Annotated in this window: 55 protein-coding genes, 1 pseudogene and 2 other annotated features (2 of these 58 running past the window's edge); of the genes and pseudogenes, 36 read left to right on the forward strand and 20 right to left on the reverse strand. The window is 39.2% G+C overall.

Features of this window, described 5'->3' with window-relative positions; translation table 11 throughout:
- The 11 genes and pseudogenes from murB to O2S85_RS02510 all read left to right on the forward strand — a co-directional run.
- Positions 1-428 carry the end of a UDP-N-acetylmuramate dehydrogenase gene (gene murB, locus O2S85_RS02465; RefSeq protein WP_439649447.1) on the forward strand. 436 nt of this gene lie to the left of the window's left edge, so only the last 428 of its 864 coding nucleotides appear in the window; its start codon lies off the left edge, out of view; the stop codon is at positions 426-428.
- Between the two features lie 213 nt (positions 429-641).
- Positions 642-884 (forward strand): annotated as a pseudogene (locus O2S85_RS02470) (type II toxin-antitoxin system RelB/DinJ family antitoxin); the annotation flags it as partial.
- Positions 885-889: 5 nt separating this feature from the next.
- Positions 890-1,063: a type II toxin-antitoxin system RelE/ParE family toxin gene (locus O2S85_RS18705; RefSeq protein ID WP_367746311.1), complete on the forward strand. Its 174-nt coding sequence runs from the start codon at positions 890-892 to the stop codon at positions 1,061-1,063.
- A gap of 42 nt (positions 1,064-1,105) precedes the next feature.
- Positions 1,106-1,567 carry a DinB family protein gene (locus O2S85_RS02475; RefSeq protein ID WP_269411184.1) on the forward strand — a complete coding sequence of 154 codons (462 nt, stop codon included), beginning with the start codon at positions 1,106-1,108 and terminating at the stop codon, positions 1,565-1,567.
- A 390-nt stretch (positions 1,568-1,957) separates the two neighbouring features.
- Positions 1,958-3,211 (forward strand): aminopeptidase, encoded by a 1,254-nt coding sequence (locus O2S85_RS02480; protein WP_269412441.1) that lies wholly within the window; start codon positions 1,958-1,960, stop codon positions 3,209-3,211.
- Between the two features lie 873 nt (positions 3,212-4,084).
- Positions 4,085-4,552: a GNAT family N-acetyltransferase gene (locus tag O2S85_RS02485; RefSeq protein ID WP_269411185.1), complete on the forward strand. Its 468-nt coding sequence runs from the start codon at positions 4,085-4,087 to the stop codon at positions 4,550-4,552.
- Positions 4,553-4,606: 54 nt separating this feature from the next.
- On the forward strand, positions 4,607-5,053 hold the full coding sequence (locus O2S85_RS02490; RefSeq protein WP_269411186.1) for a YrvL family regulatory protein: 447 nt from the start codon (positions 4,607-4,609) through the stop codon (positions 5,051-5,053).
- A gap of 88 nt (positions 5,054-5,141) precedes the next feature.
- Positions 5,142-5,927 (forward strand): sulfite exporter TauE/SafE family protein, encoded by a 786-nt coding sequence (locus O2S85_RS02495; RefSeq protein ID WP_269411187.1) that lies wholly within the window; start codon positions 5,142-5,144, stop codon positions 5,925-5,927.
- Positions 5,928-6,212: 285 nt separating this feature from the next.
- A complete protein-coding gene (locus tag O2S85_RS02500) occupies positions 6,213-6,602 on the forward strand; it encodes a hypothetical protein (protein ID WP_269411188.1) in 390 nt (129 codons plus the stop codon).
- A 1,049-nt stretch (positions 6,603-7,651) separates the two neighbouring features.
- The gene (locus tag O2S85_RS02505) at positions 7,652-8,647 is read left to right on the forward strand and encodes a DUF418 domain-containing protein (RefSeq protein WP_269411189.1); all 996 of its coding nucleotides are present in this window, start codon (positions 7,652-7,654) and stop codon (positions 8,645-8,647) included.
- A 153-nt stretch (positions 8,648-8,800) separates the two neighbouring features.
- Positions 8,801-9,385: a YjgB family protein gene (locus O2S85_RS02510; protein ID WP_269411190.1), complete on the forward strand. Its 585-nt coding sequence runs from the start codon at positions 8,801-8,803 to the stop codon at positions 9,383-9,385.
- A 97-nt stretch (positions 9,386-9,482) separates the two neighbouring features.
- Here O2S85_RS02510 and O2S85_RS02515 read toward each other — a convergent pair whose 3' ends face one another.
- Positions 9,483-10,385: a DMT family transporter gene (locus tag O2S85_RS02515; protein ID WP_269412442.1), complete on the reverse strand. Its 903-nt coding sequence runs from the start codon at positions 10,383-10,385 to the stop codon at positions 9,483-9,485.
- Between the two features lie 421 nt (positions 10,386-10,806).
- Here O2S85_RS02515 and O2S85_RS02520 point away from each other — a divergent pair, with 421 nt between their 5' ends.
- Positions 10,807-11,154 (forward strand): YxeA family protein, encoded by a 348-nt coding sequence (locus tag O2S85_RS02520; protein WP_269411191.1) that lies wholly within the window; start codon positions 10,807-10,809, stop codon positions 11,152-11,154.
- A 42-nt stretch (positions 11,155-11,196) separates the two neighbouring features.
- Positions 11,197-11,499: a DUF4870 domain-containing protein gene (locus tag O2S85_RS02525; protein WP_269411192.1), complete on the forward strand. Its 303-nt coding sequence runs from the start codon at positions 11,197-11,199 to the stop codon at positions 11,497-11,499.
- Positions 11,500-11,727: 228 nt separating this feature from the next.
- Here O2S85_RS02525 and O2S85_RS02530 read toward each other — a convergent pair whose 3' ends face one another.
- A complete protein-coding gene (locus tag O2S85_RS02530; protein WP_269411193.1) occupies positions 11,728-13,440 on the reverse strand; it encodes a sulfate adenylyltransferase in 1,713 nt (570 codons plus the stop codon).
- 459 nt (positions 13,441-13,899) lie between these two features.
- On the reverse strand, positions 13,900-15,315 hold the full coding sequence (locus tag O2S85_RS02535) for an amino acid permease (protein WP_269411194.1): 1,416 nt from the start codon (positions 15,313-15,315) through the stop codon (positions 13,900-13,902).
- Positions 15,316-15,627: 312 nt separating this feature from the next.
- Here O2S85_RS02535 and O2S85_RS02540 point away from each other — a divergent pair, with 312 nt between their 5' ends.
- Both O2S85_RS02540 and O2S85_RS02545 read left to right on the forward strand, forming a co-directional pair.
- A complete protein-coding gene (locus O2S85_RS02540) occupies positions 15,628-16,197 on the forward strand; it encodes a TetR/AcrR family transcriptional regulator (RefSeq protein ID WP_269412443.1) in 570 nt (189 codons plus the stop codon).
- A gap of 56 nt (positions 16,198-16,253) precedes the next feature.
- Entirely contained in the window at positions 16,254-16,604 is a 351-nt protein-coding gene (locus O2S85_RS02545; protein ID WP_269411195.1) for a DUF4260 domain-containing protein, read from the forward strand.
- Between the two features lie 202 nt (positions 16,605-16,806).
- On the opposite strand, the gene O2S85_RS02550 is transcribed toward O2S85_RS02545, so the two are convergent.
- From O2S85_RS02550 to ehuB, 5 genes are all read right to left on the reverse strand, one after another.
- Positions 16,807-17,763 (reverse strand): tRNA dihydrouridine synthase, encoded by a 957-nt coding sequence (locus tag O2S85_RS02550; protein ID WP_269412444.1) that lies wholly within the window; start codon positions 17,761-17,763, stop codon positions 16,807-16,809.
- 201 nt (positions 17,764-17,964) lie between these two features.
- Positions 17,965-18,735: an ectoine/hydroxyectoine ABC transporter ATP-binding protein EhuA gene (gene ehuA, locus O2S85_RS02555; protein ID WP_269411196.1), complete on the reverse strand. Its 771-nt coding sequence runs from the start codon at positions 18,733-18,735 to the stop codon at positions 17,965-17,967.
- 1 nt (position 18,736) lies between these two features.
- Positions 18,737-19,462, reverse strand: coding sequence for an ectoine/hydroxyectoine ABC transporter permease subunit EhuD (gene ehuD, locus O2S85_RS02560; RefSeq protein WP_269411197.1), 726 nt, complete (start codon positions 19,460-19,462; stop codon positions 18,737-18,739).
- On the reverse strand, positions 19,459-20,121 hold the full coding sequence (gene ehuC / locus O2S85_RS02565; RefSeq protein ID WP_269412445.1) for an ectoine/hydroxyectoine ABC transporter permease subunit EhuC: 663 nt from the start codon (positions 20,119-20,121) through the stop codon (positions 19,459-19,461). Before ehuC ends, ehuD begins: the two co-directional genes overlap by 4 nt.
- Positions 20,122-20,206: 85 nt before the next feature.
- Positions 20,207-21,097, reverse strand: coding sequence for an ectoine/hydroxyectoine ABC transporter substrate-binding protein EhuB (gene ehuB, locus O2S85_RS02570; RefSeq protein ID WP_269411198.1), 891 nt, complete (start codon positions 21,095-21,097; stop codon positions 20,207-20,209).
- Positions 21,098-21,552: 455 nt separating this feature from the next.
- Between ehuB and O2S85_RS02575 the strand changes: the two genes are divergently transcribed.
- From O2S85_RS02575 to O2S85_RS02610, 8 genes are all read left to right on the forward strand, one after another.
- A complete protein-coding gene (locus O2S85_RS02575; RefSeq protein ID WP_369419764.1) occupies positions 21,553-22,470 on the forward strand; it encodes a ketopantoate reductase family protein in 918 nt (305 codons plus the stop codon).
- A gap of 30 nt (positions 22,471-22,500) precedes the next feature.
- Positions 22,501-22,650 carry a YtzI protein gene (gene ytzI / locus O2S85_RS02580; protein ID WP_269411199.1) on the forward strand — a complete coding sequence of 50 codons (150 nt, stop codon included), beginning with the start codon at positions 22,501-22,503 and terminating at the stop codon, positions 22,648-22,650.
- Between the two features lie 88 nt (positions 22,651-22,738).
- The gene (locus tag O2S85_RS02585; RefSeq protein ID WP_269411200.1) at positions 22,739-23,242 is read left to right on the forward strand and encodes a DUF456 domain-containing protein; all 504 of its coding nucleotides are present in this window, start codon (positions 22,739-22,741) and stop codon (positions 23,240-23,242) included.
- A 33-nt stretch (positions 23,243-23,275) separates the two neighbouring features.
- Positions 23,276-24,112: a bifunctional hydroxymethylpyrimidine kinase/phosphomethylpyrimidine kinase gene (gene thiD / locus O2S85_RS02590; RefSeq protein WP_269411201.1), complete on the forward strand. Its 837-nt coding sequence runs from the start codon at positions 23,276-23,278 to the stop codon at positions 24,110-24,112.
- A gap of 3 nt (positions 24,113-24,115) precedes the next feature.
- Positions 24,116-24,667: a cysteine hydrolase family protein gene (locus O2S85_RS02595; protein WP_269411202.1), complete on the forward strand. Its 552-nt coding sequence runs from the start codon at positions 24,116-24,118 to the stop codon at positions 24,665-24,667.
- A gap of 486 nt (positions 24,668-25,153) precedes the next feature.
- The gene (locus tag O2S85_RS18710; RefSeq protein ID WP_369420060.1) at positions 25,154-25,429 is read left to right on the forward strand and encodes a TIGR04104 family putative zinc finger protein; all 276 of its coding nucleotides are present in this window, start codon (positions 25,154-25,156) and stop codon (positions 25,427-25,429) included.
- 594 nt (positions 25,430-26,023) lie between these two features.
- Positions 26,024-26,329, forward strand: coding sequence for a DUF3995 domain-containing protein (locus O2S85_RS02605; RefSeq protein WP_269412447.1), 306 nt, complete (start codon positions 26,024-26,026; stop codon positions 26,327-26,329).
- 974 nt (positions 26,330-27,303) lie between these two features.
- On the forward strand, positions 27,304-27,714 hold the full coding sequence (locus O2S85_RS02610; protein WP_269411204.1) for an NUDIX hydrolase: 411 nt from the start codon (positions 27,304-27,306) through the stop codon (positions 27,712-27,714).
- A 164-nt stretch (positions 27,715-27,878) separates the two neighbouring features.
- Here O2S85_RS02610 and O2S85_RS02615 read toward each other — a convergent pair whose 3' ends face one another.
- Positions 27,879-28,355, reverse strand: a complete 477-nt coding sequence (locus tag O2S85_RS02615) for a small multi-drug export protein (RefSeq protein WP_269411205.1) — start codon at positions 28,353-28,355, stop codon at positions 27,879-27,881.
- 87 nt (positions 28,356-28,442) lie between these two features.
- On the opposite strand from O2S85_RS02615, the gene O2S85_RS02620 reads away from it, so the two are divergent.
- The 3 genes from O2S85_RS02620 to serA all read left to right on the forward strand — a co-directional run bounded on the left by O2S85_RS02620 (position 28,443) and on the right by serA (position 32,307).
- Entirely contained in the window at positions 28,443-29,039 is a 597-nt protein-coding gene (locus O2S85_RS02620) for a TetR/AcrR family transcriptional regulator (RefSeq protein WP_269411206.1), read from the forward strand.
- Positions 29,040-29,261: 222 nt separating this feature from the next.
- Positions 29,262-29,489: a binding site (T-box leader), on the forward strand.
- Positions 29,490-29,561: 72 nt separating this feature from the next.
- The gene (locus O2S85_RS02625; protein ID WP_269411207.1) at positions 29,562-30,731 is read left to right on the forward strand and encodes a pyridoxal-phosphate-dependent aminotransferase family protein; all 1,170 of its coding nucleotides are present in this window, start codon (positions 29,562-29,564) and stop codon (positions 30,729-30,731) included.
- Positions 30,721-32,307, forward strand: coding sequence for a phosphoglycerate dehydrogenase (gene serA / locus O2S85_RS02630; RefSeq protein WP_269411208.1), 1,587 nt, complete (start codon positions 30,721-30,723; stop codon positions 32,305-32,307). The genes O2S85_RS02625 and serA overlap by 11 nt, the downstream gene beginning before the upstream one ends.
- 932 nt (positions 32,308-33,239) lie before the next feature.
- On the opposite strand, the gene O2S85_RS02635 is transcribed toward serA, so the two are convergent.
- Entirely contained in the window at positions 33,240-33,875 is a 636-nt protein-coding gene (locus tag O2S85_RS02635) for an HAD family hydrolase (protein WP_269411209.1), read from the reverse strand.
- A gap of 350 nt (positions 33,876-34,225) precedes the next feature.
- Positions 34,226-34,460, forward strand: a binding site (T-box leader).
- A 113-nt stretch (positions 34,461-34,573) separates the two neighbouring features.
- On the opposite strand from O2S85_RS02635, the gene proS reads away from it, so the two are divergent.
- Positions 34,574-35,971, forward strand: a complete 1,398-nt coding sequence (gene proS / locus O2S85_RS02640; RefSeq protein WP_439649448.1) for a proline--tRNA ligase — start codon at positions 34,574-34,576, stop codon at positions 35,969-35,971.
- Between the two features lie 147 nt (positions 35,972-36,118).
- Positions 36,119-36,733, forward strand: a complete 615-nt coding sequence (locus O2S85_RS02645; RefSeq protein ID WP_269411211.1) for a DedA family protein — start codon at positions 36,119-36,121, stop codon at positions 36,731-36,733.
- 182 nt (positions 36,734-36,915) lie between these two features.
- Here the strand turns inward: O2S85_RS02645 and O2S85_RS02650 are convergent, their stop codons facing one another.
- Positions 36,916-37,914 (reverse strand): inorganic phosphate transporter, encoded by a 999-nt coding sequence (locus O2S85_RS02650; RefSeq protein WP_269411212.1) that lies wholly within the window; start codon positions 37,912-37,914, stop codon positions 36,916-36,918.
- Positions 37,915-37,927: 13 nt separating this feature from the next.
- Entirely contained in the window at positions 37,928-38,545 is a 618-nt protein-coding gene (locus tag O2S85_RS02655; protein WP_269411213.1) for a DUF47 domain-containing protein, read from the reverse strand.
- A gap of 169 nt (positions 38,546-38,714) precedes the next feature.
- Between O2S85_RS02655 and O2S85_RS02660 the strand changes: the two genes are divergently transcribed.
- Positions 38,715-39,755: a YkvI family membrane protein gene (locus O2S85_RS02660; RefSeq protein WP_269411214.1), complete on the forward strand. Its 1,041-nt coding sequence runs from the start codon at positions 38,715-38,717 to the stop codon at positions 39,753-39,755.
- Positions 39,756-40,121: 366 nt separating this feature from the next.
- Here the strand turns inward: O2S85_RS02660 and O2S85_RS02665 are convergent, their stop codons facing one another.
- From O2S85_RS02665 to O2S85_RS02675, 3 genes are all read right to left on the reverse strand, one after another.
- Entirely contained in the window at positions 40,122-41,939 is a 1,818-nt protein-coding gene (locus O2S85_RS02665) for a carbon starvation CstA family protein (protein ID WP_269411215.1), read from the reverse strand.
- Positions 41,940-42,144: 205 nt separating this feature from the next.
- On the reverse strand, positions 42,145-42,879 hold the full coding sequence (locus tag O2S85_RS02670; RefSeq protein ID WP_269412448.1) for a LytR/AlgR family response regulator transcription factor: 735 nt from the start codon (positions 42,877-42,879) through the stop codon (positions 42,145-42,147).
- A complete protein-coding gene (locus O2S85_RS02675) occupies positions 42,879-44,621 on the reverse strand; it encodes a LytS/YhcK type 5TM receptor domain-containing protein (RefSeq protein ID WP_369420062.1) in 1,743 nt (580 codons plus the stop codon). The genes O2S85_RS02670 and O2S85_RS02675 overlap by 1 nt, the downstream gene beginning before the upstream one ends.
- A gap of 168 nt (positions 44,622-44,789) precedes the next feature.
- Here O2S85_RS02675 and O2S85_RS02680 point away from each other — a divergent pair, with 168 nt between their 5' ends.
- On the forward strand, positions 44,790-45,065 hold the full coding sequence (locus O2S85_RS02680; protein ID WP_269411217.1) for a CC/Se motif family (seleno)protein: 276 nt from the start codon (positions 44,790-44,792) through the stop codon (positions 45,063-45,065).
- A 147-nt stretch (positions 45,066-45,212) separates the two neighbouring features.
- Here O2S85_RS02680 and O2S85_RS02685 read toward each other — a convergent pair whose 3' ends face one another.
- A complete protein-coding gene (locus tag O2S85_RS02685) occupies positions 45,213-46,241 on the reverse strand; it encodes an AI-2E family transporter (RefSeq protein WP_269411218.1) in 1,029 nt (342 codons plus the stop codon).
- A 571-nt stretch (positions 46,242-46,812) separates the two neighbouring features.
- On the opposite strand from O2S85_RS02685, the gene O2S85_RS02690 reads away from it, so the two are divergent.
- Both O2S85_RS02690 and O2S85_RS02695 read left to right on the forward strand, forming a co-directional pair.
- Positions 46,813-47,823, forward strand: coding sequence for a TAXI family TRAP transporter solute-binding subunit (locus O2S85_RS02690; protein ID WP_269411219.1), 1,011 nt, complete (start codon positions 46,813-46,815; stop codon positions 47,821-47,823).
- Between the two features lie 229 nt (positions 47,824-48,052).
- On the forward strand, positions 48,053-49,963 hold the full coding sequence (locus O2S85_RS02695; protein ID WP_269412449.1) for a TRAP transporter permease: 1,911 nt from the start codon (positions 48,053-48,055) through the stop codon (positions 49,961-49,963).
- A gap of 224 nt (positions 49,964-50,187) precedes the next feature.
- Here the strand turns inward: O2S85_RS02695 and trhO are convergent, their stop codons facing one another.
- Complete coding sequence (gene trhO / locus O2S85_RS02700) at positions 50,188-51,162, reverse strand: oxygen-dependent tRNA uridine(34) hydroxylase TrhO (RefSeq protein ID WP_269411220.1); 975 nt, start codon at positions 51,160-51,162, stop codon at positions 50,188-50,190.
- Positions 51,163-51,346: 184 nt separating this feature from the next.
- Positions 51,347-51,538 carry a CsbD family protein gene (locus O2S85_RS02705; RefSeq protein ID WP_269411221.1) on the reverse strand — a complete coding sequence of 64 codons (192 nt, stop codon included), beginning with the start codon at positions 51,536-51,538 and terminating at the stop codon, positions 51,347-51,349.
- Positions 51,539-51,989: 451 nt separating this feature from the next.
- On the opposite strand from O2S85_RS02705, the gene O2S85_RS02710 reads away from it, so the two are divergent.
- Positions 51,990-52,448 carry a DUF2188 domain-containing protein gene (locus tag O2S85_RS02710; protein WP_269411222.1) on the forward strand — a complete coding sequence of 153 codons (459 nt, stop codon included), beginning with the start codon at positions 51,990-51,992 and terminating at the stop codon, positions 52,446-52,448.
- 136 nt (positions 52,449-52,584) lie between these two features.
- On the opposite strand, the gene O2S85_RS02715 is transcribed toward O2S85_RS02710, so the two are convergent.
- Entirely contained in the window at positions 52,585-54,189 is a 1,605-nt protein-coding gene (locus O2S85_RS02715) for a BCCT family transporter (RefSeq protein ID WP_269411223.1), read from the reverse strand.
- Between the two features lie 233 nt (positions 54,190-54,422).
- Between O2S85_RS02715 and O2S85_RS02720 the strand changes: the two genes are divergently transcribed.
- Positions 54,423-55,586, forward strand: coding sequence for an MFS transporter (locus tag O2S85_RS02720; protein WP_269411224.1), 1,164 nt, complete (start codon positions 54,423-54,425; stop codon positions 55,584-55,586).
- A gap of 47 nt (positions 55,587-55,633) precedes the next feature.
- Here the strand turns inward: O2S85_RS02720 and O2S85_RS02725 are convergent, their stop codons facing one another.
- Positions 55,634-56,650 carry a DUF3231 family protein gene (locus tag O2S85_RS02725; RefSeq protein WP_269411225.1) on the reverse strand — a complete coding sequence of 339 codons (1,017 nt, stop codon included), beginning with the start codon at positions 56,648-56,650 and terminating at the stop codon, positions 55,634-55,636.
- 192 nt (positions 56,651-56,842) lie between these two features.
- On the opposite strand from O2S85_RS02725, the gene O2S85_RS02730 reads away from it, so the two are divergent.
- Both O2S85_RS02730 and paiA read left to right on the forward strand, forming a co-directional pair.
- Positions 56,843-57,295 carry a MarR family winged helix-turn-helix transcriptional regulator gene (locus O2S85_RS02730; protein ID WP_269411226.1) on the forward strand — a complete coding sequence of 151 codons (453 nt, stop codon included), beginning with the start codon at positions 56,843-56,845 and terminating at the stop codon, positions 57,293-57,295.
- Positions 57,296-57,313: 18 nt separating this feature from the next.
- Positions 57,314-57,671 carry the 5' portion of a spermidine/spermine N(1)-acetyltransferase gene (paiA, locus tag O2S85_RS02735; RefSeq protein ID WP_269411227.1) on the forward strand. 161 nt of this gene lie beyond the right edge of the window, so the window shows 358 of its 519 coding nt (coding positions 1-358); its start codon is at positions 57,314-57,316; the stop codon falls past the right edge of the window.

Consider the following 57,671-nt stretch of genomic DNA (forward strand, 5'->3'; position numbering starts at 1 on the left):
CATTATCAGCAGATGAATTGGACTTGGAGTACCGCTCCAGTAATATTCCGGATAATGGTTATATTGTTCTGGAAGCAACCTTCAAGATGCAAGCAGGTAACTATGACGAGATTAAAGCGGTGATGGACGATTTAACGTTTAAACGGGAATCAAAACAGCCACTGGAATATCCATCGTGCGGGAGTGTATTTAAGCGGCCGCCTGGATATTTTGCTGGCAAGCTAATTCAGGATAGTAATCTACAAGGCAAGCAAATTGGCGGAGCTCAGGTATCCTTAAAGCATGCCGGTTTTATTGTTAATAAGGATCATGCATCGGCTCAGCACTATATTGATCTCATCCATTTTGTCCAACGAACCGTCAAAGAGAAATTTGGTGTTCGATTGGAACGTGAGGTTAAAATTATTGGTGAGGATTTGGTTGAATGAAAAAAAAGGCTGTGAACGTGGCTATATGTTCACAGCCTTTTTTCACTGATAAAGGGAATATAAAGTGTACCTAACTGGTGGATTTACCATTAATATCCATTACCTAACATTAGGGATTAGGGCCAAATTTATAATAATTATATACAATGTATTGCTTTTGTGCACACAACACCCTAATATTATTTGTAAGGAGAACCGGGGCTTAAGGAACAGGCGGAGGAAGTTTTGGGACAATTGGGTATTCCAGTATCGAACGCTGTGAATATATTTTTGAAACAGGTTGTTATGCAAAGGGGAATCCCTTTTGATGTTAAACTTCCAGTCTATAAGCCTATGGGAGCCTTTGATTTAACAGAAAAAGACTTAAACGTTGAGTTGGAAAAAGGATATGCGGATTTTACACAGGGTAACATAAAATCAGTTGAGAGTACCTTTTCAGATATCCGTAGAGATTAAAATATATGAATTTTAAAATATTTTTGACGGAACAAGCAGATTCAGATTTAAGAGGGATATATGAGTACATTGCATTTACCTTGCTTGAACCTGATATATCTGCTCGACAATTAGAGAGGATTAAAAATGCTATACGCAGCCTGGATGAAATGCCAAGTAGATCTCGGTTATTTGAATAGAAATATGTAGCTTAAGAAAGTAACCAGGAGGGAAAGATCGTTATGGATATGAAAAATGTTTTTTTGCAACAGTTAACGGCTTGTTATGATCAAAACACTTGGTTCGTGTCACTTAACAATGCAATAAAGGGCCTTACAGCTGAACAAGCATCCTGTAGAGACGGACAAGCAGTGAATTCGATATGGGGAATCGTCAATCATTTAGCTTTTTACAATCAACGATATTTAAATCGCTTTAATAGCATCCCCAATTCTGATGGTCCCGAAAGTAACAGTTCAACGTTTAAAAATATTGATGAACAAACATGGGAGTCCACCGTAAAATTAATCAATGAGATCATGTCTGGATGGAGAACGTCGTTGGAAAAAAGCGACGATCAGAAAATCAATGATTGGGCATTAGAACTGGCTCATCTTACCCTTCACAATACATATCACATTGGGCAAATCGTCCATATACGTAAACAGAAAGGTATATGGGATACAAAGCAAGGGGTAGATTGAACAACGGAACTATTAGAATGCTGACACAGTGGGCGTTTAGCCAATTCCAGATACGGGCGCGATTGTCGCAGATTGTGTTTAGATTGGGCAGAACTTTTTCCGTAGTGAAAGGGTTCTTTTTTCATTTTCGGTAAAATCCAGGACTACTGTAGAAAATGAAAACCTGGTACGCGTCAAGGTAATCGCAGAGATAGTGATCTGACCCGAACGGGAATTAAGGAGTTGACACATTCGCCGCATCCCGCCCCTCTTGGTTTGTCAAAAGGTACGCATAGTTCTTTTTTAAATTTAATAAATAATTAAAGCCTTGTGCTGTTACTTTGGAATTAGCTTAGTTAATTGAATTTTTTCTATTTATAAAGGAATAAAAAGGTAGGAGCTGAGTGTGTGATGATTAAAGGGATATATGAGCTTGTTAGCGAAGAACAGTTGAAAAAGTATGCAGAGCTTGCTGTACGAGCTGGTGTAAATGTGCAAAAGAATCAATTAGTGATTATTCATAGTGACATAAAAAATGTAACGTTTGCACGTCTAATCCAAACGGCAGCCTATGAGGCAGGGGCTTCAAATGTGGTTATGGATTGGACAGATGAACAGTCTACCAAAGAATTTTATTTAAATGCAGCGGATGATGCCATCGAACATTTTCCTAACTGGCAGGATGCTCGGTTTAAGGAGTGGGATGATGCGGGTGCTGCTTATATCCATATTATTTCTGAAAACTTAGACGTCTTTAAGGATGTTTCCACAAAACGGATGAGCCGCTTCCAAAAGGCCTCTCGCACCAAGTTGAAGGCTCATTACGCAAAGATTAGATCCCACGAGGTACGCTGGTGTCTTCTAGCTGTCCCGTACTTCGCATGGGCAACTAAAGTATTTCCTCACTTAAGTAAAGAAGAAGCTCTGCAATCATTATGGCAATTAATCTTACATGGAGCTCGGGCAGATGGAAAAAATCCTATAAAAGACTGGGAAAATCATGACAGAGCCTTCGAGTCCAGGAAAAAGTTTCTAAACGACAGCCAGTTTAAAGCCTTGCATTTTACAAATAGCCGAGGAACTGATTTATTAGTCGGTATGCCTAAAAATCACTTCTTTATCTGCGGGGGTGTTATAGATAAAAAGGGAATACCGTTCTTTCCGAACATTCCCACAGAGGAAATATTTTCCGCCCCCCATAAAAATGAGGTAAATGGCAAATTAGTAGCCACTAAACCGCTTATCTATGGGGGATGCGTCATCGATGATTTTTACCTAACCTTTAAAGATGGACGGATTACTGACTATTATGCCGCCACTGGACAAGAAGCATTACAAAGTCTTATCGAAACAGATGAAGGTTCATGTTATTTAGGTGAAATTGCCTTGGTCCCTAACAATTCTCCTCTTGCTCAGGCAGATACGCTCTTTTACAACACCTTGTTTGATGAAAATACGGCCTGCCATATTGGAATCGGGAACGCCTCCCCTTCTAACCTTCAAAATGGCAGCAACCTATCTGAGGAAGAGTTGAAGGAAGCAGGCCTTAATACTTCAATCCTGTTAGTCAATGTGACCTTTGGAACCGAAGATATGAAAGTAGTGGGTATTAAAGAAGGTGGTACTGAAGCCCTGCTAATGAAAGATGGTGACTTCCAATTCTAATTTGGCTACTCCTTAAAAATAAAGGGGACTGCTAACGGAGTCGGGGACCGGGGTTGCCGAAATTAAATAGCCTGAACAAAAACGGTAGTCAAATAAGGCATATGTTGTTACCTCGGTAACTGCCAGACCAAAATAATATAAGGGATGAATAAAGGTGTTGATTCCTTCCTTCTTTTTTTTTGATGAGATTTTTAATTTCAAACATAACCCCTAAAAGCTTATTATCAATTCGTTTGAGCTTTATATCCATCTATTAAAATGCCCTCTATGACCCTCATATGGGTTGTGTATTCTCGATAAACCTTTGCTTTCTTAGATTAATATTTTCTAGTACATTAGCTTCGGAAGGCACTTTTCTTAATAATTGCATGTTATGCTAATAAAAAGAATGTTCTTTTCTTGTATACTAAAGACTTGATCGAAAATACACAAACCTAAGAAGACTCAAAGAAACCATTGAAAAAATTTGATCATTAACAACGTGATTAGAATAACAGATGAGCACGAAAATGTGTACAAACATTGATTTCGTGGTCTAATTAACATAGAAAGTTTATAAGTGCATACACTAATAAAGACCGCCCATGCTGATACATGGAGCGACCGAGACCGAACCCTATCAAGAAGGGCAAGGCAGCTTTAGGAAAAATAATCCCTCAGCGCTGGTCAAAACGCATATGAGGGATTATTTTTTATGGTTTTTGTCAGACATAATAAACGCCACTAACATCCCGAAAGATATCATTAGCGTTAGTGCAACGTATGTTAAACTTAATATAGAGGGGTCTCGATGCAAAATACCATGAAACCCCTAATCGGTCGCTTAACTTAGATACGGATACTAGTTTTCTATTTTTGATCGGAGGAGCTATCATGGGTTATACTTTTAACAAAATGTCACAAGAGCAAGCAGAAAACATTGCTTCGAACTGGCACTATGATGGGAAATATTCTTTTTATGATTTTGAGGCTGATGAGGGGGATCTAGCTGAATTGTTGAATCCTCGAGAACGTGGGGATAAATATTACATAGTCGAAAAGGGCAATGAAGAAAGGGGGTTCTTTTGTTTTGAAAATGAAGGCGATTCCGTTGATATTGGGTTGGGAATGAAACCCGAATTGACTGGAAGGGGTATGGGTATAGATTTTCTTAAAGCTGGACTAAATTATGCAATATCCAAATATAATCCCAAAGCAATAACGCTTTCGGTTGCCACTTTTAATGAGAGAGCCATAAAGGTCTACAAAAAAGCAGGCTTTGAATCCGTTATGACTTTCATGCAGGATACAAATGGCAGTCGTTTTGAGTTTTTGAAGATGACGTATGAATTCGGAAAGTAAATAGCTATAGATTTGTAATAGATTGTTGAACATAACGATGATTCATTTAAAAATATGAATGTCAAAGAAAAAGCAGCAACCGTTATCGGATTCACATTTTTTATGATATCGGTAATCGGTTTTGTTTTAAGTATTTTCCTTTTTGGTTTTGCAGGAGTTTTTGAATTACTTGGAGTTCACTATCATTCTATTTGGTCATTGATTATTTTTGTTGTCGGTTTTTTTATTTTAAGGTTTTTGGCTGACCTATTTTTTGATGCTATAGCGAAACTTTCCATCAAAAATACAAGAGGGAATATAAAAGCATTTTTGATACAAGTTCTTTTTGCATTTGTGTCAAACTGGCTCGTCATTGTTACAGTTGATGCATTTATGAAAAGTATTACTCTTTCTTTGGAAACAAAGTTAATAGTCGCACTACTACTGGCTATATTGGAACCAGCATTCGACAACAAAAAAGAGAAGAGTAATGAGGTCCACTTTAAGAGTCGCCCAGATTAACTGTAACTTTTAAAAAGGGGACCTAAGAACAGTCCTTCATTAATATTAATAAAGCGAGAGATGATTTTTAGTGGGTTTTTCATTTTTAATGTATTCATTAATTGGTATTATTATTGGCGTTCTATCAAGCATGTTTGGATTCGGGGGTGGATTTGTTGTAGTTCCTATCTTATTTGCTTTTTTGCCGGATTCTATTCCTGGCGAATACTTAATGCATACTGCTATAGGAACATCATTAGCAGTTATGATTATAAATTCATTTAATTCAACTTATAATCACGCCAAAAAAGGCAATGTAACATGGTCAGTCTTTAAAATATTAGTAGGATATATTGCAATAGGTTCTTTAATAGGCGGAGTACTTGCGGTCTACATTAAAAGTGATTTCCTTAGGTTTGCATTTATTGGTCTATTAGTTTACGTTTTGATTGCGAACATATTCAAGAAATCGTTCACAGTAGAAATGGAAGAACATTCATTTCGTCTGCCTAAACAAAGTTCAGCATCTTTTATTGGGATAGGCATTGGCTTTCTCTCAACTTTGTTAGGTATTGGCGGAAGCACAATGACAATTCCTTACCTTAGAAACAGAGGTATGCGTATGATACACGCTGTGGCTTTAGCTACTCCATTAGGTCTGCCAGTTGCTATTGTGGGAGCTTTTACATATTTAATTACGGGTATGCAGATAGATGTAATGCCTTCGTCAACTGTAGGGTTTATATACTTACCCGCGCTTATTGGGTTTACAATCGGAGGCTTTATTGGTGTACCTATTGGAAGGTCCTGGGCTCAAAAATTATCTGACAAACTCTTTTCAAAAATCTACTTAATTCTTTTGTTTATTGTGATTATCATGATGGTTATCAGCTGATTGCGCATAATGCTTTTAAAAGATGGTCCATTAAAGTGCGTGTTTAAAAAGGGAGGAGAAGTTGAGGTGAGTAAAAGACAAATTGCAGAACTTTAAAAAAGGGTTGATGACTTAGAGAATGATAAAAAATAAATTGGAATAAAGTGTTTACAATCAGAATTTTACCAGAAGAAAAAAGCGCCCTAATTAACATTTTCGGACCATTTTAGAAATGAACTCGGAGCTATTAATGCTCATAACAACGACCTTTGCACTGGAAAGTTTTCTACTGAAAGGATTTTTCAAATGGAAGACAGACGATTAAAGAAATTTATAATAAGTGGTTTTAATGCCCTTGTCGTGGGCTTAGGCATCTTTTTATTGTCATGGAAGTTTTTGCAATCATTAATAGCGTTTATTATTGTATTCTTTATTACTTTTTTAAGCTTTAATAATAACAAGGACAAAAAAACGGATAAGGGATTTGAATTATATTATTGGAGCCTTTCAAACAGAAGGAAATTCATTAGAACATTGTGGCTATGCCCATTTGTCTTGTTGGTTACAGCATCAATTTGGTGTTTTTTATCTATCGAGTCCTGGAGAAAATTACTTACAATGCTTATGTTGTTGGGAATTTATGTGGTTCAATTATTTTACACTTATGCAAAATGGAAAAAGAACATTGTAGATTAGTGACGCAAGGAAGTAAGGTTGTTTGAGTATAGAATCTTCTATCAATGGCGGCGGTTTAGCCGAATAACCCAATTCATTTATATGTAGAATAAAAAGGGGATTCAAGTTTTGAAAAAGAGGCATTTTATTATTTGGATATAAATGCTAATTGCTACTGTGCTGGGAATATATGGGTAATCTTTGGCTTATTTTGTAGATGAGCAAATTTCGGTTAACGGAAATAGTGCGATACTAATATCCAGCTTAACCATTTTTACGGTTATTAGTGTTTTAATATACATAGCCGTTCCATTGTTAGCATACATAATGAGATTTGATAATAGGTATAGTTTTATTTATATTATTGTCTTTGGAATTATAGGTTTTTGCGTATCCTCATGGTCGATATTTGTTTGTTTGATGTGGTGGGGTTAAATTAGTTGTATACAGAGGCAGCGGGATATTAAGTAACGGTACCCCACTCTTGTCCCTTTACCGAAAAAAAGTGTGTCGGCATTGGACTATATTGTTTAGTAAGGGTAAGGGGGGGTTAATGCTCATTATAATGTTTCCAGTGAGTATGCTATGGTTCGACCTAATTAATTTTGAATATAAGTTTTTGGGATCTTTAGCTGCCATTATATTATTAACGGTTACCTTGTTATTTAAATTACCTAAACTCAGAGAAGGCATAAAGAATAGATATCAAGGGTAGAAAATAATCAACCCTTTTGAAAAACCTATACTCGTTCACAATAAAAGAATCCGTTTTTGGTCAACCTTTCCAAAAAACGGATTCTTTTATTTGCCCAAAATGCGGCTTCTACACATCCAAAGGTAAAAGACTTTATTTACAATGACAAAATTGTAAGGTTTTACGACAGAATTGTTAGGAAAATCGATATTTATTTTCCTGTTTTCCTGTCATATTGGAATTATAGTTAGATCAGAAATCAAAACGATGATGAGATACAGTCGCCTTTGGATCTATCAAATCGTACACTTCTAGCTTCTGTTTTGTTTAGACATTTTATAGGTTCACCGATAAGTAAAGAGAGGGGATTTTTAACATGAAACAACGGATTGATACCTTGGATTTCTTGCGTGGATTTGCATTATTGGGGATTATATTCGCGAATGTTGGGCCGATTATACTTCCCTCCTCCATTCATACAAACCTTATCTGGGGTAAAATTTTGGAGTATGTAATATCAGAACGGTTCTTTATGATTTTTTCTTTTTTATTTGGGATTGGTTTTTATATTTTCATTACGCGAGCCGTCAATCGTGGTGATCGAAGTAAGATCCTTTTTATAAGGCGGCTGATCGCACTATTGATTTTCGGGTTGATTCATCAATATTTTCAGCCAGGAGAAGCTTTGTTACCCTATGCGATATTCGGATTCATTCTCATTCCTTTTTATCGATTAAAACCAATCACTAATTTTATAACCGCTGTAATACTCATGGTTCCTGCTGTATTTCTCGGAGGAAGCTATTTTATGATCTTGCCGATGTTCTTGCTTGGCTTATGTATGGGGCAGTGGAAGGTTTTTGAGAGGATTACGGCCTATCAAAAAGGATTTCGTTGGGTACAAATTGCTTCCCTTTGTCTTTTGCCTGTGGTTATTTATATTCAATATATCTTATCTGAACAAACCGGAAAATCGGAGCAAGCTAGTTCCATCTCGGCCCCGTTTGTCAGTGCATTCTTTGTGACGTCGTTAACACTCTTGCTCCGTCACAATATGATTCAAAAGTTATTGGCACCCTTAAAGTATGTGGGAAGAATGGCTTTAACGAACTACCTTGTTCAAACTGCTTTGATTTTATTAGCGAGTCATCTGTTTCATTTAACAGGTGACGTGCATCAAACGACATTAATGAACATTGCCATCGTCATTTTGATTATCCAAATGATATACAGCACCATTTGGTTTCAATATTTTAAGATCGGCCCCATGGAGTTTATATGGAGAATAGCAACATATGGAAAACTGCCCGATCGTTACAAGTCAAATGCTAATTATGTAAAGTCACTTAAAAGCCAAACCGGCAGAACATGACAAAATTGCAAGGAAAATAGATGTAATTATCCGTGTTTTCTTCCTAGTTAGCCTGGGTAAAGGGGTGGGACAATTCTATATTTTCGATGTTTTAAGTAATAAATGGAAGGGAAAATGATTAAATACAAATTGATTTTGGAGGGGAGAGATAATATGAATGCGAAAAAAGGTTTGTTAATAGGTGCGGTTGCTTTGGGCCTTACAATATCTGGAGCAGGGATATCATCTGTTTCTGCTGCTGATTCCAATGCGAATGTTCCTGCGTCTTCAGTTTCAGGTATCCATTCTTCTATTACCAACCAGGAGGCAGCAGGAACTTTAAATAACATTTACGATCATGCTTTTATCGGTGAAATGCCTGGAGAGGATCACGCATTTCGAATCAATGAAAGCACAAAAGAGGACATTCATGAAAAGTTAGGCAATCCTCAGGAGGTTGACGGTCAATTTGATTTGTACCACTGGGAAATGGGGAATCCTGGATATGGATTCGCTTATAACGAAGACAATACCGTATCTGAAATACGATACTTTGGTACAGGTGTTGAAAGACAACAAAACCTGGGAGGCATCACACCTGCCGTATTAAGCGAACAAATCGGCAAGGCTGATACGATTCTTGCTGTTCCCGACACAAATGAAATGGACTATGTTTATAAGACGGGTGATTATGAGCTTCACTTTGTCGTTGGCAGTGATCAAACAGTTGATCATGTGAATCTAAAGGAAGCAGAATAACTGTTGATTTTGTAGGGTTGTCTCCAATGGAGGTTTTTAATAACTAATCGTTTGAGGAAAATAGGGAAGGTCAGCCAGTAGCTTTGGCTGACCTTTTTTAAGAATCTTTATTTAATGCCACTAATAAAGTCATCCCAATAATACAAGCTGTACCAATCCATTGGAAAATTCCAAAAGGCTCGTTTAACCAAATGACTGTTGTTAAAACAGCGGATAGAGGCTCCAGGCTGCCCAAAAGACTTGTTTGTTTAGGTGAAAGGTGCTGTAAACTTTCAATATAGAACCAAAATGCGATCATCGTACCGAAAATGATTACAAAAAAGAGATATAAATAAATTTCCAACGTTAAATTTGTAAAGTCCAGTTGCCAAGGAGGATGGATAAAGCTTAATGCCAAGCCGCCGATAATCATAGCCCAACCTACAATAACAAGCGTATCGTATCGCGCAAGGAGAGGAACAGCGTATAACGTATAAAAGGCTAATGCTAGTCCAGATAAAACACCCCAAATAATGGCAATGACTGGCACTGATAACTGTGATATGTATCCATTTGTTAATAGGAAAAAGCAGCCAATTAAAGCAAGCGTTACCGCCAACAAATCGTTGCGTGTTAAAACAGTCTGTTTGCGTATGACTAAATAAATAATAATCATCACGGGAGCGAGATATTGTAATAACGTTGCAACAGCAGCATTACCGTGATTAATCGATGCCATATATGTGTATTGAGCACCAAGCATACCAATTATTCCATAAATAATTAGTTGTACGGCTGTTTTCCTATTTTTCCAAACAGCAAGTACCTGAGAATAGTCTTTTCTAACCCACTGCACGGCTAAAAGTAAAAAACCGGCGATGAGCAAGCGAATTGTTACGAGCCAATTGACATCGATGGCATACTGCTGAAAGAGTTTTTGTGAAACAGTACCACCGATACCCCAAAAGGTGGCTCCTGTTATAACAAGAAATAATCCTTTCTTTTGATTAGGTCTGATCATTTTTTTCACCTCAAATGATGGCTCTTAATCAAAATCTATGATTGACAGATTAGATGTAATTTTGATATAGGCGATAGCTAGTCTAGCATTACATTTTTATTCATTCATTTCAATCATAGATTTGGTGCTGATTCAAATTTTTAGATGTATAGTTATTTTGAAAGCGGTTTTCATCACGGATGTTTTACATAAACTGCAATTTAAAACATAACAAAATTGTAAGGTTTTCCACGAGCATTGAAAGGAAAATCGATGTTCGCGTGCGTATTTTCCCTTTATAATGGAATTATCGTTGGATCAAGAGATCAGAACTAGGAAAAGAACGATTATGACGCACGCTATCAGTCCTTTGATTAGCTGGCTCACAATTTCTGGTTTACGATCTAGTATTTTTCAACAATCAGGAAAGGATGGGTTCGTAATGAAACAACTCCCTATCGTATGCATGGGCCTCATTTTAGCTTTACTGACCGCATGCAGTCCACAACAAATGCAAACAATCGGTTCGGATAAATATTATGTGAAAATCCAAGATGAAGGTGAAAAATATACGGAACAAGGTAATTCCAGGTACAAATATGAATTGGAAGGCTTTAATGAAGATGGTGAAGGCAAAAATCTCGAGTTCACGAGTAATCATCAGTTAAAAGATGATGCCTATTTACGGATTTATTACAAGAAAGGCGAGGTCATTACCTATGAAGAGGTAGAAAGTGATGACATACCAAAAGATCTCCAGCAGTTGTTGGAGGACGATAGCGATTCCTAAGGCATAGTCATTTTAATCTCATCATAAGAAGAGGTGAATCGTATGAAGGCGGATAAGCTTTTGTCATCTTTATGTTATTTTAGTGTCTTTTTTGCACCATTTTTATTCCCGATCATTATATATATTTTGGCATCAGGGAATGTGAGACACCATGCGGGAAAGTCATTATGGACACACTTGGTTCCTTATCTTTCTCTTTTCATTGGTATAGGGGCGTTGGTATTAAATATAAATGTCGGAAACCAAACGACAATGCTTATCATCATTTGTGTTTTTACTGCGATTGGGGTTTACTATTTAATTTTAAATTTTGTAAGAGGCATAAAGGTGTTAATAGAGAATTAAATAGATACAAAACAATAGGATGTAACAAATATAGAAAGTCCAATTTCTCAATTAAAATTAAGAAATTGGACTTTTATCACTACTTCGGGATAGTGCCCTTTTCTCGAATGGAAATGTTCTGCAACCTAAATGGATACCAATCCTTCATTGTTTACCTCTTTTGTTTTCCTGAAATTCAATACTTCAAAGGTTCTTTCTATTTTCATTCTTAATCTATTTAATATCATCTTAACTACGATATCGCTTATAAGGCAGCGGATTCCAGGTGCGAAACTCCAGCTCTTCTTTACGCAACGCAGCAGGAATATCGTCCAAGATTTGTTTAGCAACCTCCAGCTCTTTCTCTGCCTCAGATTTATCCTGATACATAAAATCATCTGAAGCTTTCTCCAATGCCTTATCTACCTTCTCTTCCAGATTTTCCACAACCATCTTTTGCTGGTGGCGGATAGATTCGCGGGCTTCTGCAACCCATTCTGGCTGGACGTGACGTAAATTATCAGTTACATAGCTAAATTCGTCAAAAATATCTTTATACACTCGATCCGCATTATCACGAACATCGGTGATAACAGCTTCCAAATCCTCTATGGTCAACTGCTCCCCCTCCAGTGGCTTTCTACGCTTGGTTCCGCCAAGACGAGTATTTTCAAGGTAATAAGGGAAAATCTTCTTAATGGTATTTCCAACTGGATTGATTGCCAGACCATTCTCATCCACTCCTTTTGGCTGAACACCTTGCATTGCAATGCGTGAAGACTCTGGACGAACGATTTCTTTCGGTGGTAATACACCATAGCGTAATAATTCACGAATTCCAGTTCCGGAAATATTGATACGATAACGCTCATCATGCGGACATGTTTGGTCTGTTGCCGGATTATCACAACGGGTACAATAAAATACCTCATGGAACAGGCGAACATCTATCCCCAATTCATCGGGGGTAAATTCATCAAAGATAGTGTGGCTTGCATATTTGTCATAATAATCGCCAATACCGGCATGGTCACGACCAATTAATGCATGAGTACAGCCATAATTTTTCATAATCAAGGCATGTAGAACTGCTTCACGTGGACCAGCGAAAATATATGTCACTCGCAGTGGTGCAAACATAGTTCTTTCCTTGGGATAATATTCCTCCAACACTGCACGATATGATAACATGCGGAACTCATGTCTTGTATATTCACGCTTTGCCATTTCCACTAGAGCTTGAACAAAAATTCCATCCATTTCTTCCAGTGCATTACGGTGAATGTATTCATGGCCGCGGTGTAGAGGGTTTGCACCCGTGATGAACCCACCAACCGAATTCATTTTTTTGTCTTCATAAAAAAGTTTCCATGTGTCTTTTGGTTCCATTCGTATACTTTCAAATGGCCCCCAGTGAACCCGGCGGACTAAAGTAATCGGTCCAGCTAAAGCCGTGTCCCCCATCCTACGATAAATTGCGTCAACACCGGGGTGGGCGCGATCCTTAGTTCCAAAAACATGCTCTGCACGGAAATCGCGATCATAATGGAAAATATCCTCTAACTTCAAAACAGCAACCGGCTCTTTTGTTTCATCTGCTAATGCAACTTCATCTCCAACAGACAACCCCGCAATTATTTGCTTGTTTCGATCACCAACTGGCGCGAAACTTAAAGGCACGGGCCAAACAACACCATTTGTTAAACGTCCTTCTGTCAGAACGGACTTATAATCCGCCTCATTCATAAATCCTTCATTCGGTGATAGTACACCTGTTGCAATCATCTCAAGCGTAATAACAGCCTCTAAATCCACCATAATCATCGGCAGCTGCTTTGCCCGCTCCAATTCCTCTTCTCGTTCTTTTCCTTTAAGTACCCTGTCAACTAATTTACCGCCATGTGGCTTCTGTGGATAGCTTGCTAATTTTTCCTCTGTTAAAAATACATTATCCTGACTCATATTTCTCCTCCTAATTTTTTAAAAAGGACGAGGAACCCAGTCCCCTTTTCCCGATAGTAAGCACCACCATAACCAACATTCGCCTTAGCTTTAACCGCCATATAGTGTTTAAAATTATGTGAACATCTGGTAAGCGCTTGCGCAACTACTAATTATTATACTATTCTTTGGATATCCAAAATATTAATAAATCCCAAACGGTAGGATTTCGGTGTTGATTGGTAATGATTGGATGGTGAATAATGATTCATGTAATCTGGCCTGTTTATTGAATTGTCTTAATCGAGCTAGTAAGGTAATTCCATCGAACTTTATATCAAAGTAACAACAGTAGTTTTTAAACAATTTTATTATAAATGAAACGATTTTATTATCACGAAACAATGGCAACGATTGTAAAGTACGTTAAATTGGGAATTAATGTTTACCAGCATGTTAAGAAATCCTGCCTCCAATTCTTCATGTATAGTAATCTTTTACATCCTCATGAATGGATACCAATCCATCCTTGTTTGCCTCTTTTGTTTTCTTCCTTTGCGTGAAGAAATAGAAAAGCAGAACAATAATGGTAAGCACTAATGTAAATATAATTTGCACCCGCATCGATTCGATGAAGAACATGGCGACTAACAATGCCGAAATGGCAACGATCGTAAAGTACGTTAAATAAGGAAATAACCACATTTTAACGACAAGTGCTTCTGGATTTTCCTTTTCGACTTTCCTTCTCGTTTTTAAATGCGAAACAGCGATAGTTAGATATAAAATCAATGTAATCGCGCTACAGGAATTTACTAAAAACATAAATACTTTATCTGGAGAAACATAGTTCATGATGACCGCTATATAAGAAAAAAAGGTACCAGCTAAAATCGCTTGAACAGGTGCACCTTTTTTGTTTACTTTTAAGAAACGTTTTGGTGCTTCCCCTTTTTCTGCAAGGGAATACAACATACGTGATGTGGCATATAATGCAGAATTCAGACAAGATAATACAGCGGTTAAAACGATAAAATTCATAATGACAGCAGCTGCGGGAATTCCAATATAATCAAGTACGGCAACATATGGGCTTTGCAAAATGTCAGACGAGCTCCAAGGTAGAAGTGTCACAACTACTGCAATGGAACCTACATAAAATATGAGAATGCGCCAGGTAACAGAATTGGTCGCCTGTGTAATGGCTTTCTTCGGTTCAGCTGATTCACCAGCTGCAATCGCAACAATTTCCGTACCCATAAAAGAAAAAATAACGATGACAACACCCATTAATACTGCCGCAAATCCGTTTGGCATAAAACCTCCCTGCCCGATTAAATTCGTCAAACCAATCGGATCAAAGGTTGGTGTTATTCCAAAAATAATTGAAATGCCAACCACTAAAAACAAAATAATACTAACCACTTTAATTAAGGAAAACCAATATTCAAATTCACCAAATGACTTAACCGATACAATATTGGTTAATGTTAATAATACGGTTAATATCAAGCTCATTAGCCATAACGGAACGCCACTATACCAATATTGAATAATGGCAGCTCCAGCTGTTGCTTCAAGTGCTATCGCAATTACCCAAAAAAACCAATACAACCATCCAATCAAAAATCCAGCCCAAGGTCCGATTGCTTCATAGGCATAATGTGCAAAAGATCCACTTGTTGGATTTACTGCTGCCATTTCCCCCAACATTCGCATCGTAAAAATAACCAACATTCCTGCAAAAGCATAAGAAAGGATTGCCCCTGGCCCGGCAGTATGTATAACAGCACCACTTCCTACAAACAATCCCGCCCCAATAACTCCCGCAATGGCAATCATGGTCATGTGACGTTTTTTAAGCCCTTTTTGTAATTGAGTATCGGATGTATTCATTAATAATCGGCCCCTCCCGTAGTTGAATCATCATAATCGATATGGACTATTTTTTTAGTTTATCATGTAAGCGTATTCATAAAAACCAACACACTGTAAATCAAATAGAAATAGTATTTTAACAATATGTCAAAATAACGGGAATATTTAACCGGATTTATTCGTAAACCACATTGACGAACGTTTAGATCAATCTTCTTGCAAATGATTTAAACGAAATTTGATACTATTTTTATAGGGTTGACAACCAATGATAACAGGGCTATATTATTAATTAAACAATGGTCAATTAATAAATTGGAGCTGATCTTTTTGGCAGCACGAAAAGCAGTGGATCAAGAGTTAACAAGGGAAGTGATACTGGAGACCGCACGTGATTTGTTTGTGGCACAAGGATATCAACACGTTACGATGAGGCAAATTGCGAAAGCGCTCGGATACAGTCACGGTGCGTTGTATTATCATTTCAAGAATAAGGCGGAATTGTTTTACAAACTAGTGGAAAAGGATTTCGGGTTGCTTAATGAGAAATTGGACGAAATCCTGAAAGAGGATACGGATGCGGGAAGTAAAATGAAAAAGATTTTGCTGGGGTATATTGAATTCGGGGTCAAGCATCCGAACCATTATCGGATCATGTTTCTCATTCAGGATGATGACCGGCAAAGTCACCTTCAACAAGAACCGAATCTGACATATGAAAAGTTTGCGTCTGCACTTCATACGTTATGCGGGAATAAGGTGACACCGACGATCGTCTGGTCATTATTTCTTTCCTTGCACGGATTTGTTGCGCATTATTGCGGGCATCCAGAAGAAACATATGAAGATGTGAAACGGTTGGCAGAGTCACATGTCGAGTTTTTGATAAAGGGGCTGTAATAAATTTTTTTGCCCATTAATTAACCAATGTTCAATTAAAATAAGGAGAATGCAAAATGAAAATAGCAATGGTGTTACGAATAGAAGGGCTGTTGGTTCTGGCATTGAGCATTTATGTTTACTTTTATCTGCAATTTAGTTGGATTATGTTTGTCATTTTATTGCTCTCACCAGATCTATCGGCACTTGGGTATTTGAAAAACAATAAGATTGGCTCGATATTTTATAACCTATTTCACACCTATAGTATTCCGATGACAATAATCATTTATAGTTTGTTGACACATAGCCAAACTTTGTTAATGATTAGCTTAATTTGGGTAGCCCATATCGGGATGGATCGAATGCTTGGTTATGGATTGAAATATCCGACAAAGTTTCAAGATACTCATCTGAATCGTATCTGAGTGGGGGACTGGGATTTCTTTAGCTCGTCCTACTTCGCTTGTACCGTCCCCCGAGATTACTGAAAATGTAAATCGCTGATATAACTTCTGAAACCGATGATATATCATTGGATTCAATTATTAAAAAGCAAAACTTTGTGTTTAGGAGTTACAGATAATCGTTTTCAGCTGCCACCTGCACCCTTGTACCACAAACATGCGTTCACTCAAAGTTATCAAGCATTGCACGCACTTCACCTGTTGACTCTGTTTTCATCAATTGATTTCTTAATTCACTCGCCCCTCGAAACCCGCGGACATATATCTTGAAAAATCGACGAAGAGGTTTGAATGAATGTGGCTCGAATGCTTTGGAATATTTATCATGGAGATCTAGCTGCAGTCTTAGGAGATCAAGCAATTCTTTACTACTATGATCTTTTGGCTGCTTTTCAAAGGCAAATGGATTTTTAAAAACACCACGTCCAATCATAATCCCATCAACACCATATTGCTGAGCAAGCTTCAAACCAGTTTGCCGATCAGGAATATCTCCATTGATTGTCAAAAGTGTATCTGGTGCCACTTGATCACGAAGTTTCTTAATCTCCGGAATCAGTTCCCAATGAGCATCTACCTTACTCATTTCTTTTTTCGTACGCAGATGAATGGAAAGATTAACGATATCCTGCTTCAATACGTGTGTTAACCAGTCGTGCCATTCACCAACTTCCGTGTAACCAAGTCTTGTTTTCACACTAACGGGCAAGCCGCCTGCTTTTGCTGCTTGTATGATATCCGCTGCAACTTCTGGACGACGGATTAGACCGCATCCTTTCCCTTTTGGTGCCACATTCGGTGCAGGGCAGCCCATATTGATGTCGACCCCCTTAAACCCTTGTTTCGCCATTCCAATGCTCATTTGCCGAAAGTATTCTGGCTTGTCCCCCCATATATGCGCCACAATAGGTTGTTCATCTTCTGTAAAAGCCAATCGCCCACGCACACTAAGCTTTCCCTCTGGGTGACAATAACTTTCCGTGTTTGTAAACTCTGTAAAAAACACATCAGGTCTGGCTGCTTCACTCACCACATGGCGAAAAACAACATTGGTCACATCTTCCATCGGTGCCAGTACAAAAAACGGCCTTGGTAAATCGCGCCAAAAATTATCTATCATATCAAATTCATATCCTCTCATTATATACACTAGGGCAAGCGAGACTACTTCTTTTTTTAGTGGTCTCAGATAGGTACTTGTCCCAAAATAAAAAGCAAAGATATCTCTGCTTCCTATACACTTATACCATGGTTTGAAATAAGGTTCAATCACAAAATATCCCCGCCAAACCGTCGTGGCGGAGATACTTTTCCGAGTATATTAGTGCCTAAACCGGTGCAAAAAGCTTTGCAGCCGCTCATTCGTTGTATTTTCCAGTACATCCATGGGCGGTCCTTGTTCGGCAATTACCCCATTATCCAGGAATAAGATACGATCCGCCACATCACGGGCAAATTCCATTTCGTGGGTAACGAGCACCATTGCCATTTCCCCTTCCTTGGCGATATCACGGATCACCTCAAGCACTTCGCCGACAAGTTCCGGGTCAAGTGCTGAGGTCACCTCGTCAAACAGCATGATTTTCGGACGCATCACCAATGCACGGGCCATGGCTACCCGCTGTTTCTGCCCACCGGAAAGCTGGCTTGGATAATTATCCAATTTATCTCCCAATCCGACCTTTTCCAGCATTTCCATCGAGCGCTTTTTGGCTTGTTCCTTATTTTCCTTTTGGACATGAATGGGCGCTGTCATACAATTTTCCAAAATAGACATGTGGGGAAATAAATTAAAATGCTGAAAGACCATGCCAATGTTTCCGCGTATTTCCCGTAAATGTTTTTCGTTGGCGGGGACAAGCTTGTTGCCTTTTTTCATCTGCCATAAATTTTTACCATCGACAATAATATCTCCCGAGGTTGGCTCTTCCAAGGTCATCAACAAGCGGATAATGGTGGTTTTGCCTGATCCGCTCGGGCCAATAACCGCGATTTTTTCACCTGGTTTGATGTCTAAATCAATTCCCCGCAATACCTTTACATCACCAAATGATTTATGCACGTCTTTATACATGACAATTGGTTCCGTCATTTTAAGAAACAGCTCCTTTGTTTTCCTGAACTTTCGTATTTACCGCTTTTTTATCGAAACGCCGGTTCATTTTTTTCTCCAGTTTATTAATCAGTAGTGCGGACGGATAACTTAATACCAGGAATAAAATGGCAACAATTGTGATGGGTTCAAGATACTTCCAATGCTGTGAACCAAATTCATTGGCCATAAACAGGATTCCTGATACACCAACTGTTGAGGCCAGTGGTACCTCTTTGAACATGATAATTAAATAGTTTCCCAGCATTGGAATGGTTGGCGGTATCGCTTGGGGCAGAATGATTTTTGTCCACTTTTGTTTGGTGGAAAAGTTCAATGCCCGAGATGCTTCCCATTGTCCAACGCCAACACTGTCGATTCCGGAGCGATACACTTCACCGATATATGTACTATAGTGTATCCCAAGGCCGAGTACTGCGCTTGTAAATGGATCCAACGTTACACCGATTCCTGGTACCATTGGCCATGCATAATAAAGGAAAAATAGCTGAACCAGTGGTGGGGTTGACCGGATAAACTCCATGATCCATGATAACACCCATCTAATCGCTTTTATCGGAATACGCTTGGCAAATGTCCAGAAGAACCCAAAGATTAAGGCAAATAAATAACAGGCAATGGTTAAACCCAGTGTGATGCCAAGCCCTTGCAATACAATTGGAAATGAATCAAAGAATGTCTCCCAGCTCCAGCCGTTATCAGTCATTGACTAGCCACCCCTTTCTTTGATACCTTTTCCATTTTCTTTGTAAGCCAAATTAATGGAAGGGCTAGAATGAAGTAGAATACCAATACTAATAAATAAATGGTTGGTGCCTGTGACAGGTTTGCACTGCGCAGTATGTCCCCCTGGTACAAAATATCCGTCATACCAATTAATGAAACAAGGGAGGTTGATTTAAGCATGAGGATGAGATAATTGCCAAACTCAGGCAACATCATCCGCACTGCCTGTGGGAAAACAACCAGTCGCATGCGCTGAAAGGAAGACATATTTAATGCGGTGGCAGCTTCGGTTTGTCCCTTAGCAACGGATACAATGGAACCGCGAACGATTTCCGATAGATAAGCACCATAGTTTAAGGAAATGGCTAGCACCCCTGCCCAATAGTTACTGCCAATATCAAAGTTAAACAACATTGGCAAGGCATAGTAAAACCAAAACAGTTGAACAATGAGGGATGTCCCGCGAAATACCTCTACGTAAAAACCGGTAAATTTCCTCAGTATTATATTATTGGAAAGCCGGCAAAATCCGGCAATGAAAGCTACTAAATACCCTATCACAATGGAGGCGAGAAGAACAGTTACAGTAACTTCAACGCCTTTCATCAGAATCGGGAAAACGTGACTTATTGTACTAATCGTAATCACTCCTTTAATGAAATAGGGTCGGACCCCCGGGTGAGGGAGATCAGACCCTATGGAGTTGCTAAAACACTATCAATTTCTAGTAATTTTCACCGCTGCAAACACTTTCTGCGGTAATATCATCGGGAGCACTATTCGTCTCGCCGCTGAACCCGTTTTTCTCCAAAAGTTCAGCGACTTTTCCGCTGTCCTTTAGTTCTGCCAGTTTCTCATTATAGGCTTCGCGTAGTTTGTCGTTGCCTTTTTTGAAGGCTGCGGCACCATAGCTCGGTACCCCTTCTATATCCTCAGGCTGCTCGAAGTCCTCAACGAATTCCAGTTTATTACTGTCAGATGATTCAAAAGCCATTTTGATCGTCATTTCGGTACCGGTTGTTGCATCGGCGCGCCCGGATTCAACTGCAGAAAAAGTTGCAGGAATATCCGGTGCACTTTGAATTTGCTTCTTGTCAACCCCTTCCTTGGTTACAAAGTCATTTTCGGTGGCACCGGACATAATGGATACGGTTGCATCCTTATCAGCCAAATCCTTATAGCTGTGCAGGTCCAGCGGGTTGCCTTTTTGCACGATTAGTCCTTCCCCATACATCATTTCCGGTTCACCAAAGTCGGCGTTTTCGCAACGTTCCGGAGTGATGGCCATCCCAGCTGTAATTACTTCAAATTTTCCAGCGTTTAACCCGGGAATTAATTGACTATAGTCGGCAAGCTGTCCTTCCACATTGTCTACACCCAGTTCTTTGAAAACTGCAGTAGCAATATCCACTGCGGCACCTTTTAATTCGCCGCTATCATCCTGGTAAGCGTACGGCTTTTCATTGGCAAAACCAACTGTTACGGTGCCCTTTTCTTTCAATTTCTCAAGCAGATTGCCATCACCGTCACTTTCCCCACTGGCATTATCTGATCCGCATGCAGCCAGCATAACTAACACAAAACACAAAATGGGCATGAATAACGTCTTCTTCATTTTCTAAAATGACCTCCCCTTTTATTTTAAGCATTAACTATTCACGTGAAGTGTCTAACAATGCTTTCATCAAATCTTTCTTGGATAACTCTAATAATGGCAGGGTAATTCTTCATACTTATGGGCTACCTATGTACTAGGTGAATATACTGTTTTTGATGGGTGAAAAAGGAAAAGATGCTGGGTTTAAGTGGACATAATATAATACTAAAGAGATTTTTCAGATTCCTCAAATGTGATATTTTCGGATAATTTTGATTTAAACGGCATATCCTATCGTGTTACGAATCAAGCTATCTAATACCAAAGTATGCTTGTTTATATGTCAGCATGCTCATATATACTCGAAATTTATGAAGTTTGTTATAATTCATGGAGATCTTAGGTGCTGGATATAGACATTACCAAGAGAACACGGTACGATAGCAGGGAATACTGATTTGGATGGAGGGATCATGATGAATGTTGTTGTCATTGGTGCAGGTGCTTTAGGGGCTTATTTTGGTATACGCCTGTCGGAAGGTGGGGCGAATGTTACATTTCTGGTTCGGGAAAAACGAGCCAGGCAAATTGAAGAAAACAAACTGGCCGTCAAAAGTCCTCAAGGGGATTACACAATCAAAAAACCGCAACTTGCTACAGACGCTGCAGAAATTGACCAAGCGGATCTCGTACTTGTTTGTGTGAAGGGATATCACTTAGAGGGAACATTGGATAATTTGAAGAAATTGGTTGATCAAGGCGCACATGTATTACCGGTGTTAAATGGAATCGAACACATTAGCTATTTGCAGGACAAACTGGGTAAAGATGCGGTGATTGGCGGTCTTTCTTTTATTATTGCAACATTGGACGAACAAGGTCATGTCGTCCATTCAAGTGACTTCCATCAACTTGTCTTTGGTCCGCTTCATTCAACGCAAATGCCTATTTGTAAACGGTTGGATGAGCTTTGTAAAGCAGCAAATATTTCAGGGAAGCTTAGTGGGCATATTTTATATGAACTTTGGAAGAAGTATACATTTATTAATGCGTTTTCCGGAGTCACGACCGCTGCAAATCTACCAATTGGTGCCATTCGCAAGCATAATAGTACATTCTTGATTGTGGAAATGATCTTGCAGGAAATGCGAACACTTGCCAAAGCTTATCATACAGAGATTGCCGCTGATGACGTAGAAGCGGCCAAAACACAGTTGCTGAATTTACCTGATGAAGCTACCTCATCCATGCATCAGGATCGCCGCAAAGGCTTAACATTGGAAGTTGATCACTTACATGGCGGCGCCCTCCGTTTAGCTAAGGCAGTCGGTGTTGATATGCCATACACGGAAGCAGTATATGGATTAATTAAACCGTTTGAGAATGCTTAAAGACAATATTACTTTACAGGGAGTGCAAAAATGCTAGGTTACTTGATTATTGGAATTCTTATTATCTTAATTGTTCTTGTGTTAACATTGGTTTCCATTTCCAAGGGATACGCTTATCAACATACAATTGATCCATTGCCACAGGAAAATAATGAGGGGAATAGCGCCACTGGCGAATAACAAATAATAAAGAAGCAGCATGTGATTTTCGGAACACTGGAAAGCATGCTGTTTTTTATCCTAAGTAACCGTGGGCCTAAACAGGAGCATGCTGGAGGTGAGATGTATATTTAACCTATTGATCTGGCTAATAATTATCGCACTATTTATCTTAAGTTTTGCCGGGATCCTATTTCCCATTATTCCTTCATCGCTCGTTCTTTGGGTGGCGTTTTTACTATATCACTTCGCCATCAATTCTAGTGAGTTAACACTTGTTTTTTGGATAGCAATGGCAGTTTTGACAATATTGCTTATCGGATCTGATATGTTAGCAAACAGTTATTTCGTGAAAAAATTTGGTGGCAGTAAATGGGGAGAACGCGTTGCTGCTATTGCTGTAATTATCGGCTCGTTCGTGATTCCGCCCTTTGGGATTGTGGTTATCCCATTTCTTGCGGTTTTCACAATTGAGCTTATGCAACAGCGAAGTTCCCAAGAAGCGATTCTAGCCGCTGTTGGTTCATTTCTTGGATTTTTTGGTGGAGCACTGGCAAAGGTTATGATTCAACTTCTAATGATCATTTGGTTTATAATAGTAGTTATCATGTAAGGATAATGAACAATAAGAAAGGAGCTAGTAGTTATGAAAAAACCGCCTCGAGTGCTAACGATAGCAGGATCGGCTGCAGGTGGAAGTGCTGGGATTCAGGCAGATTTAAAAACCTTTCAGGAACTTGATGTATATGGAATGAGTGTGGTTACAGCTATTGTTGCCCGCCACCCAACAACAAATAAAAACGTCCATCCGCAAACATTGGAGGCCATTGAAGCGCAGTATGCCACAGCGGTTGATCAGGTTGGACTTGATGCATTGAAAACGGGTATGCTTTTTTCCAAGGAAGTTATTCTAAAGACAAGTGAGATTATCCAAAAAGGCGCAACTGATTATCATGTTATTGACCCAGTAATGGTTGGGAAACTGGATTCGAAACTATTGGAGGACGACGCGATTGAGGCGATGAAATCGGAGCTATTCCCATTGGCAACGATCATTACGCCAAATATGCCAGAAGCATCTTTCTTGCTGGATGAACGTAAACTTGAAAATTTGGATGATTTAAAACAAGCCGCGATCGATTTGCATAAGCTTGGTTCGAGATATGTTTTGGTAAAGGGTGGTCGGTTAACAGGACCGGCAGTCGATGTGTTGTACGATGGGACCCAATTGACAACGTTTACTGCACAGCGCATTGATACGGTAAATACTAGTGGTGCCGGGTGTTCCTATTCAGCTGCCATTACGGCTGAACTGGCTAAGGGACATGATGTCATTGAAGCGGTGAAACTGGCAAAAACCTTTGTGACGGCTGCGATTGCATATGGTTTTACATATACGGAAAAGGTTGGTCCTACGTATCACGCAGCAATGCGGATGAATGGCGAACCGCACCAAATCATCGTTGAAAAGATGGAGGGATGAAAAATGGGGAAACGGGCATTGATTAATATTGACTACACATATGATTTTGTCGCCGAAGATGGGAAATTAACCAGTGGGAAACCCGGGCAAGCGATTGAGAACCAGGTTGTCGAATTGACCAAGGATTTTATCAAAGCAGGAGACTATGTGGTGTTTGCCATTGATGGACACGAGGAAGGCAATACGTATCATCCTGAGGCCGCGTTATTCCCGCCACATAACCTTAATGGCACAAGTGGGCGGGAGCTTTATGGGAAGTTGGCAGCTGTTTACAAGGAAAATAAAGCAGCCGACCATGTTTACTATATGGATAAAACCCGCTATAGCGCATTTGCCGGAACCAATCTGGAAATCAAATTACGTGAACGGGCCATTGATGAAGTACACTTAATTGGCGTATGTACCGACATTTGTATCTTGCATACGGCTGTGGATGCTTATAATAAAGGATTTCGAATCGTTGTCTATAAAGATGCAGTTGCAAGTTTTAATCAAACCGGGCATGAATTTGCTTTGTCCCATTTTGTTCACACATTGGGAGCTAAAGTGGTGTAAATGGGTTGAGAAGGCAAATGTTATATTTTAATAAACTAAAACTTAGATGGATTAAATAATGAATGGTGACGGAGTTTGTTGCTCTTAAATAAAATTTGATCCCCTTAAACCTCATTTTATGGCAATAAAAAAGAATCCGTTTAAAAAAAGATTGATCAAAACGGATTCTTCTTTTGCGAATTAGAATACATTTTTTATAGAGTGCATTTCTAATAATCCCCTTTGTGTTAAAATTAAATTGAATATTCGTATTGGAGGTACTCAATTTGCGTATCAATAATCAATACAATAGCATCGGCCCAGTTTTGTGCAATGAAGCCGCTACACATATTTCGGCAATAATGCTACTTGTTGGCTGATTTACTGCAAGATTAATATTTTCGCGGCTAATTGGAGTGGCTGATTATAGTTATTTGATTTAAACAAACAGGCCGAATTGCAGAATATAAGGAGGTATCTATTTTGCAAAAATGCCAAAACTGCAATATGCCATTTAGCTGGAGTGAAATATATAAATCGTTTTGGAGTTGGAAAGGATATAAACCAATTGAATGCGATAACTGTGGCAAGAAACACAAAATTACTGCTACTGGCAGGTTGATTTTTGTAGCACTTACTGTTTTGCCAATGTTGATTTTCATAAAATTCATTAGTTTCTTTCCGCCTTTTAATAATTTTTTGGTGGCGTTGGGACTGGCACTCGCTATTTTATTTGTCGGCTCTTTGGTTACACCGTATTTTGTTAGATTCAAGGTTGTTTAACTTTAAATACAGTTTAGTTCGGAGATGGATCTTTCCATTAACTGGCGCTAATCTCGAGTAAGAATGAGCACAATTACCATACAAAAGGCCAGATTGTTGAATATCAGATGTACAATTGAGGTGATTTATTTGATACAGGAGTCTGTGGAACAGGGTTTCCTTTTTACTTTTATCATTACGTTTATTATTGTATTGATTTTGAGTTACATAGGACAAAGAATAATTGTAAACAAGAACAAATTTGATAGTAAAACTATTCTAGTATTAATTGTTCAAAGTTTGGTTATAGCCTTATTACTAGCCACTGTCTTCTAAATCAATGTTTGGGTGAGGACGGATTTGATGCGAAGCCCCCGGATTTGCTACTGAAGGATTTATGGTCGAAATGCTTTGCTATTAGGATAGTTGACAGGCTATTCCTCACAACAGACGTATTTCCGGAATAAGGATATGCGTACTATATTGCAGAAACAGTCCATATTGTTGAACAAAAAACAAAATCACAAATATCGTTTGCTTCATTGTAAGAAAGTATTAAGGTAGTTTAATTTGAAACAAAGCTATTCTATTGGTGTTGGATTGCAGTTCTAAACTATTGCCGGGCTCCTTGCCCTTGCTTTTACAAACTCATGGGGCCGCATAATCCCGCGTTGGATTTTGCTTTCTGCCGGGTGGTTCATTGGTATATTTTTATCCTTATACGGTGGCGCGAATCTATTTATACGTGGACTTATGGCAGTCGGAGTGATGGCTACACCCGAATCTATGCATTCTACAGCAGCCCGTTGGCACCTTTTATTTTGGGATCCATGGTGGCTGCTTGGTGGCGTTCTGTTTATTTTGGCAGTTTTGCATTTTATTCGTAATACACATGAAGAAAAGCACAAAAGTCCCCGATAGGATTGATTGAAAAAACATGAGAGCAAACCTGCCTAATGTTAATTAAGGGCTATTTGTTCAATGACCGATACTACAATTACACTTGTTGCTAAGCCATATTTGAATGCATCGCCCCAATAGGAAGCAATGATGTCTTTTTGCATTTAAGAGACTAAACCCCTTCCCTTTTTCTTGGCTTCGTTTATGATCTCGTTGGTGTTGTTTTCTATCGCCTGCATGCGTGTTTTCATTTGTTCGTTGATACTGTTCAACTGGCTGCTGTTGCTTTCCCGCAGTTCCTCCCTTTCGCTGCATCAGTTTCTATACAATAGTTTTCCAATTTATACAACAATTAATTTCCTTTTAATTCATTGAAAAAAGAATTATTATATTACTAATAGACGAGAGATAGCGAGGTTGAAAAAATGAAAAAGAAAAAATGGATTACTATTATAGTGGTTTTAGCTATTTTGATAGCAAGCCCCTTTGCCTATATTTCCTATAAAAAGAAAGACCTCGAAACTGATGTAATTAATTATTTGACGACTGAAAAAAAGTTGCGAAAAGCAATATTGTTTCTAGCGTACCATTTATTGCAAATCTGGAAGGGAATAAAAATTTTATGGTCAGTATAAAATTGAAAAACGATGCCAAGACCTACTTTTACTACAAAAATGATAGCAGTAAAATAATTCTAGAATCCTATACTGAAAATGGAAGGGAACACGTAAAAAACAAGTAACATGTAGCTATTGAGTATATATAAAACCGAAACATAAATCTGATGGATAAAAATCCATTTTGATCAAACTTTTTTCAAAATAGATTCTTTTTATTTCATGTAGAATACAGGTTAACATGATATTTTTAGTCAAACTTTATTGTAAACCGACATTATGTGTTGGAGTTAACTGAACAATCTGATTAGCGGGTATAAAATGGAACATGAATAATCATTCTGGATAAAATTAAAATCCAAGGGGAGATGGTTAAAAATGAAAAGGGTTGATGTAGTATACGCACTTATTTATGACAAAAACGACCAGAAAGTCTTGATGGTGAATAATGAAGGCAGTGGCTGGTCTCTTCCTGGTGGGGCTGTTGAACAAGGTGAAACGTTGGAACAGGCGGTGATTCGTGAGGTAGAGGAAGAAACAAGTTTGAGAATAGGAGTTAAAGATGTTATTGCGGTGAATGAAGCCTGTTTTAAAGGAAAAGGACATCATGCTTTGTTCATAACATTTAAAGCAGAGATTATAAATGGAGAAGTCTCCATACAATGCAAAGGTGAAATTTTAGAAATCAAATGGGTGGATTTACAAACCGCGAATGAATTAATGCCGTATTACCGTGGTGGAGTAGAAAGCCTCCTAAAATCCTCTTCGCCTTATACATATCAGGATTAATCTTTTTCTTACTTAACATTTTAGATTCGTGAGGGATTTTTAACCAAACTTTATTTCAAATCCACAGGTGCTTCTTGATTCTATTAAAGCGCCTTTTTCTGAAGCAAGTAATAATTCGCAATCCATTGTGAGTTGTTTTAACGATAGTTCTTCGTTATAATACCCTATAAATTCACTAATGACGAAACTAATCCTTCTGCCACTACAGATAATGTTGCCATTACTACTGCAAGCGTACTAACTCCCAGATTCGTCCAAATAAACACTCGACTTCTTGAGGCTCCAAGCGTCATCATCGTACCGGCACCTATCTGGCTGCTAAACAAAATAGATGATAAAAAACATACTCCGGTTGCTCCAAAACGATTGAAGGTTCTTTTTATTCGGGGGTTAATTTTCACGGGTGTTCTATTCCTTTTGCAAAATTTATTACATATTATGTTAAAGCGTTTGTTAATTTCTGCTCCGAAAAGTACAAAAAGAAGGACACTAATTGCATTCCCAAGAATGGCCACGATTACTGCTGCAAAAGGTGAAAAGTTGAAAACGATGATTGCCGTTGGAACAGTTACAAATACTTCGAGGAAAGGGATCATACTTACAAAAAAAGTAAAAATACACTGAAGAAAAATATTTTCCATATCAACACACGCCTTTCCTCTTGCTAAGTCAAATGACTTAAAAAGTATTATAATACAATTGACTTAAAAATTCAAGGGAGTTATCATATGCCAAAAAAAATAGATCATGCGGAAAGAAAAGATCAAATTGTAGAAGCAGCGTTTCACATCATTCATTGCTTTGGTTTCGAAAAAACGACATTACGGGAAATCGCCAAAAAAGCGGAATTATCTTTGGGTTCTGTTCAATATTTTTTTCCAAAACAAAAAGACATATATATGTACGCAATGGATGTTATTTATCAAAGATTTGAAGAGAGAATGCAAAAGGTAGTACAAGAGGATCCGGGGGTTTTTGAAAATGCTGTTCGTATGATAAAACAGATTGTTCAAGTGAATACGGAAGAAGAAAGAATTGAGAATGATATATGGGTGAAATTTTCCATCATGGCAACAATGAACCCGGAATATCAGGAGACAAAGAAAGGATTTCGAGAGGTAAACCTTGATTTTGCAAAGGATATATTAAGAATGCTTGATAAGAATGGCTATATTAAAGATCCGATAAATATTAAGGACAGCGCAAACTCATTAACCATATTCATCCACGGTTTAGTTTTTGAATCTGTCATTTACGCACATTTATACAACGATCAAATTGTTGAAAAAGAGATCAGAGAATACTTACGAAAGATCTGTAACTGAGTTTAATGAAGTACAGGCCCTTTCGCACGGCGGTTTTTGAGCATTAAGGCCAAGTCAGCTCGCCCCACGCAAAATTTTTTCATATCATCTACATATGGCGTGTATGTTGACATGAAGCGTTTACAAATCCCGGGTGCTTTTTAAATTGTCAAAAAATACGGTTGACATTATGTGCAAATTTGCTATGATAAGAAAAATTGAATTTCTACCAATAAAAAATTGTTAAATATGGTGAAGAAGACAGGTACATTGGTCAGAATTGCAAAGAGAGCTGGTGGATGGTGTGAACCAGTCAATTCGCTGATGGACAGCACTTCGGAATAGATGGATTGAAATAAAGTAGATCCATTCGGAAATGCCCGTTACCCCTACAAACCAATGAAGGCTGGTGTGTCATTGACCAGCGAATAAGGGTGGTACCGCGTAAAGAGAAAACCTTTCGCCCCTTCGTATTTTACAGGGGGTGGAAGGTTTTTTGCTGTTTTTGTCAATTATTAGGAAACATGAGAGGAGATATTTTTTATGTTGCAAGATACCAGTTTACTTCGGATACCGGGACCAACGCCGATACCTCCGAGTGTTCAGCGGGCGATGGAAAGGCCGATGATCGGACATCGGGGACAGGAAACAAAAGAACTGTTAAAACGGATAAAGCCCAAATTAAAGCCTGTTTTTGGGACCAATGAGGATGTCATGATCATTACCGGCAGTGGTACGTCTGGGTTGGAAACGGCAGTAGTGAATGTTGCAACGGCAGGCGATGAGGTGCTTGTCGTTGTTACTGGAGCATTTGGTGATCGGTTTGCCCAGATTTGTAAGTCTTATCAATTGCATGTACACCTGCTGGAGGTTGCTTGGGGAGAAGCGGTTGATCCTGATCAAATAAGAGACTTCCTGCAACAGCACCCAAAGTTGAAGGCTGTGTTTGTGACATACTGTGAAACGTCTACCGGTGTATTAAACCCGATTCAATCGGTTAGTCGTGTCGTCCATGAAAATTCGGATGCACTCGTTATTGTTGATGGGGTTTCTTGTGTTGGTGGTGTCGAAACAAACATGGATGACTGGGGAGTGGATGTCCTTGTCACCGGATCACAAAAGGCCATGATGCTGCCGGCTGGATTAACATTTGTAGCCGCCAGCAAGCGGGCATGGCAAGTGATTGAGAACAATAAACAGCCAAGATTTTATCTTGATCTTCGCAAATATCGGGATCAGCTGGCCAATAATACGACCCCATTTACGCCTGGATTATCATTGTTATTTGGCCTGGAACAAGCACTGACATTACTGGAAACAGAAGGATTGGAACAAGTTTATCGCCGTCACCAAACGATGATGGAGATGATGCGGGGTGCACTTCAGGCATTAAGTATCTCGCTGCTCACAAATGATGAACATGCTTCACCAACCGTTACCGCCATGAAGCCAGAAGATATAGATCCGGAAGCATTACGAAAAAAAGTCAAACAGGAATTTGAGCTGGAATTAGCTGGAGGACAACAACATCTCAAAGGGAAAATCATTCGTGTTGGTCATATGGGATATTGTGCACCACAGGATGTATTACAGGTTGTTAGTTTGTTAGAAATAGGTCTGAAGCGGCTTGGGAAATCCATTCCTTTGGGGCAAGGCGTAGCGGCGGCACAGGAAATCTACTTACAACAGGAGGAAGCAAACCGTGACATATAATATTTTAATTAGTGATCCGTTAAGTGAAGATGGTATTTTTCCATTAAGAGAAGCGGACGATGTGGAAGTGGTCAAGGAGACTGATTTGTCCAATGAATTGTTGCTGAAGCGAATAGCTGACTTTGATGCATTATTGGTACGGAGTCAAACACAGGTAACAAGAGAATTAATCGAACATGCACCACGTTTGAGAGTGATCGGCCGCGCTGGAGTTGGTGTTGATAACATTGATTTGGAGGCTGCGACAGAAAATGGTGTGATCGTTGTGAATGCCCCGGATGGGAATACCAACTCAGCTGCTGAGCATACTATGGCAATGCTGATGTCATTGGCAAGAAACATTCCGCAAGCCTATTACGCGCTGAAACAAAATCGCTGGGATCGTAAAACGTATGTGGGAGTGGAGCTGAAAGGAAAGACACTGGGAATTATCGGATTGGGCCGAATTGGTGCCGAGGTGGCAACTCGAGCAAAAGGCCAACGCATGAATGTCATTGCCTATGATCCATTTTTAACCGAAGAAAAAGCGGAAAATTTGGGTATTGGTTATGGCACGATTGGCGACGTACTGAAGGTTGCCGATTTTATTACCGTCCACACGCCATTACTCAAAGAAACCAGGCATATTATTAATAAGGAAGCATTTGAGCAGATGAAAGATGGCGTGCGAATCGTCAATTGTGCTCGTGGCGGAATCATTGACGAGGATGCTTTGTATAACGCGATTGTTGCCAAAAAAGTGGCCGGGGCTGGGTTGGATGTATTTGAAAAGGAACCAATCCATCATCATAAATTGCTGGATCTGCCGGAAGTGATCGCAACACCGCATTTAGGCGCAAGTACAATTGAAGCGCAAAAAAATGTTGCCATTGATGTGAGTCATGATGTGGTAACCATTTTACGTGGAGGTTTGGCGCAGAATCCAGTTAATGTGCCATCGGTTCCACAAGAGGTGATGAAAAAAATTGCTCCATACTTTTATTTATCGGAAAAATTGGGGACATTTCTTGCACACCTGGAAGATGAGGCTGTTGAGGAGGTGCGCGTATACTATGCCGGTGAGCTAGCCGATATGGAGGTAGGCCCGCTAACCCGAAATACAGTAAAAGGGCTGCTGAAACGCCGTCTTGGTAATCATGTTAATGATGTAAATGCGGCATATCTGGCAGAAAAAAAAGATATCACCATCCGTGAACAAAAAACATCGACAACGAAAGGTTTTACCAATTTGTTAAAAGTGGAGATTCAAACAAAATCAGGCACCCGCCAAGTAGCCGGAACATTGCTGAATGGGCTTGGCGCACGAATCGTCAAAGTAGACAATTACAGCCTGGATCTTGTCCCAGAAGGGCATATGGTGTTTATTCGGCATAAAGACCAGCCCGGCGCCATCGGACGGGTTGGCAGTCTATTGGCAGAAAATAATGTCAATATCGCGACCATGCAAGTAGGCCGTACGGAAATTGGCGGAGATGCAATTATGATGTTGATTATTGATAAACAATTGCAACAGGAGGGATTGGATCAGCTGAAGGGATTAGCGGATATTTATCATGCGACGGAAGTGGATTTGTAATGGTATTTAAATTGTTAGTCTTTACAGTAGCCTTCATCAATGAGAGTCATTTAAATAAAATAAACAATGACAATAACAAATGTTGTGGTTTTGTTGCGTTGCGTTGCGTATATTGTTGGATAAATGACATGGTTTCTTTACAGTCAACCTTGAAGCTTAACTAAACCAATTACCGTCATTATACTTAGCTAGGTATCGTGTGTAGCATTGGGAGAGTATCATATTTTTTTCTCCTATTTATCTAATTTTAACAAGAAGTATTGAAGTCTCACTGGTCTGTGAGACTTCAATTAGTTACCCTTCGTATTTAAAATTAAATGGTGAGTTATTTAAAATGATGAAAACCCTATGTTTATTGTTTTTAAGGGGATAAGATAGTTACCCTTGTTATTGTTTCATTCTTCATTGGATATGTTTCCTTGTTTGGTCCATTTACGTTAATAGAAATATAATCTCCATTTTGTAGGCCATCCATTTTGCTGGAAGGGATTTCAATTAAATTTAAAGGGCCTATTTTTTCAAAGTAGTCCATGTAATCCTTGGACGATTCTTTTTTCTTCTTTGTTACATTTGATAATATGGGTTACTACCGGAAAAAAGCGAAATTCGTGCACTAAACATGTAGGAATGACAAGCGTACGTCAAGCGTTTTATTCCTTGAACAGTCTAGGAAGTGGGTAGTGAGAAATCCAATTGTTGGTTGGAATAAAGTTTGATCAGAAGTATACTGAAAATTTATATCTTAAGCTAAACGATAAGAATAAGAACCCGTTTTGAAAAATGATTGATCAAAACGGGTTCTTATTCTTTGTGAAATATGTTGCAACTTTTATAACAGGGTTTGATCATTTTCTACTGTTGATCTTAAAAAATCGCACCCATTAACGAGACAAGGTAACCAGTATTTGGTCTATAAATCTAAGATAAGCGAATCATATCTGCATAAAATCAACAAACTGATTAACGCTGTTAAAAAAAGAATCGGGTTCTATTTCAAATTCAACAGTTTGGTAATCTTGCAACCACTTAACCCCTACCGTATGTACATTTGCTTCTTTTCCTGCTTGAATATCTGCATCACTATCTCCAATAAACATAGCCTCATTATTTTCCACACCTAATAATGATAATGCCTTGATTACACCTTCAGGATGAGGTTTTGGGCACATAACATCATCGCCTGTTATGATGACATCAAAGCAATTATCCATTTGAAGAGCCTTTAATGAAATATCTAAACTCCTTCTGGCTTTTCCCGTAACTATCCCTAGTTTAATACCATTATCCCGTAAATGCTTTATCATTTCATCAATTTCCGCATTATATTTGACCAAGTTAGAGTGGTTCTCTAAATACTTTTCATAATACAATTCAATGGCTTTCTCTTTATTGAAGTTTGTAAGGTTTTCTTTAATAATTCCTGTTTCTGAAGGTCCAAACATTGCTTTAATTTCCTCAGGAGAAAGGTCTTTATTGTCAAATTCCTTGAAGACATTCTGAAAGGCATAATAACAAATTGGTAAGGTATTCGCTAAGGTTCCATCAAAGTCAAAAATAACAGCTTTCATAGCAACTCATCCCTTCTTTTCTCCTTCAAATATTACCAATTTAAGAATTTTGAAAGGAGTGATTCATAATTTTTTGTCAAATAACAAATATTTTTTATTAACTAATCTGGATCATTTGTTGAATGGTCATCATCCATCTTGTCAATGAAAAAATATATTAACATTTTAATTTTCTCCTCTATTGTCAAAACTGTCAATACTATTCATACGTCACCACACTAACAGTTATCTATCGGATCCTTGTCTGACCCTATTTTTATCGTTTAGTATTGGTGTATCAGTTAACAAAAGGCTATAAATTAAAAGGCTTGACATTGCCTTTACATCCATATATATTAAGACATACAATAAATGAAACGTTGACAAGGACTAGTACAATGCGAATGTCTTTAGCAGAGAGGAAATGGCTGGTGCGAATTTCCAAAGACATGATTGGAACCTGCCTTTTGAGTTCGCGAAGATACGCGCGGTTCATAACCGTTATCAAGTAAAGTGGCAAGACAGAAGTTAGAGGCCGGATATCAGACGCCGGAAAAGTACTTTTGATTGCAACAAGGGTGGTACCACCAAACCTCGGTCCCTTATTTGGGCTCCGAGGTTTTTTTATGGGACAAGGGAACCGTCCCGTTGTCCCAAATTTTTTAAAGAGGTGAATTGGATTGGGTAAGAATAAACAATTTGTTGAAAGAATAACGGCAATGGAGGATGATTTCGCCCAGTGGTATACGGATGTGGTGAAACAGGCTGAGCTTGTTGATTATGGGGCAGTTAGAGGCACCATGATTATCAAGCCATACGGATTTGCTATTTGGGAAAATATTCGTGATGAACTGGATAGGAAATTTAAAGAGACCGGGCATTCCAATGTTTATTTTCCATTATTTATTCCGGAAAGTATGCTGCAAAAAGAGAAGGATCATATTGAAGGTTTTGCTCCGGAAGTGGCGTGGGTAACGCATGGTGGTGAAGAAGAACTGCAAGAACGGATTTGTGTTCGTCCGACTTCAGAAGTGTTGTTCGGTGATTATTATGCAAAAAATATTCATTCCTACCGTGATCTGCCAATGCTGTATAACCAATGGAGCAATGTCGTTCGCTGGGAAAAAACAACCCGCCCATTCTTGCGCACATCGGAATTTTTATGGCAAGAAGGACATACATGCCATGCAACCACAGAAGACGCACAAGAAGAAACAGCCAGAATGCTCGATATTTATCGGGATGTCTGCGAACACTATTTGGCAATTCCGGTAATCAGTGGGCGGAAAACGGAAATGGAAAAGTTTGCCGGAGCTGAATATACATTAACAATCGAGAGTCTGATGCATGATGGAAAGGCCTTGCAATCGGGAACATCACACTATTTAGGAACTGGTTTTGCCGAAGCATTCGATATTCGTTATTTGGATAAAGAGGGAACCCAGCAGCCTGTCCATCAAACATCATGGGGCATGTCCACCCGTATTATGGGCGCATTGATCATGGTTCATGGCGATAACCGTGGGCTAGTGATTCCACCAAGAATTGCACCAACGCAGGCAATCATCGTGCCAATCGCCCAGCATAAAGAAGGTGTGTTGGATAAAGCATATGATTTGCGCGACCAGTTGAAAAATCTCGTACGTGTTGGTATCGATGCCAGTGATAAGACGCCAGGCTGGAAATTTAATGAATCCGAGATGAAAGGGATCCCGGTAAGAATTGAGGTGGGTCCAAAAGATATCGAAAAAGACCAAGTCGTTCTTGTTCGCCGCGATACGGGTGAAAAGGAATTCGTTGCGCTAAATGAACTGGAGAACCGACTGCCGGCATTATTGGAAGAAATTCAGCAAGGGTTATACGATAAGGCATTAACCCATCGTAATGAAGAAACATCGGTAGCAACGAACATGGAAGAATTTGCACAAACGCTTGAAAAGAAACCAGGATTTATTAAAGCGATGTGGTGTGGCGATACCGCATGTGAGGAAAAAATTAAAGAAGAAACATCAGCAACCTCCCGCTGTATTCCATTTGAACAGGAAAAAGTTGCCGATACTTGCGTCTGCTGCGGAAAAGAAGCGAAAGAACTTGTTTATTGGGCAAAGGCATATTAATCAGATGAAAAAACCGAGCGCTGCCAAGTCGCTCGGTTTTTTCACCCGCCAGTCGGGAGAGCGTTACCTCTATAAAAAGACAAACATATCCACTATACTATTAGAGTATTATTAATAATGGACAATCCATCATTATGGAGGTTTATCATGCAAACATGGGTAATAGATATAATGGAGCAATTCGGCTATGTGGGGATTTTGTTCATGATGGCTTTGGAAAATCTATTTCCTCCGATACCATCAGAGGTGATTCTCCCGTTTGCCGGGTTTATGACGACAACAACTTCATTGACCATTATGGGGGTTGTTATAACCTCGACAACCGGATCGGTACTCGGTGCGATCATTCTTTATGGAATTGGTAAACTTATTGATGTAGAACGAATGGAGAAAATAGTTGGTAGATGGGGGCATATCATTCGGGTTAAAAAAGAAGACATTCGTAAAGCGGACGAGTGGTTTGACAGGTATGGCTATTGGACTGTACTATTTTGCAGGATGATTCCGCTGGTACGAAGTCTGATTTCGATTCCGGCGGGTATGTCTCATATGGAATTTTGGTTATTCTTGCTGTTTACGATGATTGGTACCGTAGTATGGAATGTTATACTTATTCTAATAGGTGCTGTATTGGGTGAATCATGGACAGACATTCTTCAGTTTATGGATGCATATTCAACCATAACGTACATCTTTATTGGGGTCGGAGTGGTTTGTTTGATCGGTTTATTGATTTGGAAGAAAATAAATAATAAACGGTAGCCTGCTAATTGCAATGTGTCACACACCCTTGATGCATTATCATTCTTCGTCGTAGGTCTTATGAATTGAAGCGGATTGAACGAATATAGACGCCTTTTTAGTTAAAGTTGTTTAGTTTATAGCATTAATAATATGTGATCAAAAAAGCTTGGTTACCAGAGTTGGAAACCAAGCGATTTTTTTTATAAAAACAAGTTCAAAATGAAATAAAATATTCCTGCAAGGGTAGCAGTAACCGGTAGCGTGATAACCCAGGTGATGACCATTCGTTTACCGACGCCCCAATTAACGCCTTTTATACGATGGGAGGCACCAACACCTAATATTCCAGAAGAAATAACGTGTGTCGTACTAATGGGCAAATGAATAACCGTTGCCCCGAATATGACGGCTGCACCTGTTAAATCTGCAGCTACACCATTGACAGGACGAATCTTCATAATCTTGCCGCCAACTGTTTTAATAATCCGCCAGCCGCCGACAGATGTACCAAGCCCCATCGCGATGGCACAGGAAAGCTGCACCCAAAACGGGATTGCAATAGAGTCATGCATACCTCCAACAATCAGTGCCATCGTAATAATACCCATCGATTTTTGTGCATCATTGGTACCATGGGAAAACGACTGCAGGGCAGCTGTGAAAATTTGTACAATGCGAAAGCGTTTATTTGTTTTCGCCAAATTACTATTCTTAAATATCGCTTTAATAATCTTGTAGACAATGAACCCAACAACAAAAGCAAGAAGCGGCGAAACTATTAAGGCTGTTATAATCTCTGTAAGCCCCATAAAGTTGATAGCAGCAAATCCTGTCGATGCAATAACCGCCCCGACAACTGATCCGATAATCGCATGAGACGAGCTACTTGGAATCCCAAAATACCAGGTAAGCAAGTTCCAGACGATTGCGGCGATTAATGCTGCCAAAATTACAACCATTCCATTTTCCAGTTCAAACGGGTTCGTAATACCACTAGTGATTGTCTTGGCAACTCCAGTGAATGTTAATGCCCCGATTAAATTCATTACTGCTGCCAACATAACTGCTTTTCTAGGTGATAAAGCCTTTGTTGAAACAGAAGTAGCAATGGCATTTGCCGTATCATGAAATCCGTTGATAAAGTCAAACACAAGAGCAAAAACTACGATTAACATGATGGTTATCAATAGAATGTCCATATTCATCCCTCAATTACGCGTTTTTCATGATTATACTTTGGAGTATATTAGCTACATCTTGACAATAGTCAGCAATTTCTTCCAGTGTTTCATATAATTCTTTGTATTGAATCACTTTGATTGGATCTTTCTCTGATTGGAAAAGATTCCTTAAAGACGCGCGGTATAAATCATCACAATTACTTTCATATTCCTTAATTTTAATTGCATGCGGTTCAACATCTTTTAATCTGTTGTCAGCAATTAATTGCATGGCAGCTAAAATTTCTTTCGTGCATTTTGATACGTCGGCTGTGAATTGATCTATATAATGATCAGAGGACAAGATTTGATAGATATCCATCATTGCTGCAAATTCTTCCATACCATCGATGATATCGTCCAAATTCATGGTTAGCTGCATGATATCTTCTCGCTCAATCGGCGTAATGAAGGCTTGGCTCAAATCCTTGATCACCTCATGCACCTTGTCGTCTGCCTCTGACTCATACTGTTTGATCGTGTCAGCGAATTCCTTTAAAGTCAGGGGGTCTTTCACCTTGTAATTCACTAAAAAATCCGCTGACTTGTCCAAATGATGTGCAAAATCTACCAGGTAGAGCGAAAATTTGTCTGCCTTTTTTTTGAACATTTCATAACCTCCAGTTGAAATTTCACGGAAAAAATCCTAGCATATCATATCAAATATTGTCGGCTAAAACAATATTGTTACCGAAAAATACAAACTTTTGTCAGATTAATAAAAGCTTGTCCTTTTATTCCCTTCATTATCATAAAAATAATGATGAGGTGAATGGATAATGAATCAACGGGTTTCTATATTCATTTTAGCTGCAACATATGTTGGATCAGTTGTCGGTGCAGGTTTTTCATCGGGGAAAGAAATCGTTACATTTTTTAGTTTAAATGGGGTTTTGGGAACGTTGGGTATTGCCGTGAGCGGATTTTTGTTTATGGTGGCTGGTATGAAGATTATGGTCATTTCAGCCAGGATTCAAGCTTATTCATTTCGGGAATTTAATGCATATTTATTTGGTGCCAGGATTGGTAAAGTTGTTAATCTACTCATTTTTATAATTACTGTTTGCGTTACCTCCGTCTTGTTATCAGGTGCTGGGGCTGTTTTTCATGAACAGCTTGGAATTCCTTTTCAAGTTGGGATTATTGTTACGCTCTTACTCTGTTATATCGTAATATTGAAAGGTTTGAAAGGAATTTTTGCAATCAACGCATACACCGTTCCGATCATGATTATCTTCAGTCTGTTTGTGGCGTTGGCTATTTTTGATCAACATCCGCATGAGCTTTTGGAGCTGGTCATTCCGGAGCAAACATTGGCAGGTTCATCGTGGGCGGTTTCTCCTTTTACATATTCTGCATTTAATATCATGACCGCACAAGTCGTGCTTGTACCACTTGGAAATGAAATTCGTGATGAGCGTATTCTTAAATGGGGAGGGTTTTTAGGTGGGCTGGTTCTATTCTTCTTATTATTAATGAATCATTTTTCATTATCTGCCTTTCCAGAAACATTTTTATACGAGATTCCGATGGCTGAGATTGTCATACGCTTCGGAACCGTTATTCATATCTTGTTTTTATTTGTCATTTATGGAGAGATCTTCAATTCTGTTATCGGAAACGTTTTTGGGATAAGTCGGCAATTGGAGGCAACATTTGGTCTCCGTTATCATCACACTGTTTTGATGATCCTATTTGTGATATTTCTGGTAAGTCAGGCGGGGTATGGAAAGTTAGTTACTGTATTGTACCCACTTTTGGGATACATGAGTTTGTTTGCTCTTCTATTTTTGTTATTTAAAAAAATGCCCGCGAAATAATGGGGAAATCAGTTGGTAAAGCATTAAATGAATTTAAAAGTGCTACAAGAAATATCATGAATGATGATGATAAGATTCTAAATAAAGTCATATTGTTTTAAAACCAATATTTCGTGCCAATTGGGTATAGGTACAAGTACAGGCGGCAGAAGCATAAAGTTTCTGCCACCTGATTTGTCTTTATGAATCTTCTTCGTTAATTTCTGGTTCTGAAAGTGGCGTTACAATTGCCCAATAGTCGGCCTTCATTTGAAGAACTTGTTGGCTTGTTTTTCCGCTCCTCATGTACCTTTTATGTACACTCCGGTGCCAAAAGCTACGCCGCCTAACTTCTCGGTCCTTTTTATCCTCCTTTTTGAACACGCACTATGAAGCAATTTCTGAATCAGATTGCTTTACTAATTCAGCTTGTGGAATTTTCCATAACTGCGACCATTTCTTAATCGCTGCAATAATGATAACCAGACCCAATATAAGCATAATAATGGATAGGACACCGTTTACTACGTTATATCCCGGATCGTCAGGATTTAAGTAAACATTTTTGGTCATCCAGTACCCCGCTACATTTACTGTTACATATAAGTAAGCGAGCGGAATGAGACATGTCAGCATATACCACCGCTTATCCGCAATTTTAAGAACAACTGTCGCTCCAATAATCAGTCCAATCGATGCCATTAATTGGTTCGACACACCGAACAGTGCCCATACAGAACTGATGTCACCAGAATATAACAAATAGCCCCAAACCAAACAAGCAAGTGCACTAGCAACAACATTGGCCGGAATAGAGTCCATCCTTTTCAATGGCTTGATAAAGTTGCCCAAAAAATCTTGAATAAGATAACGTGCTGTTCGTGTCCCCGCGTCAATAGCGGTCAAAATAAATATAGCTTCAAATAAAATGACAAATTGGTAGAAGTATGCCGCTATATTTGCAAAAAATGGTATTGCTTTAAAAATATATGTCATACCTACAGCAAGCGTAACTGCTCCGCCGGTTCTACCTTCCAAATCCATGTTTACTTCATTTTCCAGCTCTGACAAGTGAACATGTTGCATTCCGAGTTCAGCATATTGATCAGGAGTGGAATTGATGGCGAAATAATCTCCCGGCTCTAGCGAAACTGCTGCAATTAAAGCCATTAATGCTACTGCACATTCAACCAGCATAGCCCCAAATGCAACTGGTTTCGCATCTTTCCAGCGATTGAGCATTTTTGGTGTTGTTCCTGATCCAACGAACACGTGAAATCCTGATATTGCACCACAGGCGATTGTGATTGAAACAAACGGCCAGACCGGACCGGCAACGACTGGACCGCCGCCTAAAAACTCGGTAAAAGCAGGGAATTTAATGGAAGGATTGATAGCAATAACCCCAATAATAAGTGCTGCAAATACCCCTACTTTCATAAAAGTACTCAAATAATCACGTGGTTGTAACAACAGCCAAACTGGCAAAGCTGCAGCAAAGAAAGCATAGATTGGCAGAATGATTGCTAGCGTTTGACTGTCGAAAGTTAACAAATCCCCCAGCCAGGTGCCATTTAAATAGTGTCCAAATATGACCGCCAGCATAATCAAGGCAAAACCAACTATTGTGGCAAGTTTTAAATTTCCAGTTTTCTTATGATATAATCCAACACCCATTGCAATAGGGATGGTAATGCCTACTGCAAAAGTTCCCCACGGATTTCTTTCCAGTGCATTTAACACAACTAATGAAAGACCAGCCATTGTAATCGTTATGATAAATAACATGGCCATGCCCGTACAAAAGCCTGCAACAGGACCAAGTTCATCCTTGGCGACTTCCGAAAACGATTTACCGTCCCTTCTCATCGAACAGAATAAGACAACAAGGTCATGAACTGCTCCACCAATGACTGCACCAATCAGAAGCCATAACAAGGATGGTAAATAACCAAACTGTGCTGCCAAAACTGGCCCAACCAGCGGACCAGCCGCAGCTATTGCCGCAAAGTGATGTCCAAAGGTAACCCATTTATTTGTTGGCACATAATCTCTGCCATCGTCTAATTTATGGGATGGTGTCGGAACATTTTTCTTCTCATATGCATCTATTTTTAACACCCTGGATGCCATAAAAGTCCCGTATAATCGATACGCAATCAATAGTATACAAATAGATCCAATCACGATTGAAACCGAATTCATTTTGTTATCTCTCCCTTCTTTTCCCCAATGTAGGAAAGTCCTTGTGTTTGTATGCGTATACACATTATACAAGATTCTGATAGATTGAGCTCAACTTTTTCATAACATGTTAAAAACGCTGGCCAACATGCAAACAAATGGATACAACATGCATCTGAAGATCTGACAATTTTGTGTACTATTTTGGGATGATCTTTTCATCAAGCTATAGGGCCAGCCGATTTTTAAGTGCCTTCACATAGTTTCGGCTGACGGGCAATTTTTCCTTTCTGTTTTCCATTTCCAATTGGTAGGCACCATTGAACCAGGGGGACAGCTTATGAACATAGTCAAGATTGACCAAATAGCTCTTGTGAATGCGAAAAAAGGCATAGTTCTTCAGCTTTTCTTCCAAATCTTTTAATGGTACCCGCAAATCGAGTTCACCTGTTTTGGCAATCATTTTTGTTGTTTTTTCGTCACGGAAAATATAATATATCTCGTCTATTGGCATATAAATTATCTCGCCATCGACTTCTATGGCAAGTTTTTTCAGACTGTTTGAACGGGATGATTCTGCTGTTTCGGGTTGCAGGCGGTTTTGAATCCTGGTCACAGTTTCTGCGAGTTCGGATTCATCATAGGGCTTGAGCAGGTAATCTACTGCAGGAAGTCGAAAAGCCTTTGCTGCAAATTGTGGGTAGGCTGTCGCGAACACGATCAAAGGGACTTTCTTCATATCCTGTAGTGATTTTGCAACTTCCAGCCCCGGGATCTTCGGCATTTCCATATCCAAAAAGACGACATCCGGCTGCAACTGCAACGCTTTAACAACAGCATCTTCGCCATTGGAAGCTTCCCCTATGACATCAATGAATTCATATGCTTCCAGTAAAAAAGCAAGTTCCTGTCTGGCATATCGTTCATCGTCAATGATCAGTACTTTGATTGGTTCGTTCATCATGTTACCTTCTCTCTTGGAATGTTGCAATAAACGGTGGTTCCTTTATGTGGCCTGCTCGTAAAATGCAGACGAACATCGTTACCAAATGTCATCGTTAAACGACGATTGACATTGTATAGTCCCATACCTGTAGAGGTGCTGGAAGTTAGGTATTGCTTGCTGACTTTTTCCAACATTTCCTTTGACATCCCGGCTCCGTTGTCCATCACCTTTATTAAGATATCTTCGCCGTTGTCTTTGATGGATATAGTCACCAGACAATCTTTATCCATATTTTTAATCCCATGCCTGATAGCATTTTCAACAAGCGGTTGTAATGTGAGTGGTGGAATTTTTGCTTTCATTGTTGTCTCATCAATATCATAAATAATTTGCAGCTTATCTACAAACCGTGCTTTTTCAATTTCCAAAAATGCTTTGACATGAAGCAATTCTTGTTGCAATGATACGAAAGCAACTGTAGTCCCTTCCAAGTTTTGCCGAATGAATGTCGAAAGCGATGTTAACAACTTTCTTGCCTGGTCAGGATTGATGCGAACAAGAGAAATAATGACATTCAACGCGTTAAATAGAAAATGCGGGCTGATCTGTGCCTGCAATGCCTTGATTTCTGCTTCCTTTGCCAGTTTTAGCTTATAATCCGTTTCCGCTAACTCCAGTTGATTGCTCAGTAGCGAACTCAAGCCTTGGAGCAGCTGTTTTTCCACGTCCGTTATTTCTTTTTTCGATTGATAGTACAATTTCAATGTGCCGACCGTTTCCCCCCGTTGCTTCAATGGCGCTACAATCGCTGCTTCAAGCGGGCAATCATCTTGTTTGCAATCGATGGCTTGTTTACCTGCCACCATAAGCCTGCCATGCTCAATCACCTGCTTTGTTAAATGGGTTTGCAAAAGATTGCCTGCTCTGTGATGGTCATTGGCAACTCCGACATGTGCCAAAATATGGGTGTGATCGGTAATTGCAACCGCTGCTGGGTGGATTTCTCGGAATAAAATTTGACAGACAGCCTTTGCGGATTCCCTGGTCATGCCTTGTTGTAAATAACGTAACGTCTGCTCAGCGATACTCAGTGTTTTTTGTGCTTGTAATGCTGATGCTTTTTCCTCTTCGCTAATGACGCTGCGGATGATCAGCATGAATATGGCAGTACCAATCCCATTTGCCACAATCATTGGTAAGCCAATCACTTCGACAAGTGCAAGTGCCTTTTCAAACGGTTTGGAGATAAGTATGATCATTATCATTTGCATCGTTTCAGCTAAAGCACCGATAACAAAAGCCATTGGCAGTGTGAGATCTTTTTCACGACGGTAAAAGATACCTGCCAGTAAGCCCGATGCAACAGTCGCTGTGCTACAAGAGAGTGCAGTGAACCCGCCGAGTGTCATTCTGTGTATGCCTGCTATCAGTCCCGCACCAAGTCCAACCCGCCAGCCACCAAGCAAACCTGCAATTACGATACCGATAACCCGTGAATTGGCAATTGCCTCATCGGTTGCCAGGGACCAATTGACACTGGCGAATTTCAAATTACCGATGTCGAAAGCAACACCAAAATACGTGCCGATGATACCAAAAAATCCGAAAAACAGCATGGCAAAGCCTTTTTGCTTCCATGTTAACCGGTCGTGACGGAGCATGGCACGGAAAAAATTCAACCGCGTCAAAATGAACGCTACCGCAATAATAACCCCGACTCGCTCCAACATTGTCACTAATAGATCCAGCAAACGCACACCCCCTTGTCCTATTTCTTTATGATAGCACATCATTTTTCCATGAGAATAGTCTCTGCAGTGATAAAGTGCATGTTCAAAAAGGAGAATACAATATTATTTGACTTTAGTAATAATTGAAACTCCTTGAATCCTCATGTATGATGATAACAGGGGGGGGGAATAGAGATGGAGGTAAAATTAAATGATGCATCCAGGCAGTGGATTGCATCAAAAGGCGGTCACCTAACAATTAAAACATTGGAAGTAAAAACTTGCTGTGCCCCAAATGTTCAAGAGGTTCTCGCCGTACCAGGAAAACCGAAGAACACTGGATATTTTCATAAGGTAAGGATGGATAACATAAACATCTATATTCACAAAAGTATCAACCCGGAAAAAACCCTTACACTATCCTTATCAGGCTTTGGCTTCTTAAAATCGATCGCGACCAGGCTACAATGATAGTCGGGGAGGCATAGCTATCATTACTTACTTGCCATTGCCTCGCACCAAACTATCAGGCTAAAAGGGATGTGCGCATGGTCGAAATCAAACAAAAGATATGGAGAACATTTCGCGATTCTGAGAGTTTTTTGCCAAAAGTTAAGCTTATTGTTCTTTTATTTGGTTTTTCTTCCCAATGGTTACGACATCCAATACATCCAATAAGAAAACAAATAATGGGATACCGAGTATGAGCCCCCACACACCAAAGAAGTGCTCTGAGAAGATTAATACAATAAATGTATAAAAGACGGGCAGGTTTGTTTTCGATGACATCAATTTCGGATTTAGAACATAGGCTTCAAATGCGTGTACAACAGCCACGATAATGAGAATGTATACGACTTGAATGATCCCGCCGATACTGTATGCAATAAAGCAGAGCGGAATAAGTGAAATGATGACCCCGGCTACGGGTATTAATCCCAGGAAAAAAATCATGATGGCCAACCCAAACAACTGTGGAAAACCCATTAATGATAAGGCAATTGTTGTGATGACGGTGTTGACAATCGCAATAATAAATTGTACTTCAATCACTTTTCCAAAGGTAGCTGCGAATTTTTTGCTAAAGTATTCAATTTCTTCATGAAAAGGAGCTATTTTGCTGTCCTTGAATTTTTTTGTGAAATCAATTAATCGATCCTTTTCCAATAAATAGAACAAACTTAAAAGAAGGGCCAGCAACAACTGCAAACCAAATTTGCCGATATTGGAAAAGTACTCTAATAAAAATGTTACACCTTGATGAAAGTAGTCGGCAATTTGCTTTTCCTTAATATACGTCACAATATAATCAATCACCACATTATCCTGTGGCTGCGTATAGAAGTCTGTTAACTGCTTAATTAACTGTGAAATTTCAGAGATGATGATTGGTAAATATTTCACGATTCCAAAAGACAATAATCCGACAATCAGAACATATTGTACGATAATAATAATTCTCCGATTCATCGGGATCTTTTTTAAAATGATACTGGATAATCGATCCATTAAGAAGGTAAAGATAAACGTTAGCAGTATTAAATTCATCATTCCTCGAAGTAAATATAAAATGAAGACAATCAGAGCAAAAATAACTACTCTTTTTATCCCTTTGTTTTGAAAAAGTTTGCCTGTTAAGTCACCCATCGACTATTATTCCTCCCATATAAAAAAGCACAAGCATTTTGATCAACCTCGACAGGTAAATGGCAACCACAATAGGGGGTTCGCCTGAGGCACCATTTAACCTTGTGAAGACAGTTGCTGGAACTAGACGTTTTTGAATTACTTTTATCTTTTAAACCCACGAGACTTGTCAAATACTCCTGTCACCATCTTACTTTATTTTTGCATATATTCCTACTAGTGCGTGTTCAAAAGGATAAAAAGTTCCAGATTTTTTGAACATACTCTAATGGATGAATTAATATTTGTAATCTTTTTCACCCCATTATATGCTTTATGGAATTACATGTTTCCCGTAACAGTTTTGGGGTCAAGGATTTTGTGGAAAAAGAAGTCACTACATGTAGCAGTTTACTAGTGTAGGTCTACTTTTTTTGCTTGGATTGGAATTTTCCTAATACTTGATTATAATCCAAAAAGAAGGTAAAATGTACTAAAGCGTTTTCAAATTAGAAAACTATTTTTATCATAAAGCGCATTATATAAGAGTATAAGATAATGAGCTTTAAATAAAAAATAAGGGGGAATTCACGTGAGAAAGAAGGTATTGTTGCTAGCTGTTCTTATTTTTGCTGCTGGTATGATCTTAACCGCCTGCGGTGAGAGTGGAAAAGGTTCCAGCTCCAGCTCCGACAGTGGTGGAAAAAAAGAAGAAAAAACCAGCCTGACACTGGGAACCGGGAGCGTTGGTGGTGTTTATTATCCACTTGGCGGTGAAATGGCAACACTTTGGAAGAAAAATATTGATGTAGATGGGTTAGATATAAGTTCGGTTGAATCAGGGGCGTCTGTGGAGAATGTTGCCAAAATTCAATCAGGTGACTTCCAACTAGGTATCGCTCAGAATACGACCATGTTTGATGTAATCAATAAAACTGGTGAATTTGAAGGAAAGGATATGGATGATGTTGTTGTACTTGGCGCTCTTTATCCGGAAGCCATCCAGGTTGCGACAATGGAATCTGCTGGAGTTGACTCGATTGCTGATCTGAAAGGCAAAAAGATTGCAGTTGGCCCTCCAGGTGGCGCGACACGTGCGGCTGCCGAGCTGGTTTTAAAGGCCTATGGTATTGAAGATGGCGACTATGAGGCGTTTGAAGAAGGCTTTGGTGATGCAAAGGATAAATTGCAAAATGGCACAATTGATGCTTCCATTGAAGTGGTCGGTATTCCTTCTTCTTCCACCGATGAATTGCAAGCGTCGACAAAAGAAGTAAAATTACTTGATATTGATGGAGATGCGTTAAAGGAAGTCACGGATAATAGTGATTACGAGGAATATACAGTAGAAGCCGACACATATGATTGGCTAGATGAGCCTGTACAAACTGCTACAGCTATGGCAATATTAATTGGATCAAAAAGTGAAATCAGTGATGACCTTGCTTATCAACTGACTAAAACACTTGTTGAAAATGCCGGTGACATGTCTATTCAACAAGCAGAACTCATTACTAAGGATGATATTATGACAGGGATTCAAGATTTGCCAATTCATCCAGGATCACAAAAATATTTTGATGAGGAAGGTATTGGAGAATAATTACGACTAGCAGCATGTAGATAATTGACACGGATCTGTTCAGGTTATCATGTTAAAATTAATTAATTACCTAATCATAAAGAACCGGACAGCGCTTGTCCGGTTCTTTAACCTCAAAAAGCAGAGACGGCCGCTAGGCGCTGGAGTTAGACTAAAATGAAATGTTAAGAACGGAGGGATAACATTGTCTGACACATCTAACACACAAGAAATCGATCAGCATGAATTAATGGCCAAGTATGATAAGGAGAGTGCCTTTCGAACCAATCTGGGTCCCTGGGGCTGGATTACCTTAATCATCGGTGGAGCACTGACCATATTTCAACTTTATACAGCATTTTACGGTTCAAAGGTATCCCTAATTCAAGGAGCTATCCATCTTGGTGCAGGGTTAAGCTTGGTATATCTGCTTTATCCTATCAAAAAGTCAATGACCAAGCGACAGGGCGTGCCTTGGTATGATGCGTTATTAGCACTAGCTTCACTTTTTGCGAATTTTTATATTTTATTTAATTACGAGCGGTTAATTAACGAAGCAATTATTTTTGGATTTACAGCATTTGATCAAATTGTAGCAACTGCCGGTGTATTGTTATTACTGGAGGCAACAAGGCGAGTAGTTGGGCTGCCGATCGTCATTATTGCGATTGTAGCTTTGCTTTATGGACTTCTTGGTGCGTATATTCCGGTTATTGGCCATTCAGGTAAGGATTGGCCAACGCTAGCAACGGAAATGTTTTATAGTTCAAGCTCCATCTTCGGCACTCCAATACAAATTTCATCTACCTACATATATTTGTTTTTATTTTTCGGTGTAATCCTGGTAAAAACAAATATTGGTCAATTTTTCAATGATATTGCCTTAAAGCTGACTGGTAGATACACCGGTGGTACGGCAAAGGCTGCAGTGGCGGCTAGTGCACTCCAGGGAATGGTTAGCGGTAGCTCCGTTGCTAATACGGTTGGTTCTGGATCTTTCACCATTCCCATGATGAAAAATGCTGGATTTAAACCGCATTTTGCGGCTGCCACTGAGGCATCCGCTTCAACCGGGGGACAAATTATGCCACCAATTATGGGTGCTGCTGCATTTATTATGGCAGCTTACACGGGTGTTCCGTACAATGAGATCATTGTGATTGCGATCATCCCGGCTATCCTGTATTTTTCAGGTGTATTTATGGGCACGCATTTTGAGGCGCGGAAGCAGGGCATAATGGGTTTGCCCAAGGAAAAACTGCCTAAACTAAAAAACCTTGCAAAACGATTGGATTTATTCATTCCTCTGATTGCGATTGTCGGTTTCTTATTAATTGGGAAAACCCCAACATATGCGGCATTGTTTGCAATTGTGGCAGCCTTTATTATTAGCTTCTTTAGGAAAAGTACAAGAATGCCTTTTAAGGAAATTATTAAAATGCTGGAAGAAGGCGCTAGGTCAGCGCTTCCAGTTATTGCTGCCTGTGCAACCGCAGGAATTATTGCCGGTACAGTGACAACTACCGGATTAGGGCCGAAAATTGCTAGTGGACTTATTGAACTTGCCCATAATCAGTTTTTCCTTGTCATGTTCTTTACGATGATTGCCTGTCTGATTCTGGGAATGGGGTTGCCTACAACAGCTAACTATGTTGTTACGGCAACAATGGCTGCACCGGCATTATTGGCTTTTGATGTGCCAGTAATTGCAGTGCATATGTTTGTTTTTTACTTTGGAATTGTAGCGGATATTACTCCGCCAGTATGTTTAGCGGCTTACGCTGGTGCCGGAATAGCTGGTGCCAATCCAATGAAAGCGGGGGTAACCGCCGTCAAGCTGGCGATCGCTGCGTTTATTATTCCATATATGTTTGTTACGCAACCGATTCTGTTATTACAGGGGGATGCCAATGTATGGAATGTATCAATCGCAATTATTACAGCTATGCTTGGGATGGCAAGTATAAGTGCTGCCATGATTGGTTATTACGTCAAGTCGGTCAATTGGATCGAACGAATTATCATGTTTATTGCAGGTCTATTACTTGTCTATCCGGACATTACATTATCGGCGCTAGGATTAGTGATCTTTGCGGCAATTACAGCGTTTCAATTTATTAGAGGAAAAGCAGAAGAGAAAAACAAGCGTGAGACTGCATAATAAAAAGGCAGGTAAGGGAAATCTTACCTGCCAACCAATACACCAAGTCAGAAGTTTTTCTTTTAGATCATTCGAACTCCTGTACTTATAATTTCCTTAACGATTGGATTATCTTCGTGGAGTTCCTTTACTTTAAATGGATGCGTTTCAATCCGATTACCTACCTGACGTCTGATCTTCATTAAATTGAATGTTCTTCAACCATGCCCCAGGCTGCTTCTTTGTTATGCTTCTTGTTTCATATTTTCGCGCTCAATGATATCCAATCTCCGCTGAATTTCTTCCTGCGATAAATTGTGTTCTTTCACATATAGATTATTTGGCGTTACCCGGCATTCATGGGTGCATCCGCGCATATATTTGTGCTCGTTTTCCTCGGAGCAAAGGATTTGTTTATTGCAATCCGGGTTGGCACAGTTGACATAGCGTTCACATGGTGTGCCATCGAAGTAATCTGTACCGACAACAACATGTTCTTTATGATTGATCGGAACGGAAATTCGCTCATCAAACACATAGCATTGTCCGTCCCAAAGTTCTCCTTGGACTTCGGGGTCTTTGCCATAGGTTACGATGCCGCCATGCAGTTGATTCACATCTTCAATCCCTTCATCCATAAGCCACCCGGTAACCTTTTCACAGCGAATACCGCCAGTACAATAGGTTAAAACTTTTTTTCCTTTTAACTGCTCTTTATGGTTTTGAACCCATTCAGGGAAATCTCGGAAATTCTCGATATCGGGATTAACAGCTCCGCGAAAATGTCCTAAATCATATTCGTAATCGTTTCGCGTATCTAATATCACGGTATCTTCAGATTGCATGGCGTCGTAGAATTCTTTTGGCGAAAGAAATTTACCTGTTTTTTCTAACGGGCTAACGGCATCATCCTGACGTAGTGTTACAAGTTCCGCCCGGTGTCTGACGTGCATTTTCTTGAATGCATGTCCGTCATGTTTATCGATTTTGAACGTCATGTCACGAAAACGTGGATCACGGTGCATGAAGTCCATGTATTTTTCCGTTTGTTCAACAGGGCCGGATACAGTACCGTTAATTCCTTCTTTTGCTACTAAAATCCGGCCTTTTAAACCAAGATCTTTACAAAACTGCAGATGTTCGGCTGCAAACGTTTCGGGATCCTCCATTGGAACAAATTTGTAATACAATAAAACCTGATAATCTTGATTGTCTTCCATTTCGTTACCACCTTCATTTATATTTGCAAGATACAAATGGTTGGCAGTGTTTATTTATTTTTATCTTGCATAAAGGGTATTATATCAGTGTTTACAGATCGGTTCAACGTTGAAATATTTCCTCTGATTTTTGTTGTGACTAATTTTTACCGGAAATAGTACATCTCCGCACTTTGTTTCCTATCTACCGAGAAAGCTTATCAACCTTTTCCCGTACTTTATCTTTTGCTTTGCTATAGGCTTCTTGTACTTTCCCGGCCGCTTTATCTTTTTTCCCGGATGTCTTTGTTTCTTCATCTCCGGTTAATTCAGCCCATTCTTGCTTCAAATCACCTTTTACCTGTTTACCCTTTCCTTTTGCTTTGTCCTTAGACATTCTCATCCACCTTTCTCCATTTTTTAAAATTGATCTTATTCGTTTGTTTCACTTATGCATCAAGCACGGCAGCTAATATTTTGTCTGCATCCCAGTTCAATATATTGCTTGGTGGCATCGGCCAAATCCTTGAGGGCATTTTTAAGATGAATTTTCCGCTCACCCTTTTGCTACTCAGGACTGCTGCGATCCATGTTCAGATACATAGTAAACACTTTCTTTGCATCGTTGTAGTCGATATTTTCTAGTTCTTTGAGTTGATCTTTAAGAAGCATGTGATTGTTCTCTCCTCCTTTGTCTATTTTTTTCTATCCTCTTATAATTTTCTTTCCCCTCAAAAAAAACATTTTAAACTGCTGCAGCAAATGAATGAATGATGTTTACTCCGTTGCCTAATCGGGGAATAATCTGTCGTAAAAGGCAAGCCATTCTTTTTAGGAGGTGAACCGCAATGCCTTGGGATATGGATGATTATCCTAGTTCTATGAAAAACTTAGATGAGGTTGTTCGTAAAAAAGCAATTGATATCGCCAATGCTATGGTGGATGAAGGATATAAAGCGTCTCGCGCCATTCCCATTGCCACCAAGCAAGCCAAAACGTGGTATGAGGATGCCAGCCAAGATGAAATTCAAGCATTCAAAAACCAGGCAGATCCGACAGCGAGAGGCAACAGGGATGATCGGTATGCAAGCCGTCCGGAAATGTTGGAGAAAAATGAACGGATTATCCCCCATGAAAAAGGATGGGCTGTCCAGGCTAACGGCGCCAAGCAGCCAAGCGATGTATTCGATACGAAAGCCGGTGCCATTGACCGTGGTAAAGAGATTGCCAAAAACAAAGGGACAGGTCTTACCATTCACCGAAAAGACGGAACCATTGAGGATCATATATCTTATAACAAATCATAAAAGTGAGTGTTCAAAAAGAGAGGCTTGGACAAAACCCGGTCAATTAAGTTTAAAAAATGGTACCTATCATTCCATTGATGAAGGTACCATTTTTAAATTTCCTATGGGTTTATGTAAGCAAAAAAGGACACTTTAATTAAACATTTTTTCTCTGTCTCGTCTTGCTAGTGCTGCTTTTGTGTCCTGTATCCCTTACATTATTGATCCACGCTTGATCTTCATCCATCATCTTCTTACCAGCGTATATAGTCAGGCATTGTACGAAAATAATTGGTATTCCCATTAGCCCTGAAACTACTTCCAATGGTTCCAGTCCGCCGATCCTCAATAATAATAGGGCAAACACAGTGATAATGGCGGCAACAATCAGACGCAAATTTTTCGATGGTTCTGATCTGCTACTGTTTCTCATTCCAGCATAAGTGGCGATGGTATAGGTGGTTGAATCCAATGTTGTAATCATAAAAATCATTGCGATGATGATAAACGCAACAACTGCTACAGTAGGTAAAGGCAGGGAATTCAATATTAACGGAATGGCTGCCTCTACCTCGTTGTTTTGCACAATGTCCGGCACAGGAACATCCCCGGTAAGATAACTGTGAACACCAAGACCTCCAAGTACGGCGGTTGTCCCCCAGGATATAAGCATTGGCGCTAATAAATAGGTCAAGATCATTTCTCTTATTGTTCTGCCTCGAGATACTGTTGCAGCGAAAACACTGTGCAGCATTGCCCATGTTGCATTATAGGCGAAATAAAATACGGTATTGCTTTGGATATGTGTGCTTTCTCCCATATGAACGGCATTTGTATTAAGGGAGAAGTCAATATAATGTGTGAACAGAAACCCGATAGAGTCCGTGAAATAATTAAGAATAAATGCGCCCGGTCCTGCTATCATAATGAATACAGCAAATGCACCGGCGAGATACATGTTTAATGTGCTTAACTTTTTAATACCCCTATCTATCCCCAAGTATGCACTAATAGAGAAAAAGAGTACCCACACAATGGTTATAATCAAGGTTAAACCAAATGTGATTTTGATATTAAATATTTCGGCAAGACTATAGGTGACAATCGGAGTACCAAGACCTAATGTAACAGCGGCACCTGATAGTATACTAACCAGAAAGATTATATCCAGTACCTTACCACCAATTCCGTCAGTGAATTTATCGCCAAAAATACTGCGGCATGCTTCGGAAATCCGCATCATCGGTTTCTTCCGGACATGCACCAGGTAACCCATTGCAGGGGCTGCCATAACGAAAATAGCAAACGTCTGGAAACTCCAGAGGAACATACTATAGGAATTCCCCCACATTAACGCTTCCGCAGATTTTGCCTCTACACCAAAAGGCGGGTCGATTGCAACATTGGCCCATTCCGTCATTCCCGTACGCATGATGGTAGATCCGAGGCCCATGGCAACTAGAATCGAAGAATATTCAAATAGGGTGAACCTGGGTTTTTCCATCGGATCACCTAAGACGACATTCCCATACTTAGAAAAAGATAGATAGAGACCTACTCCAACCATGAGAATGGCATACCATAAATATCCCCAGTTGAACGTTGCAATAACCTGGTTGAAAATGTTGTTTAAAAGTTCTAGAGATTCTTTTGAATACATCGCAAAAGGGATACAGATAGCAATCATAATAATTAATGATGGTGCAAAAATGCGTTGATCAATTATTTTTTTCTTTGTTTTGGATTGATTTCTCTTTTCCATAAAAGTTACCTCCTAGCGATTAAATCGTGAATTTCTTTGATGCCATGCCTTTTTCCATTTACCACCTGATTTTCTGCGTAAAACTGCATTTTGTGTTTCTAACTAGATCACTTTGCACAACGGTGTGACCATTTAAGGCTGTTTTTGTTTAAGGATGTTGGATGGCGGGAACGAAAAAATGACAATAAAAGCTAAATGTTTATTCTAAAAATAACTTAAAAGGGGGGGTTTAAATGCGTGAAATAACGGTAGGACTAATTCCTGCTCCCGAATTACCGGAAGAGTTGGCTTATGATATAGTTGAAGAATTACCCGCTATTTTTTCTGAAAAAATTAATCATAAAGCGTGTTGGAAGATTGAAATTGCGGTAGATCCGCTTACAGGGGCTGTGGAAAATGCCAAGGAAGTTATTGATGAAGCTGCACAAATCAAACAAAGGAAAAACTGGGATTATGCGTTATGTTTAACAGACCTCCCTATGTATTCGGATAAAGATTTGATGTTGGCTGAGGTTAATTTTGAACAAGGTGTCGCTCAGCTTTCTCTTCCTGCATTTGGTTCTATGCCCTTACGTAGTCGTGTGCGAAAATCGATCGTTCAATTAGTAGGGGAATTATATGAACGAAGGATGGAAAGCAGCAACGCAACCACATCTGCAAATAAGGAGATGGTCTCAGCGAATGAAAACGTCCATCAAAGTGGTAAGAAAAAGGGTTTAATAAAGAGGCAATTTCATTTTTCTCCCATTCGTAGGGTTGAATCTGCCGAAAAAGAGGAGGCACCGGATCTACGTTTCATTATTACACCCCGAATCCACGGGAAATTAAGGGTTCTGTTTGGAATGACTTACGCGAATCGACCTTGGAAGATTATTCCGTCTTTTAAACCAATTGTTGCGGTTGCGTTTGCTACAGGAGCATATGGTTTAATATTCCCCACACTTTGGGAAATAAGCCATTCCTTTGATATTCTGCGTTTGATTGGCTTGATGGCAGCAGCTATATTAAGTATAGTAGTCTGGATCATCACAGCGCATAATCTATGGGAAAAGCCCACGTCAAAAAACAATCAAAGTGTAAGAAAACTATATAACAGGGTTACCGTTCTCACCCTTATAATAGCGGTAATATTCTATTATGTCGTCCTGTTTATACTTTTTTTATTCACGGTACTTTTATTCGTGCCGCCGGATTTGTTCATCTCTCTGGGAGGAGTAAAAGGGTCGGTTAGTTTTGGTAACTATGTTGATCTTGCATGGCTTGCGACCTCAATCGCTACTTTAGCAGGGTCAATTGGTGCTAGTCTGGAAAACGATGAACTCGTTCGAAACATCACATATGGATATCGACAAAATCGACGTTATAATGAAATGAACCAGGAGGAAGCGCACACTTAGCAGGAGTTGTATAGATTAAAAACCAGGGGGCATTACACTGAACCCCCTTAACCGCCATCCCCTTTTGCTAATTTTTTCCGATTTGCAGCCATGGGAGGCTGTTCTAACCATTTATTTTTAATCATGATATTAGCCCCATCCTCGGAAAGTTTCTGTATTTCAGTGAATAATCGGTTATACATTGCGCCCAAATCCGTTCTAGGGCTTTGCGCAACACTTGTACCATAAAAACCGGTACTCAAAGCAATCAAAGCAGTTGTATAATACATCATTAATTTGTCAGAAAATGTAGATGTTGTACTTGTTGTTACATCTGTATCCCATGTCATAGGGACAGGTAAATTACTTTCTTTTAATTTTTCGCTAAATAAGTTAATATGCTTTTTGGCAACTTCAATACATCTGAGCATGAATGCAGTGGCATCCTTTGATTGGGCAACTTGGCTAAATCCAGTTAAAACAGCTGCTCCAAAAGCATTTCTTTGGATATTAGCATAAAGGTTAGTCACTTCTGATCCTGTTAACGGTCTTTTTTCACCAAAAATGTCCCATAAAAAACCTTGCTTTTGTACAAAGTTAACTTCATCAAGATTGGGCAGGTATGGTGCTCTGACATACAACCCCTTTGATAACAACAAATCTTTTGACATCTCGTATAATTCCATTGTCTCTGATAGACATTCTTTATAGTAGGCGGTAATATCTGACCTTACAGCAAAGGACAAACTAGCTGCATATCTTGTAAGACCTATTGCAGCCATCTGATGTAAAAACGTTAATGCAAAACTGTCAGCGTATAACCTTGGAGCGGTTACATCAACATCTTCCTCCACTTTAAAACCATGCGGGACTTGATGCTTTTCCTCAGTGAGTATCGTATTGATTTTTTGCAAATGTGCCTGAGACAATTTCAAAGCATGCGCAATTACAGGCTTTATTTCTGTATCCTCGGCTTTTTCCAGTAAATAGCTTAACGTACATTCACTTGCACTATCTTCCATGTATTGGGAAACAAGCTGTGTAATTTCTCCTGAGGTCAGTCTTATTTGTTTTTCCTGTTCCACATTACCCCTCCATTTTTGAACAACCTTCTTGCTGGATATTCTTTGTAATTAAAAGTGAATTATGCGGGATTAGTGTTCTTACTGTGTTTGCCATTGAAGATGATTTGAATTTTTTATTGCAAATACAACAAAAATAATGTAATCTGAATTTATAAATATCGTTGTAAAATCAATAAAATTAGGAGCCGAATAATGAAGGATATACTTCGTGATATTGGAATCATAGCAAGAGCGCTAGATTCAATAAGCAACATTGAGTTTAAAGAACTTGATCTTACCAAAGGGCAATTTTTATATCTTGTGAGAATATGTGAAAACCCTGGAATTATTCAAGAAAAATTGGCAGAGATGATAAAAGTTGATCGCACAACTGCTGCCCGTGCAATTAAAAAACTCGAAATGCAAGGTTTTATTGAAAAGAGAAATGACGAAACAAATAAAAAAATTAAAAGGCTGTTTCCCAAAGAAAAAGGGGAAAACATTTATCCATTTTTAAAAAGAGAAGAAGAACACTCGAATAGCGTTGCTCTGGCTGGATTTACTTCGGATGAGATGAATACGTTTTATGTGCTGCTGCAAAGGGTCAGAAAGAATGTGGAAGCTGATTGGGAATTCGTGAAAAAGGGAAATAAACGCGACTATTGAGGGAAAGGGAAGATTCAGATGTCTGTGGTTATCAATGAATGTACAGTTGAGGATGTAAAAACACTTCAAGAAATCAGTTATAACACGTTTCATGAGACTTTTTCCAATATGAATTCAGAGAAGAACATGAAAGCTTATTTGGAAAATGCTTTTAACACAAAGAAGTTGGAAGAAGAAATATCAAACCCCGCTTCAACATTTTATTTTCTATATTGTAATGGGGAACTTGCAGGTTATTTAAAAATAAATGTTGATGAGGCCCAAACAGAAGATATGGGGGAGGAAGCACTGGAAATTGAAAGGATTTATATTAGTGAGGAGTTTCAAAAAAACGGGCTTGGAAAGTGCCTGTTAAAGAAGGGGCTGGAAGTTGCAA

The sequence above is a fragment of the Lentibacillus daqui genome (assembly GCF_027186265.1).
Classification (GTDB): Bacteria; Bacillota; Bacilli; order Bacillales; family Amphibacillaceae; genus Lentibacillus_C; species Lentibacillus_C daqui.

Coding starts and splice junctions, on each gene's coding strand:
- O2S85_RS18705 (WP_367746311.1), top strand. CDS start 890: ATGAATTTTAAAATATTTTTGACGGAACAAGCAGATTCAGATTTAAGA.
- O2S85_RS02475 (WP_269411184.1), top strand. CDS start 1,106: ATGGATATGAAAAATGTTTTTTTGCAACAGTTAACGGCTTGTTATGAT.
- O2S85_RS02480 (WP_269412441.1), top strand. CDS start 1,958: ATGATTAAAGGGATATATGAGCTTGTTAGCGAAGAACAGTTGAAAAAG.
- O2S85_RS02485 (WP_269411185.1), top strand. CDS start 4,085: ATGGGTTATACTTTTAACAAAATGTCACAAGAGCAAGCAGAAAACATT.
- O2S85_RS02490 (WP_269411186.1), top strand. CDS start 4,607: ATGAATGTCAAAGAAAAAGCAGCAACCGTTATCGGATTCACATTTTTT.
- O2S85_RS02495 (WP_269411187.1), top strand. CDS start 5,142: ATGTATTCATTAATTGGTATTATTATTGGCGTTCTATCAAGCATGTTT.
- O2S85_RS02500 (WP_269411188.1), top strand. CDS start 6,213: ATGGAAGACAGACGATTAAAGAAATTTATAATAAGTGGTTTTAATGCC.
- O2S85_RS02505 (WP_269411189.1), top strand. CDS start 7,652: ATGAAACAACGGATTGATACCTTGGATTTCTTGCGTGGATTTGCATTA.
- O2S85_RS02510 (WP_269411190.1), top strand. CDS start 8,801: ATGAATGCGAAAAAAGGTTTGTTAATAGGTGCGGTTGCTTTGGGCCTT.
- O2S85_RS02515 (WP_269412442.1), bottom strand. CDS start 10,385: ATGATCAGACCTAATCAAAAGAAAGGATTATTTCTTGTTATAACAGGA.
- O2S85_RS02520 (WP_269411191.1), top strand. CDS start 10,807: ATGAAACAACTCCCTATCGTATGCATGGGCCTCATTTTAGCTTTACTG.
- O2S85_RS02525 (WP_269411192.1), top strand. CDS start 11,197: ATGAAGGCGGATAAGCTTTTGTCATCTTTATGTTATTTTAGTGTCTTT.
- O2S85_RS02530 (WP_269411193.1), bottom strand. CDS start 13,440: ATGAGTCAGGATAATGTATTTTTAACAGAGGAAAAATTAGCAAGCTAT.
- O2S85_RS02535 (WP_269411194.1), bottom strand. CDS start 15,315: ATGAATACATCCGATACTCAATTACAAAAAGGGCTTAAAAAACGTCAC.
- O2S85_RS02545 (WP_269411195.1), top strand. CDS start 16,254: ATGAAAATAGCAATGGTGTTACGAATAGAAGGGCTGTTGGTTCTGGCA.
- O2S85_RS02550 (WP_269412444.1), bottom strand. CDS start 17,763: ATGATAGATAATTTTTGGCGCGATTTACCAAGGCCGTTTTTTGTACTG.
- ehuA (WP_269411196.1), bottom strand. CDS start 18,735: ATGACGGAACCAATTGTCATGTATAAAGACGTGCATAAATCATTTGGT.
- ehuD (WP_269411197.1), bottom strand. CDS start 19,462: ATGACTGATAACGGCTGGAGCTGGGAGACATTCTTTGATTCATTTCCA.
- ehuB (WP_269411198.1), bottom strand. CDS start 21,097: ATGAAGAAGACGTTATTCATGCCCATTTTGTGTTTTGTGTTAGTTATG.
- O2S85_RS02575 (WP_369419764.1), top strand. CDS start 21,553: ATGATGAATGTTGTTGTCATTGGTGCAGGTGCTTTAGGGGCTTATTTT.
- ytzI (WP_269411199.1), top strand. CDS start 22,501: ATGCTAGGTTACTTGATTATTGGAATTCTTATTATCTTAATTGTTCTT.
- O2S85_RS02585 (WP_269411200.1), top strand. CDS start 22,739: ATGCTGGAGGTGAGATGTATATTTAACCTATTGATCTGGCTAATAATT.
- thiD (WP_269411201.1), top strand. CDS start 23,276: ATGAAAAAACCGCCTCGAGTGCTAACGATAGCAGGATCGGCTGCAGGT.
- O2S85_RS02595 (WP_269411202.1), top strand. CDS start 24,116: ATGGGGAAACGGGCATTGATTAATATTGACTACACATATGATTTTGTC.
- O2S85_RS18710 (WP_369420060.1), top strand. CDS start 25,154: ATGCCATTTAGCTGGAGTGAAATATATAAATCGTTTTGGAGTTGGAAA.
- O2S85_RS02610 (WP_269411204.1), top strand. CDS start 27,304: ATGAAAAGGGTTGATGTAGTATACGCACTTATTTATGACAAAAACGAC.
- O2S85_RS02615 (WP_269411205.1), bottom strand. CDS start 28,355: ATGGAAAATATTTTTCTTCAGTGTATTTTTACTTTTTTTGTAAGTATG.
- O2S85_RS02620 (WP_269411206.1), top strand. CDS start 28,443: ATGCCAAAAAAAATAGATCATGCGGAAAGAAAAGATCAAATTGTAGAA.
- O2S85_RS02625 (WP_269411207.1), top strand. CDS start 29,562: ATGTTGCAAGATACCAGTTTACTTCGGATACCGGGACCAACGCCGATA.
- O2S85_RS02635 (WP_269411209.1), bottom strand. CDS start 33,875: ATGAAAGCTGTTATTTTTGACTTTGATGGAACCTTAGCGAATACCTTA.
- proS (WP_439649448.1), top strand. CDS start 34,574: ATGGAGGATGATTTCGCCCAGTGGTATACGGATGTGGTGAAACAGGCT.
- O2S85_RS02645 (WP_269411211.1), top strand. CDS start 36,119: ATGCAAACATGGGTAATAGATATAATGGAGCAATTCGGCTATGTGGGG.
- O2S85_RS02650 (WP_269411212.1), bottom strand. CDS start 37,914: ATGGACATTCTATTGATAACCATCATGTTAATCGTAGTTTTTGCTCTT.
- O2S85_RS02655 (WP_269411213.1), bottom strand. CDS start 38,545: ATGTTCAAAAAAAAGGCAGACAAATTTTCGCTCTACCTGGTAGATTTT.
- O2S85_RS02660 (WP_269411214.1), top strand. CDS start 38,715: ATGAATCAACGGGTTTCTATATTCATTTTAGCTGCAACATATGTTGGA.
- O2S85_RS02665 (WP_269411215.1), bottom strand. CDS start 41,939: ATGAATTCGGTTTCAATCGTGATTGGATCTATTTGTATACTATTGATT.
- O2S85_RS02670 (WP_269412448.1), bottom strand. CDS start 42,879: ATGAACGAACCAATCAAAGTACTGATCATTGACGATGAACGATATGCC.
- O2S85_RS02680 (WP_269411217.1), top strand. CDS start 44,790: ATGGAGGTAAAATTAAATGATGCATCCAGGCAGTGGATTGCATCAAAA.
- O2S85_RS02685 (WP_269411218.1), bottom strand. CDS start 46,241: ATGGGTGACTTAACAGGCAAACTTTTTCAAAACAAAGGGATAAAAAGA.
- O2S85_RS02695 (WP_269412449.1), top strand. CDS start 48,053: ATGGCCAAGTATGATAAGGAGAGTGCCTTTCGAACCAATCTGGGTCCC.
- trhO (WP_269411220.1), bottom strand. CDS start 51,162: ATGGAAGACAATCAAGATTATCAGGTTTTATTGTATTACAAATTTGTT.
- O2S85_RS02705 (WP_269411221.1), bottom strand. CDS start 51,538: ATGTCTAAGGACAAAGCAAAAGGAAAGGGTAAACAGGTAAAAGGTGAT.
- O2S85_RS02710 (WP_269411222.1), top strand. CDS start 51,990: ATGCCTTGGGATATGGATGATTATCCTAGTTCTATGAAAAACTTAGAT.
- O2S85_RS02715 (WP_269411223.1), bottom strand. CDS start 54,189: ATGGAAAAGAGAAATCAATCCAAAACAAAGAAAAAAATAATTGATCAA.
- O2S85_RS02720 (WP_269411224.1), top strand. CDS start 54,423: ATGCGTGAAATAACGGTAGGACTAATTCCTGCTCCCGAATTACCGGAA.
- O2S85_RS02730 (WP_269411226.1), top strand. CDS start 56,843: ATGAAGGATATACTTCGTGATATTGGAATCATAGCAAGAGCGCTAGAT.